At 72.4% G+C, this 41,051-nt stretch carries 35 protein-coding genes (1 of these 35 running past the window's edge); 19 read left to right on the forward strand and 16 right to left on the reverse strand.

Translation table 11 applies throughout. From position 1 onward, the window contains the following. Window positions 1-155 carry the 5' end (the start) of an MMPL family transporter gene (locus tag BZZ08_RS16020; protein ID WP_104632898.1) on the reverse strand. It extends 2,065 nt beyond the left edge of the window, so 155 of the gene's 2,220 nt are visible here — the first part of the coding sequence; its start codon is at window positions 153-155; its stop codon lies off the left edge, out of view. A gap of 469 nt (window positions 156-624) precedes the next feature. Here BZZ08_RS16020 and BZZ08_RS16025 point away from each other — a divergent pair, with 469 nt between their 5' ends. Continuing rightward, the gene (locus BZZ08_RS16025; protein WP_104632899.1) at window positions 625-1,707 is read left to right on the forward strand and encodes a MerR family transcriptional regulator; all 1,083 of its coding nucleotides are present in this window, start codon (window positions 625-627) and stop codon (window positions 1,705-1,707) included. 25 nt (window positions 1,708-1,732) lie between these two features. Here BZZ08_RS16025 and BZZ08_RS16030 read toward each other — a convergent pair whose 3' ends face one another. Both BZZ08_RS16030 and BZZ08_RS16035 read right to left on the reverse strand, forming a co-directional pair. Further along, window positions 1,733-2,668, reverse strand: coding sequence for a winged helix DNA-binding domain-containing protein (locus BZZ08_RS16030; protein ID WP_104632900.1), 936 nt, complete (start codon window positions 2,666-2,668; stop codon window positions 1,733-1,735). Continuing rightward, window positions 2,665-3,087, reverse strand: coding sequence for a VOC family protein (locus tag BZZ08_RS16035; RefSeq protein ID WP_104632901.1), 423 nt, complete (start codon window positions 3,085-3,087; stop codon window positions 2,665-2,667). Before BZZ08_RS16035 ends, BZZ08_RS16030 begins: the two co-directional genes overlap by 4 nt. Before the next feature lie 133 nt (window positions 3,088-3,220). On the opposite strand from BZZ08_RS16035, the gene BZZ08_RS16040 reads away from it, so the two are divergent. Beyond that, window positions 3,221-4,222 carry a helix-turn-helix transcriptional regulator gene (locus BZZ08_RS16040; RefSeq protein WP_198601503.1) on the forward strand — a complete coding sequence of 334 codons (1,002 nt, stop codon included), beginning with the start codon at window positions 3,221-3,223 and terminating at the stop codon, window positions 4,220-4,222. 21 nt (window positions 4,223-4,243) lie between these two features. Here BZZ08_RS16040 and BZZ08_RS16045 read toward each other — a convergent pair whose 3' ends face one another. The 4 genes from BZZ08_RS16045 to BZZ08_RS16060 all read right to left on the reverse strand — a co-directional run bounded on the left by BZZ08_RS16045 (window position 4,244) and on the right by BZZ08_RS16060 (window position 10,920). Next, window positions 4,244-5,455 carry a Cmx/CmrA family chloramphenicol efflux MFS transporter gene (locus tag BZZ08_RS16045; RefSeq protein ID WP_104632934.1) on the reverse strand — a complete coding sequence of 404 codons (1,212 nt, stop codon included), beginning with the start codon at window positions 5,453-5,455 and terminating at the stop codon, window positions 4,244-4,246. Window positions 5,456-5,554: 99 nt separating this feature from the next. Then, a complete protein-coding gene (locus BZZ08_RS16050) occupies window positions 5,555-7,849 on the reverse strand; it encodes an FdhF/YdeP family oxidoreductase (RefSeq protein WP_104632903.1) in 2,295 nt (764 codons plus the stop codon). A 42-nt stretch (window positions 7,850-7,891) separates the two neighbouring features. Beyond that, window positions 7,892-8,410 (reverse strand): SRPBCC family protein, encoded by a 519-nt coding sequence (locus BZZ08_RS16055; protein ID WP_104632904.1) that lies wholly within the window; start codon window positions 8,408-8,410, stop codon window positions 7,892-7,894. Then, window positions 8,407-10,920 carry an ATP-dependent Clp protease ATP-binding subunit gene (locus BZZ08_RS16060; RefSeq protein ID WP_104632905.1) on the reverse strand — a complete coding sequence of 838 codons (2,514 nt, stop codon included), beginning with the start codon at window positions 10,918-10,920 and terminating at the stop codon, window positions 8,407-8,409. The genes BZZ08_RS16055 and BZZ08_RS16060 overlap by 4 nt, the downstream gene beginning before the upstream one ends. Window positions 10,921-11,045: 125 nt before the next feature. On the opposite strand from BZZ08_RS16060, the gene ligA reads away from it, so the two are divergent. The 5 genes from ligA to BZZ08_RS16085 all read left to right on the forward strand — a co-directional run bounded on the left by ligA (window position 11,046) and on the right by BZZ08_RS16085 (window position 16,907). Continuing rightward, entirely contained in the window at window positions 11,046-13,130 is a 2,085-nt protein-coding gene (gene ligA / locus BZZ08_RS16065) for an NAD-dependent DNA ligase LigA (protein WP_198601504.1), read from the forward strand. A gap of 146 nt (window positions 13,131-13,276) precedes the next feature. Then, window positions 13,277-14,386, forward strand: coding sequence for a serine hydrolase domain-containing protein (locus BZZ08_RS16070; RefSeq protein WP_104632906.1), 1,110 nt, complete (start codon window positions 13,277-13,279; stop codon window positions 14,384-14,386). 67 nt (window positions 14,387-14,453) lie between these two features. Beyond that, window positions 14,454-15,668 carry an MFS transporter gene (locus BZZ08_RS16075; protein ID WP_104632907.1) on the forward strand — a complete coding sequence of 405 codons (1,215 nt, stop codon included), beginning with the start codon at window positions 14,454-14,456 and terminating at the stop codon, window positions 15,666-15,668. A 71-nt stretch (window positions 15,669-15,739) separates the two neighbouring features. Next, window positions 15,740-16,321 carry a sugar O-acetyltransferase gene (locus tag BZZ08_RS16080; RefSeq protein WP_104632908.1) on the forward strand — a complete coding sequence of 194 codons (582 nt, stop codon included), beginning with the start codon at window positions 15,740-15,742 and terminating at the stop codon, window positions 16,319-16,321. Between the two features lie 10 nt (window positions 16,322-16,331). Next, window positions 16,332-16,907 (forward strand): TetR/AcrR family transcriptional regulator, encoded by a 576-nt coding sequence (locus BZZ08_RS16085; RefSeq protein WP_104632909.1) that lies wholly within the window; start codon window positions 16,332-16,334, stop codon window positions 16,905-16,907. A 49-nt stretch (window positions 16,908-16,956) separates the two neighbouring features. On the opposite strand, the gene BZZ08_RS16090 is transcribed toward BZZ08_RS16085, so the two are convergent. The 3 genes from BZZ08_RS16090 to BZZ08_RS16100 form a co-directional block, all read right to left on the reverse strand. Then, a complete protein-coding gene (locus tag BZZ08_RS16090) occupies window positions 16,957-18,255 on the reverse strand; it encodes a YeeE/YedE family protein (protein ID WP_104632910.1) in 1,299 nt (432 codons plus the stop codon). Between the two features lie 275 nt (window positions 18,256-18,530). After that, window positions 18,531-20,438, reverse strand: coding sequence for a molecular chaperone HtpG (htpG, locus tag BZZ08_RS16095; protein ID WP_104632911.1), 1,908 nt, complete (start codon window positions 20,436-20,438; stop codon window positions 18,531-18,533). A 230-nt stretch (window positions 20,439-20,668) separates the two neighbouring features. Beyond that, window positions 20,669-21,166: a DUF2975 domain-containing protein gene (locus tag BZZ08_RS16100; protein WP_104632912.1), complete on the reverse strand. Its 498-nt coding sequence runs from the start codon at window positions 21,164-21,166 to the stop codon at window positions 20,669-20,671. Between the two features lie 194 nt (window positions 21,167-21,360). On the opposite strand from BZZ08_RS16100, the gene BZZ08_RS16105 reads away from it, so the two are divergent. From BZZ08_RS16105 to BZZ08_RS16135, 7 genes are all read left to right on the forward strand, one after another. Further along, window positions 21,361-22,236, forward strand: coding sequence for an SGNH/GDSL hydrolase family protein (locus BZZ08_RS16105; protein ID WP_104632913.1), 876 nt, complete (start codon window positions 21,361-21,363; stop codon window positions 22,234-22,236). Between the two features lie 31 nt (window positions 22,237-22,267). Next, the gene (locus BZZ08_RS16110) at window positions 22,268-23,224 is read left to right on the forward strand and encodes a GlxA family transcriptional regulator (protein WP_104632914.1); all 957 of its coding nucleotides are present in this window, start codon (window positions 22,268-22,270) and stop codon (window positions 23,222-23,224) included. A gap of 128 nt (window positions 23,225-23,352) precedes the next feature. Beyond that, window positions 23,353-24,351, forward strand: a complete 999-nt coding sequence (gene gap / locus BZZ08_RS16115; protein ID WP_104632915.1) for a type I glyceraldehyde-3-phosphate dehydrogenase — start codon at window positions 23,353-23,355, stop codon at window positions 24,349-24,351. Window positions 24,352-24,400: 49 nt separating this feature from the next. Then, window positions 24,401-24,898, forward strand: coding sequence for a peptidylprolyl isomerase (locus tag BZZ08_RS16120; protein WP_104632916.1), 498 nt, complete (start codon window positions 24,401-24,403; stop codon window positions 24,896-24,898). 150 nt (window positions 24,899-25,048) lie between these two features. Then, entirely contained in the window at window positions 25,049-26,527 is a 1,479-nt protein-coding gene (locus BZZ08_RS16125) for a glutamate-cysteine ligase family protein (protein WP_104632917.1), read from the forward strand. 40 nt (window positions 26,528-26,567) lie between these two features. Continuing rightward, window positions 26,568-27,401, forward strand: a complete 834-nt coding sequence (locus BZZ08_RS16130; protein WP_104632918.1) for a class II glutamine amidotransferase — start codon at window positions 26,568-26,570, stop codon at window positions 27,399-27,401. Window positions 27,402-27,700: 299 nt separating this feature from the next. Beyond that, a complete protein-coding gene (locus BZZ08_RS16135; RefSeq protein WP_104632919.1) occupies window positions 27,701-28,639 on the forward strand; it encodes a TauD/TfdA dioxygenase family protein in 939 nt (312 codons plus the stop codon). A 48-nt stretch (window positions 28,640-28,687) separates the two neighbouring features. On the opposite strand, the gene BZZ08_RS16140 is transcribed toward BZZ08_RS16135, so the two are convergent. The 4 genes from BZZ08_RS16140 to BZZ08_RS16155 all read right to left on the reverse strand — a co-directional run bounded on the left by BZZ08_RS16140 (window position 28,688) and on the right by BZZ08_RS16155 (window position 33,811). After that, window positions 28,688-30,508 (reverse strand): glycoside hydrolase family 2 protein, encoded by a 1,821-nt coding sequence (locus tag BZZ08_RS16140; protein ID WP_104632920.1) that lies wholly within the window; start codon window positions 30,506-30,508, stop codon window positions 28,688-28,690. A gap of 67 nt (window positions 30,509-30,575) precedes the next feature. Beyond that, entirely contained in the window at window positions 30,576-31,472 is an 897-nt protein-coding gene (locus BZZ08_RS16145) for a carbohydrate ABC transporter permease (RefSeq protein ID WP_104632921.1), read from the reverse strand. 2 nt (window positions 31,473-31,474) lie between these two features. Further along, the gene (locus BZZ08_RS16150) at window positions 31,475-32,416 is read right to left on the reverse strand and encodes a carbohydrate ABC transporter permease (RefSeq protein WP_198601505.1); all 942 of its coding nucleotides are present in this window, start codon (window positions 32,414-32,416) and stop codon (window positions 31,475-31,477) included. Window positions 32,417-32,437: 21 nt separating this feature from the next. Further along, window positions 32,438-33,811 (reverse strand): extracellular solute-binding protein, encoded by a 1,374-nt coding sequence (locus BZZ08_RS16155; RefSeq protein WP_198601506.1) that lies wholly within the window; start codon window positions 33,809-33,811, stop codon window positions 32,438-32,440. Between the two features lie 190 nt (window positions 33,812-34,001). On the opposite strand from BZZ08_RS16155, the gene BZZ08_RS16160 reads away from it, so the two are divergent. After that, window positions 34,002-35,045: a LacI family DNA-binding transcriptional regulator gene (locus BZZ08_RS16160; RefSeq protein ID WP_104632924.1), complete on the forward strand. Its 1,044-nt coding sequence runs from the start codon at window positions 34,002-34,004 to the stop codon at window positions 35,043-35,045. 30 nt (window positions 35,046-35,075) lie between these two features. On the opposite strand, the gene BZZ08_RS16165 is transcribed toward BZZ08_RS16160, so the two are convergent. Then, a complete protein-coding gene (locus BZZ08_RS16165; protein WP_104632925.1) occupies window positions 35,076-36,563 on the reverse strand; it encodes a family 43 glycosylhydrolase in 1,488 nt (495 codons plus the stop codon). A 216-nt stretch (window positions 36,564-36,779) separates the two neighbouring features. On the opposite strand from BZZ08_RS16165, the gene BZZ08_RS16170 reads away from it, so the two are divergent. From BZZ08_RS16170 to BZZ08_RS16180, 3 genes are all read left to right on the forward strand, one after another. Then, window positions 36,780-38,267: an NCS1 family nucleobase:cation symporter-1 gene (locus BZZ08_RS16170; protein WP_104632926.1), complete on the forward strand. Its 1,488-nt coding sequence runs from the start codon at window positions 36,780-36,782 to the stop codon at window positions 38,265-38,267. A 100-nt stretch (window positions 38,268-38,367) separates the two neighbouring features. Beyond that, complete coding sequence (locus BZZ08_RS16175) at window positions 38,368-39,093, forward strand: aspartate/glutamate racemase family protein (RefSeq protein WP_104632927.1); 726 nt, start codon at window positions 38,368-38,370, stop codon at window positions 39,091-39,093. 125 nt (window positions 39,094-39,218) lie between these two features. Then, window positions 39,219-39,869 (forward strand): GntR family transcriptional regulator, encoded by a 651-nt coding sequence (locus BZZ08_RS16180; protein WP_104632928.1) that lies wholly within the window; start codon window positions 39,219-39,221, stop codon window positions 39,867-39,869. 4 nt (window positions 39,870-39,873) lie between these two features. Here the strand turns inward: BZZ08_RS16180 and BZZ08_RS16185 are convergent, their stop codons facing one another. Continuing rightward, entirely contained in the window at window positions 39,874-40,653 is a 780-nt protein-coding gene (locus BZZ08_RS16185; RefSeq protein ID WP_104632929.1) for an AraC family transcriptional regulator, read from the reverse strand. A gap of 93 nt (window positions 40,654-40,746) precedes the next feature. Here BZZ08_RS16185 and BZZ08_RS16190 point away from each other — a divergent pair. Then, window positions 40,747-41,051: TSUP family transporter (locus tag BZZ08_RS16190; protein ID WP_198601507.1), on the forward strand; the 305-nt coding region annotated here is incomplete at its 3' end.

The following is a 41,051-nucleotide window of genomic DNA, read 5'->3' on the forward strand; positions in this document are numbered from 1 at the left end:
GACTCGGTGCCCGGCATGGAGAAGGAGTCTTCGGGCGGGGCCGGTGCGGCGGACGAGGCGACGCCGGCGCCCACGAGCAGGGCCACCCACAGCAGGGCGACGAGGCCGCGGCGCCGGAACGCCCTCCGGCCGAGTCGATAAAGAAACGTAGCCACCTTTTGGACCAATCCGTCGGGTTACGGGCAGGACGAAGACCCGGCACATGGGGGGAAGGCGGACGCGCTCACCGGGGTACACCTTCATGCTCGCCCGGGGTTCTCGGCATTTACTCCGACCCTGGGTCTGGACTGGCGTACTGCGTGGGGTGTAGTGGGGTCCCGCGCCCCTCTCCCCTCGGTGTAGATCACGAAGATGCGTGTACTCCGCATTTCGTTGCCGGGGGCAGCCGACGTCTCCGGCGGCCTCGGGGTCCACGTGGGTGGTCGGGCCGCGTTCGCGCTCGGCCGGAGTGGGACCGTCCAGAAGGAGGTCGAGGGCCTGCTGGGGGGCGGGGGGCGTCCGTGCGCCGTTCCGGGCCCCGCTGGGCGACAGCCGACGACAGGGCGGTGGTTGACCTTCACCTTGGGGCAGGCCGCAGCATCGGTGTCACCGGGCGACGCGCCCGGTACGAGGAGGAATGGGCCCGTGGGCACGGAGTTGCTGACCATCGGGGCGTTCGCGAAGGCGACCCGGCTGTCGCCGAAGGCGCTGCGCCTCTACGACGAGCTGGGCCTGCTGCCGCCCGCCCGCGTCGACCCGGTCTCCGGCTACCGCCGCTACGCCCCGGAACAGGTGGAGCGGGCCCGGCTCGTGGCCTGGCTGCGGCGCCTGGGGATGCCGCTGGTCCGCATCCGGCACGTGTGCTCGCTGGACGCCCGCGCGGCGGCCGGGGAGATCCGCGCCTTCTGGGCGCGGGCCGAGGCCGAGGCCGCCGCCCGCCGGGACCTGGCCGCCTTCCTCGTCGACCACCTCACCCGGAAGGACCCCGCCGTGGCTCCCCTCTCTCCTGCCCTGAACCTGCGTTACGCCGCCGCCTCCGACATCGGTCTGGTCCGCGAGAGCAACCAGGACACCGCCTACGCGGGCTCCCGCCTGCTGGCCGTCGCCGACGGGTACGGCGCCGGCGGTGCCCCGGCGAGCGCGGCCGCCGTCGGGGCGCTCCGGCGGCTGGAGGACGACGGCGTCCCGGCCGGCGGTCTCCTCAACGTCCTCGCGGACGCCGTCGAGGAGGCCGAGCGGGCCGTGTACGACGCCGTGGGAGCCGGCTGTGCGCCGGAGGCGGCCGGTACGACCCTCACCGCGATGCTGTGGACGGGGTCGCAGCTCGGCCTGGTCCACATCGGCGACTCGCGCGTGTACCTGCTGCGCGACGGGGAGCTGTTCCAGATCACGCACGACCACACCGTCGTGCAGTCGATGGTCGACGAGGGCCGCCTCACGCCGGAGGAGGCCGCCTCACACCCCCAGCGGTCGCTGCTGGTACGGGCCCTGGGCGGCGGCGCCGACGCCAGGGCCGAGATGCGTCTGCAGGACGCCCGGTCCGGGGACCGCTACCTGCTCTGCTCCGACGGCCTGTCGACCGTGGTGCCGGGCGACGAGATCCGCCGGGTGCTCGCCGCCCCCGGTGAGCCCGGGCGGGCCGTCGGTGAACTGGTGGCACTCGCCAACGGATCCGGCGGTCCCGACAACGTCAGCTGTGTCGTCGCCGATGTCGTGACCGCCGGGTGACTCCTGTCCTTCGGCCCGCCCGGGCTCAGGGGGGAGGTGCCGCCCCGACCATGACCCGGTCGCTGTCGCCCTCGGAGAGGAAGGAGGCGAGGGCCCGCCCCTCCTCGACGACCTGGGCACGCTCAGGCCGGGTGAGCCGCCGCAACGGGGTGACGGTCACCGTGTCGCCCTCGACGGTCCAGGTCGCGGAGACCCGGCCGTCGACGAGGACGAATCGGGCGCCGGTGACCGACAGACCGCGGTGCGCGTCGTCGATGATCCGGCCGCGGTCCTGGTAGCCGAGGACCGCGTTGTCGAAGGCCGGCAGGAACCGCACGGGGGCCGGGGCGTCCGGGCCGGGGCGCGGCGCGTCGGGCAGGTCCAGCAGTTCCCGGCCCCGCTCGTCGCGGAAGGCGACCAGTTCCCCGCGCACCGCCGCGACCGCGGCCGGCAGCCCCGCGAGCCCGCACCAGGCACGCAGGTCCGCCGAGGCGGCCGGCCCGAACGCGGCCAGGTAGCGCCGTACGAGCGCGGCACCGACCGGATCGGTGCCCGGCGGGGCCGGCGGGAGGTCGCCCATGGAGCGTGGCTCGCCGTCGGCCAGGACCGCCCGGCCCGCCGCCGCGAGTTCGTCGAGGTCGACCCCGGCGAGTTCGCGGCGGTAGGTGCCGAGGACGCGTCCGCGCAGCATGGCGTCGTGGCGCGAGCGCCAGGCCAGTACGTCCTCGGCGGTGACGAGGTGGACGGTGCGGCGCATCAGGTGGGTGCGCACGACCCGACGCCCGGCCAGCAGGTCGTCGAGCGCCCGCGGTGCGAAGTCGCGCAGCCTCGACCACAGTCCGACGAACGGTTCCTGCGGTTCCTGTGCCTGCATGCCGCCGAGGTGTGCGACGGCGTCGGGGACCGGGCGGTCCGCGCGGTCGAGCAGCAGCTGCCGGGCGAGTGCGGCCCGGTTCAGCGACCGGGCGTCGAGCACGCTCACGCGTTGTACTCGCTCACCACGTCCAGGACCCAGGTGACGCCGAACCGGTCCCGCAGCATGCCGTAGAGGGGTGCCCACGGCGCGGCCCCGAGCGGCCGCAGGACGGTCGCGCCCCCGGCGAGCTTCTCCCAGTACGCGGTGATCTCCTCGGCGCTCTCGCCGCGGACCGAGACGAAGAACGCGTTCTCGCCCCGGTTCCACGGCAGGTCGGACGGCACGTCGTAGGCCATCACGCTCGGGCCGTCGGCGCTGGACACCTGGCCGAACATCACCTGGTCGGCCGCGGCGGGGTCCTGGACGTTTCCGGCGTCCTCGTACGTCACCAGGGTCAGGTCACCGCCGAACGCGGACCGGTAGAAGGTGAGTGCTGCGCGGGCGTCGCCACGGAAGTTCAGGTGGGTCACGGCTTTCGCGGTCACGACGGGCTCCTTGCCATCACGGTGGGACGGCCCGCGGTGCGGGCCGCCGCGGGACCGGTTCCGGCCCCGCGGCGCCCACTCTGCTGCGGGTAGCGGTCAGGTTGTGGCCGCTATGTGCGTCAGCATGGTGGTCATGCAGAAGACCTCGGCCCGGCTGCTGTCCCTGCTCTCGCTGCTCCAGGCCCGCCGGGACTGGCCCGGCGCGGTGCTGGCCGAGCGGCTGGACGTCAGCCCGCGCACCCTGCGCCGCGACGTCGACCGGCTCCGTGAGCTGGGCTATCCGGTCCGGGCGGTGAAGGGCCCCGACGGCGGCTACCGCCTGGACGCCGGGACGCGGTTGCCGCCGCTGCTCTTCGACGACGAGCAGGCGGTCGCCCTCGCCGTCGCGCTGCGCACCGCGGCCGCCACCGGCGCCGGGATCGAGGACGGCGCGGCACGGGCGCTGGCGACCCTGCGCCAGGTCATGCCCGCCCGGCTGCGGCACCGGATCGACGCCCTCCAGGTGACCTCCGTCGCACGGTCCGCTCCCCTGCCGCAGCCCCAGGCGGACACCGGCGTCCTGATGCAGCTCAGCGCCGCCGTCCAGGCCCGCGAGGTGCTGCGCTTCGACCACGTCCCGGCCCGCCCCACGAGCGCCGCCCCCGGGGCCGCGCCGCCCCCGCGCCGGGTGGAGCCGCACCATCTCGTCACCCGGGGCGGGCGCTGGTACCTGGTGGCCTGGGACCTGGACCGCGAGGACTGGCGGGTCTTCCGCGCCGACCGGGTGACCCCGCGCACGCCCACCGGTCCCCGCTTCACCCCGAGGGATCTGCCGGGCGGGGACGTGGCCGCGTTCCTGACCGGCAGGTTCCGCGGCTCCGACGGCTCCCCGGACTGGCCCTGCCGCGGAACGGCCGTGCTCCACCTGCCCGCCTCCGCGGTGTCCCCGCACGCCGCCGACGGGACCGTCGAGGAACTGGGGCCCGACCGCTGCCGGCTGACGACGGGCTCCTGGTCGTGGCCCTCGCTCGCCGCCGCCTTCTGCCTCTTCGACACCGACGTCGAGGTCGTGGGCCCGCCCCCGCTCAAGGACGCGTTCGCCCGGCTGGCCGGCCGCTGCGCCAGGGCCGCCGCGGCGGGCGCCGGGCCGCGGTGAACGCCGCCCACCGGGCCGGGGTCACACCCGCTGGGCCCGCTCCACGCTCGCGGTCTCGGTGACCGGGCCGCCGCTCATCACGACGCGCGACCGGCTGTGCAGCCGCAGGGAGACGGCGGCGAAGCCGATCGCGACCAGGGTCATCGCCCCGCCCGCCCAGGCGGTGCCGGCGTACCCGAAGTCCGCGTCGATCACCGTGCCGCCGAGCCAGGGGCCGCCGGTGTTGCCCAGGTTGAACGCGGCGGTCGTCGTCGCGCCCGCGAGGGTGGGCGCGGCACCGGCGACGTTGAACATGCGCGCGTTGAGCGCGGGCGCCGTGTAGAACGCGGAGACGCCGAGCAGCAGCGACAGGACGATCACGACGGCGGGGCTGGAGGCGAACAGCGCCAGGGCGGCCAGCAGCACCGTCGACGCGGTGATGCCGGAGAGCAGTACGCCGAACAGGTGCGCGTCGGCGACCCGGCCGCCGATCACCGTGCCGATCAGCGCACCGACGCCGAACAGCGCCAGCACGGCCGGCACCCAGCCGTCCGCGAGGCCCGCCACGTCGGTGAGCAGCGGCGCGAGGTAGGAGAAGGCGCAGAAGACGCCGCCGGCGGCGAGCGCGGTCACCACGATGGACAGCCAGACCTGACGGTCCCGGTAGATCGCCAGCTCGCCCCGCAGCCGGGGGCGCCGCTCGGGCAGCGGGATGCGCGGGATCAGGGTCACCACGCCGATGAGCGCGACGGCGGACGCACCGCCCACGGCCCAGAACGCGGACCGCCAGCCCAGGTGCTCGCCGAGGAAGGCGCCCGCCGGGACGCCGAGGACGTTGGCGATGGACAGTCCGCCGATCATCACGGCCATCGCGCGGGCCCGCGCGGTCACCGGCACCATCGCGATGGCCACGGCCGCGCCCACCGCCCAGAAACCGGCGCAGGCGAGCGCGCTGACGACCCGTGAGACGAACAGGACCTCGTAGCCCGTCGCGAGCGCTCCCGCGACCTGGCCGATACCGAACACCGAGATCAGCGCGACCAGCGTGGTCTTGCGGGGCAGGCGCAGCGTCGCGACGGCGAGCAGCGGCGCGCCGGCCACCATGCCGATCGCGAACGCCGATATCAGCAGCCCGGCTCGCGGGATCGACACGTCCATGTCGTCGGCGATCGGCGGCAGCAGCCCCGAGAGCATGAACTCGCTGGTGCCGAGCGCGAAGACGGACAGGCCGAGGATGTAGACGGCGAGCGGCATGCGTCCGGCCGTGGGCCGTGGGGAGGAGTCGGGCATGACAGGTGTCAACGGAGCCCCGCTGCCCGCCATTCCCGTGGCGGACTCCGTCTCACGATGCGGCTACGGGGTCACGCGCTCCAGCCGGACGACGATGCCCTTCGAGGTGGGCTGGTTGCTGATGTCGGCGACGCTGTCCAGCGGGACCAGGACCTGGGTCTCCGGGTAGTACGCGGCGGCGGAACCGCGGGCGGTGGGGTACGGGACCACCTCGAAGCCCTCGGCGCGGCGCTCGGTGTCGTCGTGCCAGACGCCGACCACGTCGACGCGGTCTCCCGCGGTGAGGGACAGCGCGCTCAGGTCCTCCGGGTTGACCATGACCACCCGGCGGCTGCCGTGGATGCCCCGGTAGCGGTCGTTCAGGGTGTAGGGGATGGTGTTCCACTGGTCGTGGGAGCGCAGGGTCTGCAGCAGCAGGTGGCCCTCGGGCACGTCGGGCGTGCGCCAGGTGTTGCGGGTGAACATGGCCTTGCCGGTGGCGGTGCGGTAGACGCCCTCGTTGACGGGGTTGGGCAGCCGGATGCCGCCGGGACGTGCCACGCGCCGGTCGAAGTCGTACAGGCCCGGCACGATCCGGGAGATCCGGTCGCGGATCGTGCCGTAGTCGGCCTCGAAGTCCTCCCAGACCACGTTCCCGGGGCCGGTGCCGAGGGTGCGGCGGGCCAGCCGGCACAGGATGGCGACCTCGCTGAGCAGCAGGGGGGAGGCCGGCTTGAGCCGTCCCCGGGAGGTGTGCACCTCGCTCATCGAGTTCTCCACCGTGACGAACTGCTCGCCGCCCGCCTGGTGGTCGCGCTCGGTCCGGCCGAGGGTGGGCAGGATCAGCGCGGTGTCCCCGCACACGGTGTGGGACCCGTTGAGCTTGGTGGAGATGTGGGCGGTCAGGCGGCAGCTCCGCATGGCCTTCTCGGTGACCGCGCTGTCGGGGGCGGCCCGGACGAAGTTGCCCGCGACGCCGAGGAACACCTTGATCCGGCCCTCCCGCATCGCCTTGATCGAGTCGACCGAGTCGAGCCCGTGGGCGCGCGGCGGGTCGAAGCCGAACTCGTCGCGCAGGGCGTCCAGGAAGGAGTCCGGCATCTGCTCCCAGATGCCCATCGTGCGGTCGCCCTGGACGTTGCTGTGGCCGCGCACCGGGCAGGCGCCGGCCCCGGCCCTGCCGAGGTTGCCGCGCAGCAGCAGGAAGTTGACGATCTCCCGGATGGTGGGGACGCCGTGTTTGTGCTGGGTGATGCCCATCGCCCAGCAGACGATGACGCGTTCGCTGCGCAGGACCTCGTCGCGGACCCGCTCGATCTCCTCGCGGGTCAGGCCGGTGGTGGTGAGCACGTCGTCCCAGGAGGCCTGCCGGGCGTGCTCGGCGAACTCCTCGAAGCCGCTGGTGCTGTCGCGGATGAACGCGTGGTCGAGGACCGTGCCGGGCCGGGCGTCCTCGGCCTCGAGCAGCAGCCGGTTCAGCGCCTGGAACAGGGCGAGGTCGCCGCCGGGCCGGATGTGCAGGAACCGGTCGGCGATCCGGACGCCCTGGCCGATCACCCCGCGTGCCTTCTGCGGGTTCTTGAACCGCAGCAGCCCCGCCTCCGGGAGGGGGTTGACCGCGACGATGCGGGCGCCGTTGCGCTTGGCCTGCTCCAGCGCGGACAGTTGCCGCGGGTGGTTGCTGCCGGGGTTCTGTCCCACCAGGAAGATCAGGTCGGCGTGGTGGAGGTCGTCGAGGCTGACCGTGCCCTTGCCGGTGCCGAGGGTCTCGTGCAGCGCGAAGCCGCTCGACTCGTGGCACATGTTGCTGCAGTCGGGCAGGTTGTTGGTGCCGTAGGCGCGGGCGAAGAGCTGCAGGACGAAGGCGGCTTCGTTGCTGACCCGGCCCGAGGTGTAGAAGACCGCCTCGTCGGGACTGTCGAGCGCCTTCAGTTCGCCGGCGAGCAGGTCGAGGGCGTCGCGCCAGCTGATCGGCTCGTAGTGGTCGCCGCCGGGCCGTTTGACCATGGGCTCGGTGAGGCGTCCCTGCTGGTTCAGCCAGAGGTCGGAGCGGCGGGCCAGGTCGGAGACGGGGTGCTCGCGGAAGAAGTCGGCGGTGATCCGCCGTGTGGTCGCCTCGTCGTTGATGTGCTTGGCGCCGTTCTCGCAGTACTCGTTGCGGTGCCGGTGGCCGGGTGCGGGGTCGGCCCAGGCGCAGCCCGGGCAGTCGATCCCGTCCACCTGGTTCATGGTCAGCAGGTCCACCGCGGTTTCCCTGGGGGACGTCTGCTCCAGGGAGTACTCCAGTGCGTGCACCACCGCGGGCACACCGGCGGCCCAGGTCTTGGGCGGGGTGACGGTCAGGTCGTCCCGGGGTTCTTCCCTGGGCGGCTTCTTCATCGGGGGGTCGCCTCTCGTTCGCTGTGTTCCGGTACGGGGCTCTCAGCCCACGGGCCAGACCGCCACCCGGCTGCGCGGCGGCTCGGGCTCCCCGGGCCGCACCTGGCCGCCCCGGATGGTCCCCCGCCAGGCGCCGCTCGCCTCACCGTGGCCTTCGATGTACGCCTTGAAGTGCGCGAGTTCACGGCGCACGACGCGGCCCACCGGCCCGGGGACCGCGGTGAGCACTCCGGTGAGCCCGCGCGGTCCGGCCGACAGCCGCACGGTCATCGCCGTGTGGTCCTGCCCGGTGGGCCGGAACGTCACCTCGCCCCGGTGGCCGTGGCGCTGTCCGAGGCTGCGCCAGGTCAGGTGCGAGTCGGGCACCTGGTCCACGATCTCGGTCGCGAACTCCCGGCTGACGGGGCCGAGTCCGACGACCCACAGGGTCACGGCGGGCCTGACCTGTTCGACCCGCTTGACGGTGGTCATGAACCGCGGGAAGCACTCGAACTGGGTCCACTGGTCGTACGCGGTGCGCACCGGTACGGCGATCTCGACGGTCTCCTCGACGGTGTTCACGAGCCGCTCGCCTCCGGGTGCCGTGCGGTGCCGGGCTTGTCGACCGTGCAGTGCAGGGAGTCGTCGACCACGTCGGCGACGATGGTGTCGCCGGGGTCGGCCTCGCCGCCGAGCAGCAGGTCGGCGACGCGGTTGTCGAGTTCGGTCTGGATCGTGCGCCGGAGCGGACGGGCGCCGAACTCGGGCTGGTGGCCGTGGGCGATCAGCAGCTTCTTGGCCGCCTCCGTGACCTTCAGCGTCATGCCCTGGGCGTGCACCCGCCGTTCGCTCCGGGCCAGCAGGTGGTCCACGATCCGTGAGAGGTCGTCCTGGGTGAGGCCGTGGAAGACGATGATGTCGTCGATGCGGTTGAGGAACTCGGGCAGGAACCGCGTCCGCAGCTCCTCCGTCAACTCGTCCTTGAGGCCGGACACGTCGCCCTGGTGGTCGAGGATGCGGCGGGCCCCGATGTTGGACGTCATGATGACCACGCAGTGCCGGAAGTCGACGGTGCGGCCCTGTCCGTCGGTGAGCCGGCCGTCGTCGAGGATCTGCAGCAGTGTGTTGAAGACGTCGGGGTGGGCCTTCTCCACCTCGTCGAACAGGACCACGCTGTAGGGCTGCCGGCGGACCTTCTCGGTGAGCTGGCCGGCCTCCTCGTAGCCGACGTATCCGGGGGGTGCGCCGACGAGCCGGGCGACCGTGTGCTTCTCCTGGAACTCGCTCATGTCGAAGCGGATCATGCGGTTCTCCTCGCCGAACAGCAGCTCGGCGAGGGTCTTGGCCAGCTCGGTCTTGCCGACGCCGGTGGGGCCGAGGAAGAGGAAGGAGCCCACGGGGCGGTCGGGGTCCCCCATGCCGGCCCGGTTGCGGCGCACGGCCCGCGAGACGGCGGTGACCGCCTCGTCCTGGCCGACGATCCGGGCGTGCATCTCCTCCTCCAGTCTGAGCAGCCGCTCCTTCTCCCCCGCGGTCAGCTGGGAGACCGGGATGCCGGTGCGGCGGGAGATCACGTCCGCGATGTCGTCGGCGGTGACGGAGACGACGCCCTCGCGGCGCTCCTCGATGCCCGCGAGTTCGCCCTCCGCCGTGGCGATCTCCCGCTTCAGCTCGCCCGCCCGGGCGTAGTCCTCGGCGGCGACGGCCTGTTCCTGCTCCCGGCGCAGCTTCGCGATGCGGTCCTCGCGGCTGACGACCTCGGTGGAGCGGCTCGCGCTGCGCAGCCGTACCCGGGCGCCCGCCTGGTCCATGACGTCGATCGCCTTGTCGGGCAGGAAGCGGTCGCTGACGTAGCGGTCGGACAGTTCCGCCGCCGCGGTCAGGGCTCCGTCGGCGAAGCGGACCTGGTGGTGCGCCTCGTAGGCGTCGCGCAGGCCCTCCAGGATCTGCACCGTCTCCTCGACGGAGGGCTCGGGGACCATCACGGGCTGGAAGCGGCGTTCGAGGGCCGCGTCCTTCTCGACGTACTTGCGGTACTCGTCGATGGTCGTGGCGCCCACCACGTGCAGTTCACCGCGCGCGAGGGCGGGCTTGAGCATGTTGCCGGCGTCCATGGAGCCCTCGCCGGTGGCCCCGGCGCCGACGACGGTGTGCAGTTCGTCGATGAACAGGATGATCTCGCCGCGGGCCTGCTGGACGTCCTCGATGACCTTCTTGAGCCGCTCCTCGAACTGTCCCCGGTACTGCGCGCCCGCGACCATGCCGGACAGGTCGAGGGCGACGACCCGCTTGTCCTTCAGCGTGTTCGGGACCTCACCGGCCACGATGCGCTGGGCCAGTCCCTCCACGATGGCGGTCTTGCCGACGCCGGGCTCGCCGATCAGCACCGGGTTGTTCTTGGAGCGCCGGGAGAGGATCTCGACGGTCTGCTCGATCTCCTCGGCGCGGCCGACGACGGGGTCGAGTCTCCCGGCCTTCGCCTCGTCGGTCAGGTCCCGTCCGTACTCGTCCAGGGTCGTGGCGGGCTTGCCCGCACCGTCGCCCGGTGTCCCGCCCGAACGGGCGACCTGCTCGGTGAGCCCCTCCAGCTTGCCGACGTCCTGCCCCTGGGCGCCCAGCAGCCGGGCCGCGCCCGTGTCGCCGTCCGCCAGCAGGGCGCCCAGGACGTGCTCGGGGCCGATGTAGGAGACGCCGGACGACCGGGAGCGGGCGTAGGCGGTGGCGAGGGTGCGCTTGGCGGCCGGGGTGAGGCCCGGCTCGGCGGACGGCTCGCCCGCCTCGCGGGGCAGGATCTCGGCGATCCGGTCCGCGAGCGCGTCGGGGTCGGCGCCCGCCCGGGCGAGCAGTCCCCGCGCGGGCTCGACCTTCGTGGCCGCCCACAGCAGGTGCTCCGTGTCCAGGTCGGACGTCCCGTCCTCCAGCGCCCGCCGTGCCGCCAGGTTGAGGAGTTCCTGCGAGGACTCGGTCAGCATCCGGCCGATCGGCACCCGCTGCACCGCCGGGGGCGAGGAGGCGGGCGACGTTCCGAAGAACCGGTTGAACAGATCACTGAACGGATCGGACGCACCGAAACCGAACGACGACATCGACATGACAGCTCCTGGGGCGGTGGCGAGTCGGTTCCACCGAAACCCCATGGCGGCGGCTCCGCAAGCGGAGCGCCCGCCGCGCGGCGGGCGAGGACCCGTTGTCAGTGGTGGGCGGCATGATTTCGCCCATGACTACTCCTGCTGCTGTGATCGTCGACGCCACCGCCTACGCCCAGGCGGTCGAGGACGCCGCGCGCGCGGCCGCCGCCTACTACGCGGGCGGCACGTCCCCTCTGGACGACGACGCCTACGACCGGCTGGCGAGAGGGATCGCCGCGTGGGAGGCCGCGCACCCGGACGAGGTGCTGCCCGACTCCCCCACCGGCAAGGTCGCCGGGGGCGCGGCCGAGGGGGACGTGCCGCACACGGTGCCGATGCTCAGTCTGGACAACGTCTTCTCGCCGGAGGAGTTCACCGCCTGGACGGCGTCCCTGGCCCGGCGCATCGGCCGCGAGGTCACCCGGTTCGCCGTGGGTCCCAAGCTGGACGGCCTCGCGGTCGCCGCCCGCTACCACGAGGGCCGCCTCACCCGGCTGATCACCCGGGGCGACGGCACGGCCGGTGAGGACGTCTCGCACGCCATCGGCACCGTGGAGGGGCTGCCCGCGGCGCTGCCCGAGCCGGTGACCGTCGAGGTGCGCGGCGAGATCCTGATGACGACGGCACAGTTCGAGCACGCCAACGAGGTGCGCATCCAGCACGGCGGGCAGCCCTTCGCCAACCCGCGCAACGCGGCCGCGGGCACCCTGCGGGCGAAGGAGCGCGCCTACACGGTGCCGATGACGTTCTTCGGCTACGGCCTGCTGGCCCTGCCCGGCACGGACGCCGCGCTCGCCGGGCGGCTGGAGGAGCCGGCGTACAGCGAGCTGATGTCGACGGCGGCCGGGCTCGGCGTGCACACCAGCGCAGGTACCGCGGTGCCGGACGTGGTCGTCGAGACACCCGAGCAGGTGGTGGCCCGGGTCCAGGAGATCGCCGCGCTCCGTGCCGAGCTGCCGTTCGGCATCGACGGCATCGTCGTCAAGGCCGACCTCGCCGCCGACCGGCGGGCCGCCGGGTCCGGCTCGCGGGCGCCCCGGTGGGCGATCGCGTACAAGCTCCCGGCCGTCGAGAAGATCACCCGGCTGCTGGAGGTCGAGTGGAACGTGGGCCGCACCGGCATCATCGCCCCGCGCGGCGTCCTGGAACCGGTGGTCATCGAGGGCTCCACCATCACCTACGCCACGCTGCACAACCCGGCCGACATCACCCGCCGCGGCCTGCGGCTGGGCGACCACGTGATGGTGCACCGCGCCGGTGACGTCATCCCCCGCGTCGAGGCTCCGGTCGCCCATCTGCGGACGGGCGAGGAGCGGCCCGTCGTGTTCCCCGAGGCGTGTCCGCGCTGCGGCTCGGACATCGACACCAGTGAGGAGCGCTGGCGGTGCGCGCAGGGCCGCAACTGCCACCTGGTCGCCTCCCTCGCCTACGCCGCAGGCCGCGACCAGCTCGACATCGAGGGCCTGGGCACCACCCGCGTGGTCCAGCTCGTCGAGGCGGGGCTCGTCGCCGACCTGGCCGACCTGTTCCTGCTCCGGCGCGAGCAGTTGCTCGCCCTGGAGCGGATGGGCGAGACCAGTACCGACAACCTGCTCGCCGCGCTGGCCCGGGCCAAGGAGCAGCCGCTGTCCCGGGTGCTGTGCGCGCTGGGTGTCCGGGGCACCGGACGCTCCATGTCCCGGCGCATCGCGCGGTACTTCGCCACCATGGACCACATACGCGCGGCCGACGCCGAGGCCATGCAGCGGGTCGACGGCATCGGGGCGGAGAAGGCGCCCTCCGTCGTCGCGGAGATCGCCGAACTCGCCCCGCTCATCGACAAGCTCACCGCCGCCGGCGTCAACATGACCGAGCCCGGCGCGACCCCGCCCCCGCCCGCCGACGCGGAGGGCGGGAACGGGGCGCCGCCCGCGGCGGCGGGGGGCCCGTTGGCGGGTATGAAGGTGGTCGTCACCGGCGCGATGACCGGAAACCTGGAACGGCTCAGCCGCAACGAGATGAACGAACTCATCGAGCGGGCCGGCGGACGCTCCTCCTCCAGCGTCTCCAAGAACACGACGCTCGTCGTCGCGGGCGAGGGGGCGGGCTCGAAGCGGGCGAAGGCGGAGCAGCTCGGCGTCCGGCTGGCCACTCCCGAGGAGTTCGCCGCGCTCGTCGCCGGCCTGCTCGGCTGAGACCACCCGCGCGGGCGCGTGGGGGTGTTGGTGACACCCCCGGGCCGGGGGCCAGTCCCAATGATCTCCCCTCCGGGTCCTGGAAAAGTCGTCGTGAACGGACACCGTCCGCCCGCCGCCGGGCGGCCAGAACAGGGGGAAGACCCGTGCACCGCAAGCGCCTCACCGCCGCAGTCCTGCTCGCCGCCGCGCTCACCGGGGCGCTCGCCCCCGCGGCGGCGGCCCACCCGGCCCACCGCCCCGACCCCGTACAGCGTCGGCTCGACCTGCTCACCGCACACGACGGAGTTCCGGGCGCGCTCGCGTACGACGGCAGGACGACCCGTACCTCGGGCGTCGCGGACCTGGACTCGGGCCGGCCGATGACCGACGAGCGGGGCCGGTTCCGGCTCGCCAGCGACACCAAGGCGTTCACGGCGACCGCGGTGATGCGGCTGGTGGCGGACGGCCGCCTGGGCCTCGGCGACCGCGCGGGCACCTACGTGCCGCAACTGGCGGACAGCACCGTCACCGTACGGCAGTTGCTGAAGCAGACCAGCGGGCTGGCGGAGTACTCGGCGCTGGTGGACTGGACCCGGCCGGGGACGTCCGAGGACTACCTGGCACTGGCGCTCGACGCGGGCCCCGTCTTCGAGCCCGGCACCGACTGGGGCTACTCCAACACCAATTACCTGGTCCTCGGCATGGTGATCGACGAGGTGTCCGGGGTCGGTTTCCGCACGTACGTCGAGCGCACCGTCCTGCGCCCGCTGCACCTGGACGACACCTACTGGCCCGCGCCCGGGGAGCTGGGCCTGCGCGGCCCGCACGCCCGGAACTACGGCGTCCATCCCGCGCACCCGCAGGACGGCAGGGTGGACGTGACCGAGCTGCCGGGCTACGAGTTCGGCGCGTCCGGCGGCCTCGTCTCCACGCCCGTCGACCTCAACGCCTTCTGGGACGGTCTGTTCGGCGGCCGGCTCCTGCCCGGCTGGGCGGTGCGCCTGATGACGCGGGACACCACCGACATCGGCGGCCGCGACGTCTACCCGGCGGGCAGCCGCTACGGATACGGCGTCGCCTCGATCCCGCTCAGCTGCGGCGGCGTCTACTGGGGCCACGGCGGCGACCTGCCCGGCGGTTCGGTGGGCGGCGGACGGGCCACGGGCGGCCGGGGCACCGTCACCGTCTACACCACGACGTGGGCGGCCGAAGGGGACAGCCTGCGTCATCTCCAGGGCGCCGTGGACGCGGCCCTGTGCGCGAAGGGGCACTGAACGGCGCGCTTCGGCCGGGAGCCACCAGGAGTGTACGTTCGTACGCCCCGAGGGTAGGCTCCCGCGCATGACTGTTGACGTACTGCGCCGGCCCGCCCTGGCCGATCGGCGGGCTCGCGTGGCCGTCGCCGTGCTGTTCTTCACCAACGGGGCCCTGTTCGCCAACCTGTTGCCGAGGTATCCGCAGATCAAGGCGGACCTCGGCATCGGGAACGCCGCCTACGGACTGGCCGTGGCGGCGTTCCCGGCGGGAGCCATCACGGCCGGGCTGGCGGCCGGGGTCCTGGTGCGCCGGTTCGGTTCGGCACGGGTGGCGGTCGGCGGCACGCTGCTGACCGGGGTGGGCATCCTCGCCGCGGGCCTCGCGGACTCGGTGGCGGTGTTCGCGGGGGCGCTGTTCCTCGCCGGGGCGATGGACGCGTTCACCGACGTCGCGCAGAACGCGCACGGTCTGCGGGTACAGCGCCGTTACGGACGTTCCCTCATCAACTCCTTCCACGCCATCTGGTCCGTCGGCGCCGTCACCGGCGGCTCCATGGCCGCCGCCGCGATCGCGCTCGGCGTCGCACGGGGCCCGCATCTGCTCTTCTCCGCCGTGGTCTTCGCGGTCGCGGCCTGCGTCGCCCTGCGCTACTGCCTGCCGGGTCCGGAGACCGAGGCGGAACCGGCCGTGGAGACCGGTGCGGGGGACCGCGCGCCGCTGCCGACGCGGGTCCCGGCGGCCGGCGTGCGCACCGGCTGGGTGCTGGCCGCCCTCGTCCTGATCGCCACGGCCGGCACCCTGGTCGAGGACGCCGGCATGTCCTGGGCCACCCTCTACCTCTCCGACTCGCTGCACGCGACGGCGGCGCTGGCCGCGTCCGGGTATGTCGCCCTGGTCGGCGCGCAGTTCGCCGGCCGGATCGTCGGCGACCGGCTCGTGGACCGCTTCGGCCAGCGCGCGGTGGCCCGCTCCGGCGCCCTGATCGCGGCGGTCGGCATGGGCCTGGCGCTGGCCGTGCCGACGGTGCCCGGCACGGTTCTCGGGTTCGCCGCGGCCGGGTTCGGGGTGGCGACGCTGGTCCCGGCGGCGATGCACGAGGCCGACGAACTGCCCGGTCTCAAGCCCGGGTCGGGGCTGACCCTGGTCTCCTGGCTGATGCGGCTCGGCTTCCTGCTCTCCCCGCCGGTCGTGGGGCTGGTCGCCGACGCCACGAGTCTGCGGGTGGGTCTGCTGGTGGTGCCGCTCGCGGGTCTCCTCGTGCTCCTGTGCACGGGAGTGCTCCAGCCCCGGCGCCGCTGAGCCGCACCGGCGGGCGACACGATCCGGTCGCGAGTGTACGTTCGTACGCTTTCGGGGGTACGATCGGGCGCATGCCGACGGACCACTTCGCGGGCGACTCCCGCACCAACCTCGAACGCATGCTGGCGGGCGACCTCTACATCGCCGACGACCCGGAGATCGCCCGCAGGCAGCAGCAGGCCGTGCGGCTGGCCGCCCGCTACCAGGCCGCCTACGCGGAGGACGCGGACGCGGCGCGACCACTCCTCGCGGAGCTGCTCGGCTCGCTGGGGGACGAGGCCCATGTGCGGCCGCCGCTGTACGTCGACTACGGCAGCAACATCACGGTCGGGGCCCGCACCTTCGTCAACTACAACCTGACGGCGCTGGACGTGGCGGCGATCACCATCGGCGAGGACTGCCAGATCGGGCCGAACGTCCAGTTGCTGACCCCGACGCACCCCCTGGAGCCCGGCCCCCGGCGGGACAAGCTGGAGGCCGCCCGCCCGATCGTCGTCGGCGACAACGTCTGGCTGGGCGGGGGCGCGATCGTGCTGCCGGGCGTCACCATCGGGGACAACGCCGTCATCGGGGCCGGTGCGGTCGTCACCAAGGACGTGCCGGCGAACGTCGTGGCCGTCGGCAACCCCGCACGGCCGGTGCGGAACGTGTAAGTCTGCTCCCATGGCAACCGGACACACGGACCCGCAGCGGCGGGAGCGCATCCTCGCGGCCACCCTCGACCTGATCGCCGAGGAGGGCATCGCGCGCGTCTCCCACCGGAGGATCGCGCAGCGCGCGGGGGTACCGCTCGGCTCGATGACGTACCACTTCAGCGGCATCGAGCAGCTGCTGCGGGAGGCGTTCGGCCGGTTCACCGACCACATCGTCGCGGTGTTCGACGAGCATCTCGGCGCCGCCGCCGACCGCGACCAGGCCCGCGAGGCGGTGGCCGACCTCGTGCACGAGCTGTCCGAGGACAGCCAGCGCGACCTGGTGCTCACCCAGGAGCTGTACACGCTCGCCGCGCGGCAACCGGCATACCGGGAGCTGACCCACGAGTGGATGCGCCGCAGCCGCGTCCACCTGGAGAAGCACTTCGACCCGGACACGGCCCGCCAGCTCGACGCCCTCATCGAGGGTCTGACGCTGCACCGCGCCCTGGCCCGGGAGCCGCACGGCCGTGCCCTCACCGTGGAGGCCATCGCCCGGATCACCACCACGGACCGGCGCGCCGCCGAGGGAAGCGCCACCCCCTAGCAGCCCGTGCGGCGCGGGCCTGACCCCTGCGCCGCACGGGCGTTCCCCGTCAGCAGACGCCGTCGCCCGGCTTGGGGTTGCCCAGGTTGAACAGGGGCCGCAGCTTGAGGCCCACCCAGGTACCGGCCAGCGCGAAGGCGCCCCACAGCCAGCCGCTGAGGCTGCCCGAGGCGATGCCCGCCAGATAGGCGCCGATGTTGCAGCCCCCGGCCAGCCGGGCGCCGATGCCCATCAGCACACCGCCGAGCACCGCCGCGACGGCGGTACGCCAGGGGATGCCCCGGTGCAGCGCCCAGGTGCCGCCGAGCGAGGCGGCGACGGCCGCGCCGACCATGATGCCGATGTCGGTGAGGCTGGTCTTGTCGGCGAGCACCGGACCGGCCAGCATCTCGGCGTTGCCGGGCCGCTGCCACCAGGTCCAGTTCTCCGGGTGGCCGCCGAGCGCGCCCACCAGCTCCGAGCCCCACAGGCTGAAGGCGCTGGTGACGCCCCAGGCGCCGCCGGAGACCAGCAGGACGCCGGCGCCGAGCACGGCCAGCGCGAGGGCGCCGACGGCCAGGGGCCAGGAGCCGCGGACGGCGCGGACGGCCGCCCGGCGCGCCGAGGGCACGGCGCCCAGCGGGGGCGGGTTGCGGCGGGCCTGGACGCGGCGGCTGACCAGCACCACGAGGAGCAGGGCGCCGATGGTCACGGCCCAGGAGCCGAACCAGCCGATGTGCTCGGACAGCACGACGGGCTCCCAGGCGGGGAGGTCCTTCCACAGGTCGAACTGCCAGGCGGCCAGCGTGGCGCCGGCGACGAAGCCGCCCAGGGTCAGCACGATCGACGTCTGCCCCGAGCCGACCGCGAACAGGGTGCCCGAGGCGCAGGCGCCGCCGAGCTGCATGCCGATCGCGAAGAGCGCCGAACCGGCGAACAGGCCGACGCCGATCGGTCCGGCGGACGGCGCGGGCTGGGAGCCGAACAGCCCGGTCTCGGTGCCGATGACCAGCGCGAACAGGGTGGCCGTGGTGCCGAGGAGCAGGGCGTGCGCCCGCAGCCCGGAGCCGTTGCCGACGGCGACCAGCTGCCGCCAGGCGGAGGTGAAGCCGAACCGGGAGTGGAAGAGGGCGACGCCCAGACCGAGGCCGAGCAGGAGCAGCACGCCGGGCTTGGCGCCGTGCGCGGACCACACGTACACGGTCAGGGCGGCGGCGAGCAGCCCGGACACGACGAGCGGCGCCCGCCGGACCGGGGGCAGGGGCGGCGCCTCGGGCCGCGCCGAGGAGGTGGGCGAGGGGGCGAACAGGGCGGTGGGCGCGCGCGGCGGCGCGGCCGGGGCGGACCCGGCCGGGGGTGCGGTGGTCACGGAAGATCTCCGGGGTGGGGTGCACGGGGACGGCGGACGCTGGGCGGACCGGCGGCGCGGGGAGCGCGGCCGGTCCGGGGGCTCAGCGGCGACAGAGGCCGTCGTCGACGCACCACGCCGAGCACGCGAAGAGCGCGAGGCACAGCAGCGGAGCCGATGCATACATGCGTACGAAGATACGGAAGAGCGTGCTCCGTATGCCACGCCGTCTCGCCATGCGGATGGCGGACGGCGGACGGCGTGGCATACGGATCTTTCCGGGTCCTCCCGGCCGGTTACAGGGTGCGCTCCAGGCGGTCCGCCATCAGCTGGACGAACCGGGCGGGCTCCTTGGGCCGGCCGCCCTCGGCGAGCACCGCGAGGGCGTGCAGCAGTTCGGCGGTCTCGGTGAGCTCCGCGCGGTCCCGCCGGTCGGTCCAGGCCCGGTTCAGGGACTTCACCAACTGGTGCTCGGGGTTGAGTTCCAGGATCCGCTTGGCGCTGGGCACCTCCTGGCCCATCGCCCGGTACATGTTCTCCAGGGCGGGCGTCAGCTCGCCCGCGTCGGAGACGACGCAGGCCGGGGAGACGGTCAGGCGGTGGGAGAGGCGGACCTCCTTGACCTCCTCGCCCAGGTGCTCCGTCATCCAGCCGAGCAGTCCGGCGTACTCCTCGCCCTGCTTCTCCTTCTCGGCGTCGCTCTTCTCCTCCTCGGTGCCGGACAGGTCGATCTCGCCCTTGGCCACCGAGCGCAGCGTCTTGCCGTCGAACTCCCCGACCGCGTCGACCCAGACCTCGTCGACGGCGTCGGTGAGCAGGAGGACCTCGACGCCCTTGGCCCGGAACGCCTCCATGTGCGGGGAGTTCTCGATGGCCTGCCGGGACTCGCCCGTCATGTAGTAGATGTCGTCCTGCCCGTCCTTCATCCGCTCCACGTAGTCCTTGAGCGAGGTGGGCTCGTCGGCGTCGTGGGTGGAGGCGAACGAACAGGCGGCGAGGATCGCGTCCCGGTTCTCGGAGTCGGTCACCAGGCCTTCCTTGAGGACCGCGCCGAACTCGCGCCAGAAGGTGGCGTAGCGGTCCGGCGCCGACGTCCTGAGGTCCTTGACCGTGGACAGGACCTTCTTGGTCAGCCGGCGCTGGATCATGCGGATGTGCCGGTCCTGCTGGAGGATCTCGCGGGAGACGTTGAGCGAGAGGTCCTGCGCGTCGACGACGCCCTTGACGAAGCGGAGGTAGGGCGGCAGCAGTTCCTCGCAGTCGTCCATGATGAAGACGCGCTTCACATAGAGCTGGACGCCGCGCTGATAGCCCTGGGTGAACAGGTCGTGCGGGGCGTGCGAGGGCACGAAGAGCAGGGCCTGGTACTCGAAGGTGCCCTCCGCCTGGAGCCGGATCGTCTCCAGCGGGTCGCGCCAGTCGTGGGCGATGTGCTTGTACAGCTCGTGGTACTCGTCGTCGGACACCTCGTCGCGCGGGCGCGCCCACAGGGCCTTCATGGAGTTGAGCGTCTCGGCCTCGCGGGCCTCGGCGCCGTCGCCGTCCTCGCCCGGCTCCGGCAGCAGCCGGACCGGCCAGGTGATGAAGTCCGAGTACCGCTTGACGATCTCCTTGATCTTCCACGCGGAGGTGTAGTCGTGCAGCTGGTTCTCGGAGTCGGCGGGCTTGAGGTGCAGCGTGACGGCGGTGCCCTGCGGGGCGTCGTCGAGCCGCTCCAGGGTGTACGTGCCCTCGCCGCGCGAGGTCCACCGGGTGCCCTCGGTCTCACCGGCGTGCCGGGTGACCAGGGTGACCTCGTCCGCGACCATGAAGCCCGAGTAGAAGCCGACGCCGAACTGGCCGATGAGCCCGTCCGCCCCGGCCGCGTCCTTGGCCTCGCGCAGCTCCTGCAGGAACTTGGCGGTGCCCGAGTTGGCGATCGTGCCGATCAGCTGGGTGACCTCGTCGTACGACATGCCGATGCCGTTGTCCCGCACGGTCAGGGTGCGGGCGTCCTTGTCGACCTCCAACTCGATGTGCAGGTCGCTCACGTCGGCGTCGGGGGCGTCGTCGCGCAGGGCGGCGAGGCGCAGCTTGTCCAGCGCGTCGGAGGCGTTGGAGACGAGCTCGCGCAGGAACACGTCCTTGTTCGAGTAGACGGAGTGAATCATCAGCTGGAGCAGCTGACGCGCCTCTACCTGGAACTCAAACGTTTCGGTCGTCATGGCTGGGGAGTACCTCACAGGTCCACGGAATCGTCTGCACTGGTGAGAGCAACTCTAGAACAGCGAGGGCGGCAGTCGCCGCCGGTCGTACGACCTCCGCGCCCCTCTCCCGCGCCCGGTCCACCAGTGCCTCCGGCGGATTCAGCCGCGGCGCCTGCGGGAGCGTGCCGGGGCCCGGACCGCCGCCGTGCTCCGTGGGGAGCAGGAGACCGCGGCGGGCTGATACGGCGTCAGACCACCTCGGCCAGTTCGCTGCGCAGCGCGGTCGCCTTGGCCAGGAGGCCGCGCATGACGACGACGAGCAGGGCGAACGCGGCGCCGACGCCGACGCAGGCGACCGCGGCACCCAGCGCGCCGAGCGCCTGCATGCCGTCGTCGGGAGAGGGGATCTCGGCCACGGCCAGGTGGACGGCGGCCCCGAGCGCCAGCAGCGTGGCCGCGGCCGTGGCCCCGATGACGGTGTCGACCCAACGGAACGCCCGCCGGGTGAAGACGGCGTCGCGCTCGACCATGCCGAGCAGCATCCACACCGCGCCGAGCACGACCTGGACGCAGGCGACGCCGATGATCGCCACCGTCGCGTAGGGCACGGCGAAGGGTTCGTAGGGCGGGAAGCGGTCGACCTCGTCGGACGCCGTCGTGGGGATGACGACGGTCTGCCCGAAGAGACCGAGCAGGATCGCGGCGGCGACGCCGGCCCGGAGCACGGCGATGATCAGACGATGCATTCATCGATCTTCAATGGGAATCGATCGAAAATCAATCGACTCGGCCCGACAGACTCGGCCCGACAGTAGGGGCCACGGCGCCTGCGAGAAGTTCCGTCAACAATGTTGACTTGGAGTCAACGGCGCTGCACATTACTCAAAAGTAGAACCGCTCGGTAACTCCGCTGCCGCCCCTCCCGAAGAAGAGAGAGCACATGCCGAAGCATGCCCTTCGCCGTGTCATGACCGCGACAGCCGCCGCCGTCGGCACGCTCGCCCTCGGCCTCACCGACGCCACCGCGCACGCCGCGCCCGCCACCCTCGACTACGTCGCCCTCGGCGACAGTTACAGCGCCGGTTCGGGCGTCCTGCCCGTCGACCCCACCAACCTGCTCTGTCTGCGCTCGACGGCCAACTACCCCCACGTCATCGCGGACGCGACGGGCGCCCGTCTCAAGGACGTCACCTGCGGCGCCGCCCGGACCGCCGACTTCACGCAGGCTCAGTACCCGGGCGTCGCGCCCCAGTTGGACGCGCTCGGCACCGGCACGGACCTGGTCACGCTCACCATCGGCGGCAACGACAACAGCACGTTCATCAACGCCATCACGGCCTGCGGCACGGCGGGCGTCCTCAGCGGCGGCAAGGGCAGCCCCTGCAAGGACAAGCACGGCACCTCCTTCGACGACGAGATCGAGGCCAACACCTATCCCGCGCTCAAGGCCGCGCTCCTCGGCGTCCGGGCCAGGGCCCCGCAGGCCCGGGTGGCGGCCCTCGGTTACCCGTGGATCACACCGGCCGCCGCCGACCCGTCCTGCTTCCTGAAGCTGCCCCTCGCCGCCGGGGACGTGCCCTACCTCCGCGCCATCCAGGCCCACCTCAACGACGCGGTCCGGCGTGCCGCGGAGGAGACCGGCGCCACGTACGTGGACTTCTCCGCGGTCTCCGACCGCCACGACGCCTGCGAGGCACCCGGTACCCGCTGGATCGAACCGCTGCTGTTCGGGCACAGCCTCGTGCCCGTGCACCCCAACGCCCTCGGCGAGCGGCGCATGGCCGAGCACACGATGACCGTCCTCGGCCTGGCCTGACCCGCGGCAACTCCCCGCGTAGGCTTTTCCCGTGCCGTCCTCCCGCCTGCGCCGCGTCGCCGTCCTCGTACTCGAAGGCGCGAAACCGCTCGACGTCGGCATCCCGGCGCAGGTCTTCACGACCCGCGCGAGCATGCCGTACGAGGTGCGGGTGTGCGGCGCGGCGCCGGGTCTGGTCGCCGGGGGTGACGGCCTGTCGTACCACGTCGCCCACGGCCTCGACGCCCTGGCGTGGGCCGACGTGGTCTTCCTCCCCGGGTACCGGTCCCCCGACGTCGAGGAGCCGCCGCGGAGCGTCATCGACGCGCTGACGGCGGCCCACGACCGGGGCGCGCGGCTCGCCGCCATCTCCACCGGCGCGTTCGCGCTCGCCGCCACGGGCCTGCTCGACGGCAGACGGGCCACCACCCACTGGCACTACACGCGGGCCCTCACGGCGAAGCACCCGCGCGTGCGGGTCGACGAGAACGTGCTGTTCGTGGACGAGGGCAGCGTCCTCACGTCGGCGGGCGCCGCCTCCGGCATCGACCTGTGCCTGCACATCCTGCGCGGCGACCTCGGGGTGGCCGCGTCGAACCACGCGGCCCGTCGCCTCGTGGCGGCCCCCTACCGCAGCGGCGGTCAGGCCCAGTACGTGCCGCGCAGCGTGCCCGAGCCGCTCGGCGAGCGGTTCGCCGCCACCCGCGAGTGGGCGCTGCGCCGGCTCGCCGAGCCGCTGACCCTGGAGGCACTGGCCCGGCACGCGGCGGTGTCGGCGCGCACCCTCTCCCGGCGCTTCGTCGAGGACACCGGGTACACGCCGATGCAGTGGATCATGCGGGCGCGTATCGACCTGGCCCGTGAGCTGCTCGAACGCTCCGAGCGCGGCGTCGAGCAGATCGCCGCCGACGTCGGCCTCGGCACCGGCGCGAACCTGCGGCTGCACTTCCAGCGCATCCTCGGCACCACCCCCAGCGAGTACCGGCGCACCTTCGCCCGGGGCGAGTAGCCGCGCCCGCCGCCCTCCCCTGGCGTGATCCTTTCGAACCGTGGCACTCGCGCCGCTGCCACGCGCACCCGGCGTGCGCGAGCCTGGTGGCGAAGGACCTGGTGGCGAAACGAAGGGACACACCACTCATGACTCGCATCGGCATCAACGGATTCGGCCGCATCGGGCGCAATGTGCTGCGCGCACTGCTCGAACGCGACACGAAGCTCGAGGTCGTCGCCGTCAACGACCTCACGGAACCCGCCACCCTGGCCCGCCTGCTCGCCTTCGACTCGACGGCCGGCCGGCTCGGCCGCCCGGTGACCGTCGACGGGGACACCCTGATCGTCGACGGGCACCGCATCAAGGTGCTCGCCGAGCGCGAGCCCGCCCGGCTGCCCTGGACGGAACTGGGCGTCGACATCGTGCTGGAGTCGACCGGCCGCTTCACCTCCGCCGCCGCCGCCCGCGCCCACCTGACCGCGGGAGCGCGGAAGGTCCTGGTCAGCGCCCCGTCGAGCGGCGCCGACGTGACGCTGGCGTACGGCGTGAACACCGACGCCTACGACCCGGCGGCGCACACGATCGTCTCGAACGCGTCCTGCACCACCAACGCCCTGGCGCCGCTCGCCGCGGTCCTCGACGAGCTGGCCGGCATCGAGCACGGCTTCATGACGACGGTGCACGCCTACACCCAGGAGCAGAACCTCCAGGACGGCCCGCACCGCGACGCGCGCCGCGCCCGCGCCGCCGGGGTGAACATCGTGCCGACCACGACGGGCGCCGCCAAGGCGATCGGCCTGGTGCTGCCGGGCCTCGAGGGCAAGCTGTCGGGCGACTCGATCCGGGTGCCGGTCCCGGTGGGCTCGATCGTCGAGCTGAACACGACCGTCGCCCGCGACGTGACGCGCGAGGACGTCCTGGCCGCCTACCGCGCCGCCGCCGACGGACCGCTCGCCGGTGTGCTGGAGTACTCGGACGACCCGCTGGTCTCCTCCGACATCACGGGCAACCCGGCCTCGTCGATCTTCGACTCGGCGCTGACCCGCGTGGACGGCCGCCACATCAAGGTGGTCGCCTGGTACGACAACGAGTGGGGCTTCTCCCACCGCGTGATCGACACCCTCGGGCTGCTCGCCACACGCTGAACGGGCAGCCGGTTCGGCATCACCGGGGGTCACACGTCACAATGGTGCGATGAGCAATTCCAAGATTTACTTCGACATCGACATCGACGGCCAGGATGCGGGCCGCATCGTCTTCGAACTGTTCGAGGACGTCACCCCCAAGACCGCCAAGAACTTCATCGAGCTGTCCACCGGCGAGCACGGTTTCGGCTACGCGGGCTCCCCGTTCCACCGGGTGATCCCGCAGTTCATGCTCCAGGGCGGTGACTTCACCGCGGGCAACGGCACCGGCGGCAAGAGCATCTACGGCGAGAAGTTCGCGGACGAGAACTTCCAGCTGAAGCACACCGGCCCGTACCTGCTCTCCATGGCCAACGCGGGTCCGAACACCAACGGCTCGCAGTTCTTCGTCACCACGGTTGCCACCCCCTGGCTGGACGGCAAGCACGTCGTCTTCGGCAAGGTCGTCGAGGGCACGGACGTGGTCGACAAGATCGAGGGCTACGGCTCCTCGCCGTCGGGCAAGACCTCGGCGAAGATCACGGTGCGCGCGTCCGGCAAGCTGTAGGACCTGAGCGGCCCCACGGGGACCGGAACCGACGGGGGGCCGCCGCACACGGTGCGGCGGCCCCCCGTCCCGTCTCGTCTGGTGGGGTGCGCCGGGTGGTGCGACGCTGGGGTGGAGGAGCGTCCGAGGAAGGCAACCCCGGGAGGACCGATGGGACGGGACGTCCCGGCGCTGGTCTTCACCCGCGAGGACCGCCGCCGGTACCGGATCAAGATGCAGGAGTGCCTGGATGCCTTCGCGCAGATGCTGCGCGAGTCCCGGTTCGAGACCGAGCGGCCCCAGGTGGGCCTGGAGATCGAACTGAACCTGGTCGACGACCGCGGCGAACCCGCCATGCGCAACAGCGACGCCCTCGAAGCGATCGCGGACCCCGCCTGGTCCACCGAGCTGGGCCGGTTCAACCTGGAGATCAACATCCCGCCCCGGCAGCTGACGGCGGGCGGCCCCGACGCCTGGGAGACCGAGATCCGCGCCGCCCTCAACCACGCCGAGGACCGCGCCGCGTCGGTCGGCGCCCATCTGATCATGGTCGGCACCCTGCCCACGCTGCGCCAGTCGGACGTCGGCGAGGCGGCCCTGTCGGAGAACCCGCGCTACCGGCTGCTCAACGACCAGGTGTTCGCCGCCCGGGGCGAGGACCTGCACATCGAGGTGGACGGCGTCGACCGTCTGCGGACCTACGCGGACACCATCACGCCGGAGGCCGCCTGCACCAGCACGCAGTTCCACCTCCAGGTCGCCCCGGAGGAGTTCCCCGACTACTGGAACGCCGCCCAGGCCATCGCCGGTGTCCAGGTCGCCCTCGCGGCCAACTCGCCCTTCCTGCTCGGCAAGGAGCTGTGGCACGAGAGCCGCATCCCCCTGTTCGAACAGGCCACCGACACCCGGCCGCAGGAGATCAAGGCCCAGGGGGTCAGGCCCCGGGTCTGGTTCGGGGAACGCTGGATCAACAGCGTCTTCGACCTCTTCGAGGAGAACCTCCGCTACTTCCCGGCGCTGCTGCCGCTGTGCGACGAGCAGGACCCCGCCGAGACGCTCGACCGCGGCGACATCCCGGAACTGGGCGAACTCACCCTCCACAACGGCACGATCTACCGCTGGAACCGGCCCGTCTACGCGGTCGCCCACGACAAACCGCACGTGCGCGTGGAGAACCGGGTGCTGCCCGCCGGTCCGACCGTCGCCGACACCCTCGCCAACGGCGCCTTCTACTACGGGCTCACCCGCGCCCTGGTGGAGGAGGAGCGGCCGGTGTGGTCGCGGATGTCCTTCTCGGTCGCCGAGGACAACCTGCACACCGCCGCCCGGCACGGCATCGAGGCACACCTGTACTGGCCCGGAGTGGGCGAGGTGACGGTGCCCGAACTGGTCCTGCGCCGGCTGCTGCCGCTGGCGCACCGGGGACTGGAGCTGTCGGGCATGGACTCCGCCTGGCGGGAGCCGCTGCTCGGCATCATCGAGCAGCGGTGTGTCACCGGCCGCAACGGCGCGGTCTGGCAGAAGGAGATGTTCCACCACCTCGACGCCACCGCCCGGCCCGGCCGCCACGAGGCGCTGCGCCGGATGACCCAGCAGTACATGGACTACATGCACCTCAACGCCCCGGTCCACACCTGGCCGGTCGACTGACGTCCGGGGCGCCCGAGGCCACCAGGGAGGCGACGGAGCGATGTGCCGATGGCTCGCCTACTCGGGGACACCCGTCCTTCTGGAGTCCCTGCTCTACCAGCCCGAGCACTCGCTCATCGACCAGAGCCTGCACGCCCGCATGGGCGTCGAGACGACGAACGGGGACGGATTCGGCCTCGGCTGGTTCGGGCCGGAGATGCACACACCCGCCATCGTCCGGGAGGTCGGGCCGGCCTGGAGCAACCGCAACCTGCGCGAGATCGCGAGCCATGTCCGCTCGCCGCTGTTCTTCGCGCACATCCGGGCGTCGACGGGCAGCCCCGTGCAGCAGACCAACTGCCATCCGTTCCGCCACGGCCGGTGGATGTGGATGCACAACGGCGCGATCGCCGAGTTCCACCGGCTGCGCCGGGACCTCGCGCTGGCCGTCGATCCGCAGCTCTTCCTCGACATCGAGGGATCGACGGACTCGGAGATGATGTTCTACCTGGCGCTCACCCTCGGCCTGGAGGACGACCCACCGGCGGCCGTGGCCCGGATGGCGGGGCTGGTGGAGGAGATCGGCCACGAGCACGGCGTGGAGTTCCCGCTGCAGATGACGGTCGCCGTGACCGACGGACGGCGCCTGTGGGCCTTCCGCTACTCCAGCCAGGCCCAGTCCCGGTCGCTCTACTACAGCAGCCGGGTGGACAGCCTGCGCGCCCTCCATCCGGGGCTGCCCTTCCTCAAGGACGCGTCCGACAGCACCCGGCTGATCGTGTCGGAACCCCTGGGCGACCTCCCCGGGGTGTGGAACAAGGTGCCCGAGAGCAGCTACGGCGTCGTCCAGCCGGAAGGGGACGAGCTGCTCCCCTTCGTTCCCCGCCGGCCGTGACCCTGTTGACACGGACGGGCGAAGATCACACAATCGGTGCCATGACCACATACCGGTTCGGCACCGTCGCGGAGTGTCCCCGCGTGCCCGAGCGGACCGGATGTGAGCGCTCCGGCCTCTAACGGCCTTCTTCGCACCGACCGTCCGACGCCTTTCGCGTCGTAGTCCGTCGGCATTCCCTCCGGTCCACGGCCCGGAGCACCCGAAGCACCACCCTCTTTTCCCCGGCCGTTCGGCGGTGGCCCCGCGCCACCCCTGGCCGGATGTCACGCGTACCGTCATACAAGGGGAGGACTCCCATGTCCGTCACGTCCGTCGGCCCGAGCACCGTCCTGCGCGAAGCACGCGTCCCGGGGGACGGAATGTACGAGGGCCGGCGCATCCTGCGCCGACTGCCCGAGGGCCGGCGCGAGAGGCCCTACGAGCACTTCCAGGTCGTCCCGCAGGCACGCACCGTCGGCGCCGAGCTGCGGGGCGTCGACCTCTCCCGCCCGCTCACCCCCGTGCTGCGCGAGGAGTTGAACCGCGCCCTGCTGGAGTGGAAGGTGCTGTTCTTCCGCGCCCAGCACCTCACCTCCGAGCAGCAGCGCGACTTCGCCCGCAACTGGGGCGAGTTGGAGACCAACCCGCTGCTCGCCGCCGGTTCCAGCGACGACGTCGTCCGGTTCGACAAGGGCGCCGGGGCGGCGCCGACGTACGAGAACGTGTGGCACACCGACGTCACCTTCCGCGAGCGTCCCGCGCTCGGCGCGGTGCTCCAGCTGCGCGAGGTACCGCCGTTCGGCGGGGACACGATGTGGGCGGACATGGCGGCGGCCTACGACAACCTGCCCCGGGAGGTGAAGGACCGCATCGACGGCGCCCGCGCCGTGCACGACTTCATCCCGGGCTTCGCTCGGTTCTACGGACCCGAGCGGCTGCTGCCGCACCAGGACCTGTTCCCGCCCGTGGAACACCCGGTCGTGCGCACGCATCCGGAGACGGGGCGGCGCATGCTGTTCGTCAACACGTCGTTCACCACGCACATCACCGGCATGGACCGCGCCGAGAGCGACCGGCTGCTGCGGTTCCTGTTCCAGCAGGCGCACGTGCCCGAGTACCAGGTGCGCTGGCGCTGGCAGCCCGGCGACGTCGCCTTCTGGGACAACCGGGCCACGCAGCACTACGCCGTGGGTGACTACGGGTCCGAGCGTCGGGTCGCCGAGCGCGTCGCCGTCGAGGGCGACCGCCCCTTCTGATCCGCCGGGGGGCCGGAGACGCCGCTCGGTCTCCGGCCCCGTGCGCGCTCAGACCTCCGGCTCCTCGATGGCCGCCGGGCGCAGCTGGGCGGCGCGGACGCGGGCGACGTCGAGCTTCTCGCCCCGGTCGAAGCGGTAGATGCCGTTCTGCTCCTGGAAGACGTCGGTCAACTGGGTGTAGCAGTAGCCGAACATGTCACGGTCGCCGAGCAGGACCTCGGTGAGGCCGCCGAACCGCTCGTGGAACTCCTCCTCGTTGCGGACGCGTTCCCCGTAGCCCCAGGAGACGGTGCGGTCCTCGCCGGACTGTGCGGCTGCCGCCTCGGGGTCCCACCAGATGCCGCCGAACTCGCTGACGAAGTACGGCTGGCCCCGGTAGGGCTGGGAGTAGGGGGCGCCGCTCTCATGGGCGTTGACGAAGGGCGCGTCCTTGGCGAGGCCGGACATCAGCCGGCGGAAGGCGGCGGGGTCCTGCTCGTAGTTGTGGGAGTCGTAGATGTCGGTCTCGGCGACCCGGTGGGCGTAGCCGGACGCGTCGACGACCGGGCGGGTGGTGTCCATGGCCTTGGTGGCCAGGAACATCGCCCGGGTCACGTCGTCGAGCTGGGTGACGCGGTCGTGCAGCTTCTGGTAGGTCTCGTTGAGCGGGCACCAGCCGATGATCGAGGGGTGCGAGTAGTCGCGCTCCAGGGCTTCCAGCCACTGGGCGACGTAGGAGGCGTCGGGCTTCTGGTTGTCGCCCGAGGAGCCGCCGGTCTCGCAGCCCCAGTCGCCGAACTCGCCCCAGACCAGGTAGCCGAGGCGGTCGGCGTGGTGGAGGAAACGCTCCTCGAAGACCTTCTGGTGCAGCCGGGCCCCGTTGAAGCCGGCCGCCATGGCCAGCTCGATGTCCCGCACCAGGGCCTCGTCGGTGGGGGCGGTCATCAGCCCGTCCGGGTACCAGCCCTGGTCGAGGACGAGGCGCTGGAAGACGGGCCGGCCGTTGAGCAGGACGGCCTTGCCGCGCAGGCCGACGGCGCGCAGGCCGGCGTAGCTCTCGGCGCTGTCGACCACCTGCCCGGCGGCGTCGAGGAGTTCGAGCCGCAGGTCGTACAGGTGCGGGTCCCCGGGTCCCCACTCGCGCCGCCGGTCGTCCGGCACCGGCAGGTGCAGGCGCGGGGCGAGGTCGAGGTCGGCGCGGGCCTCCGCGCGGCTCACCTCGCCGTCGGCGTCGCTGAGGACGGCGCGCACCCGGTGCCCCGGCCGGTTGCCGGACAGGGGCAGTTCGAGGTGGAAGGCGGAGCCGGCCAGGTCGGGGGTGATCCGGGGTCGGCGCAGGTGCGTGACGGGCACGGGCTCCAGCCACACGGTCTGCCAGATGCCGGTCACCCGGGTGTAGTTGCAGTCGTGGTTGGCGTACTGGACGGCCTGCTTGCCGCGCGCCTGGGGGCCGGACCTGGGGTCGCGGGCCCGCACGGTGATCACGACCTCCTCCCCGGCCCCGGCGATGTCGCCGAGGTCGGCGGTGAAGGGGGTGAAGCCGCCGCGGTGCCGGGCGACCTCCTTGCCGTCGGCCCACACGGTGGTGTCGTGGTCGACGGCGCCGAAGTGCAGCAGTACGCGGCGTCCGGCCCAGGCGGCGGGCAGGGTGAGGGCCCGCCGGTACCAGACGGCCTCCAGGAAGTCGGTGTCGCCGATGCCGGACAGCTCGGACTCGGGCGGGAAGGGGACGAGGATCTCCCCACGCAGCTCGCGGTCGAGCAGACCGCGTTCGAGGCCGCTGTCCCCCCGGTCGGTCTCGAACTGCCAGGCGCCGTTCAGGTTGAGCCAGTCGCGGCGCACGAACTGCGGTCGCGGGTACTCCGGGCGCGGTACGGAGTGAGTGGGCACACATGCTCCAGTCGATCGGTGGGCCGGGCGCGCGAAACGCCGGGCCCGTGGGTACAGCTGGTCGGGTTCAGGAACCGCCGAGGCCGGTGGTGGCGACGGAGTTGACGATGCGGCGCTGGAAGAGGAGGAAGACCACGATCAGCGGCAGCGCGGCCAGCAGGGCGGAGGCCATGGACTGCGCGTACTGGATGCCGTAGGCGTCCTTCACCGTGGCCAGGCCCACCGGGAGGGTCATCAGGTCGGGGTCGTTGGTGACGATGAACGGCCACATGAAGTTGTTCCACGCGCCGATGAAGACGAAGATCGCCACCGCGGCCACGATCGGCCGCGAGAGCGGCAGCACGATCGAACGGAAGACCCGGAACTCGGAGGCGCCGTCGATCCGGGCCGCCTCCTCCAGCTCCTTGGGGATGCCGTCGAAGAACCGCTTGAGGATGAACACCATCATGGGTGCGACGACCTGGGGCAGGATGACCGCAGCGTAGGTGTCGACCAGGTTGAACAGGGTCATCTGGTCGAACAGCGGCACGACGAGCAGCTGCGGCGGGACCATGATGGCCGCGACGGTGACGCCGAGCAGCCCCCGGCGGCCGCGGAAGGTACCGCGCGAGAAGCCGTACGCCGCGAGGGTGGACACCGCCACCGTGATCAGCGTGACCAGGGCGGAGATCAGGAAGCTGTTGAAGGCCCAGACGGTGACGTGGCCGCGTTCCAGTATCTGCTGGTAGGCGTCCAGGGTGAAGGCGCCCTTGAACGGGGACAGCCCGGTGGTGTTGATGTCCTCCTCGCTCTGCACCGAGGTGATGACCGCCCACACGAACGGCACCAGCCAGACGACGGCGAGCACGACGAGCGCGGTTGCGGCCAGGACCCGGGGCAGCCGGCCGTGGCCGAGGAGCAGGGGTGAACCGGCCGCCTCGCGGGGTGGACGGCGCCGGGGGCGGAGGGTGGTGGTTGCGGACACGGTCAGTCCTCCCGGCGGAAGAGGCGGAGCTGCACGAGCGAGACGAGGACGATCAGGGCGAAGAAGAGGTACGAGACGGCGGAGGCGTAGCCGAGGCGGTAGCCCGTGAAGCCCACGTCGTAGACGTACTCCAGGACCGGCCGGGTGGAGCCGTTGGGCCCGCCCTTGGTGAGGATGTAGATTTGGTCGAAGACCTTGAGGGAGGCCAGGACCTGGAGCATGGCCACCAGGCCGGTGGTCCTGCGCAGTTGGGGCAGGGTGATGGACCACAGGCGGCGCCAGGCACCGGCCCCGTCGAGTGCCGCGGCCTCGTCGAAGGTCGCGGGCAGGGACTGGAGCGCCGCGAGGTAGAGCAGGAAGTTGAAGCCGACCGTCCACCAGACCGTGAGGGCGGCCACCGACCACATGGCGACGGACTCGTCGGACAGCCAGCCGACCGGTGCCATGCCGAGGGTGTCCAGGAGCTGGTTGGCCATGCCCAGTTCGGGCTGGTAGAGCCAGGTCCAGATCATGGTCACGACGGTCACGGGCAGCAGGTAGGGCGCGAAGAACGACAGGCGCCAGGCCCACTGCCCGGCGAGTCCGCTGTGCACCAGCAGCGCCATCGCGAGCGCGACCAGCACCAGCGGGACGCTGGAGATGACGGTGAAGAAGACGGTGTTGCCGAGGCTGCTCCACACGTCCGGGTCACCGAACGCCTCGGTGTAGTTGTCCAGGCCGACGAAGCTGGTGTCGCGCAGGGCGAGCGAGCTGTCGGTGAAGCTCATCCAGAGCCCCTGCACGATCGGCCACACCATGAAGAGGCCGAACACGAGCAGGAACGGCAGGACGAACACGAGCCCGTTGCCGGTGCGTATGCGGCCGAGGGCGGTGCGGCGGCCGCCCGGGGGAACCGCGGGCGGGTCGGTCTGCTCCTCGGCGCCGAGGGGTGCGGTGGTGGTCACGTCGGTCACTCCTTTCGCTGGTCAGGCCACCGGGTTGGGCTGCCGCAGCAGCGTGTCCGCCTCGCGGACCATCTGCCGCACCGCCTTCTCGGGGGTGGTGTTGCCCAGCAGCGCCGACTGGAGCGGCTGGCACATCCGGTTCTGGAAGTTCGAACCGGCGCCCGCGAACCAGTTGGGCGGGTCGAGCACCGCCACCTCGGCGGCTTCGGCGTAGGAGGACTGGGGGTCGAGCGCCGCGTACTCGGGCTCGGCGAGGACGGGCTGGTAGGCGGGGATGTGCCCGGCGCTCGCCCAGGTGAGGCTCTGCTTGAGCATCTGGGCGACGTACCGGTGGGCCTCGCGGCGCCGGGCCGGGTCGGGGCTGTCCTGGTGCGGGAGGACGAAGCTGTGGCTGTCGGTGTAGACGGCCGGCTTGTCGAAGACCTGCGGGAAGGGCGCGGCGCCCAGGTCGATGCCGGACTTCTTCAGGGTGGGCAGCTCCCATTCGCCGAGCATGGCCATGCCGCCGCGGCCGCTGCTGAAGGCGGCCAGCGCGCCGTTGTAGTCCAGGTTGTTCGGGTTGGTCTTCCCGTCGAAGAGCCGCGTCATGAGGGTGACGACGCGTACGGCGGCGTCGACGTCGATCTTCGGGGGCCCGCCGTCCGGCAGGTCGAAGGCGGCGCCGGTCTGGGCGTAGAGGCCGGCGAACAGGCGCCAGCTCTGTGCCGTGTCGGTGACGTGGCCGAACAGGATGCCGGACTCCCCGGTCGCCTCGGCGAGGGCCTGGCCCGCCTCCAGCAGGGCCTCGGGCGAGCCCATGGGCGCCAGTTCGCCCGAGGTGTCCAGGAGTCCGGCCTTCTCGGCGGCCTTCTTGTCGTAGAACACGATGAAGGGGTGGACGTCCAGCGGGATCGCGTAGACGGTCCCCTCGTGCCGGGTGCGCGACCACACGGCCGGGGTGAAGTCCTGCTCCGTGACGCCGTACTCGGCGAGCAGGTCCAGGTCGAAGGGGTCCACCAGGCCGCCGGGCGCGTAGCCCGCCAGCCGGGACAGGTGCATGGCGGCCACGTCGGAGGCCCGTCCGCCGGCCGCGGACATGGCGAGCTTGGTGTAGTAGGACGGACCCCAGTCCAGGATCGTGCGGTCGACGTCGAAGCCCTTGGCTCCCCCGGCCCCCTTGGACACGGCCTCGATCATGTCGTCCATGAGCATGCCGTCGCCGCCCTGGAAGAGGTCCCAGACGCTCAGCGCGGACGCCCCGGAGGCCGAGGCCGGGGAGGCGCAGCCGGACAGCGGGCCCGCGGCGAGCAGGGCGCCCGCCCCGGCCATGGCGTTGCGCAGCAACCGGCGGCGGCTGGGGCGGTGGACCGGGTCGGACACGGCCAACGCCCCCTGGGCAGGCAGACGGGAACTCATCGCGGACCTTTCGACGGCCGGAGCTCATGCGGTGGCTAGTTTTTACATCGATGTACATTGGCTGTAAAGAGCTGAGGCCGGTGATCCGGCGCTGGTGACCGGGAGGCCCGGGGGACGCGGCCCTGCGCCGCGGGCCCCCGCGCCCCCGGGACATACACTCGTCCAGCGCGCAAGAGGCAGGGAGGTCTCGGTGGCACGGCCCAGGATCAAGGACGTCGCACGTCACGCGGGCGTCTCGGAGAAGACGGTGTCCAATGTCATCAACGACTACGCCCATGTCTCCGACCGGACCAGGCAGGTGGTGCGCGAGGCCATCGAACACCTCGGCTACCGGGTGAACCTGGCCGGCCGCCACCTGCGCAAGGGCAGAACCGGCATCATCGCGCTCGTCGTCCCGGAACTGGACATACCGTACTTCGCGGAGCTGGCCCGGCATGTCATCCGCGAGGCCGAGCAGCGGTCCCTGACGGTCCTGATCCACCAGTCCGGGGCGGACCGCGCCCATGAGCTGGCGGCGCTGGCCGGGTTCGGCTCCACGTTCGTGGACGGGATCATCCTCAGTCCGCTGGCGCTGACCGCCGACGACCTGCGGGACCGCACGGGCTTCCCGCCCACGGTGCTGCTCGGGGAACTGCTGGAGGAGGGCGCCGACCACGTGGCCATCGACAACGAGAGTGCCGCGCGCGAGGCGACCCGCCATCTGATCGGGCTCGGGCGCCGCACGATCCTCGCCGTCGGCGGGCGCGACGACTCCGGTCTGGGCACCGCCGAGGCCCGCACCCGGGGCTACCGTGCCGCCCTGGCGGAGGCGGGCATCGCCCACGATCCGGACGCTCTGCTGCCGGTCGGCTCCTTCCGGATGCCCGACGGGGCGCGGGCCGTGGCGCGGGCGCTCGATGAGGGCGCCCGGCCCGACGCGCTGCTCTGCCTCAACGACCAGCTCGCGCTGGGCGCGTTGCGGGCCCTGCACGAGCACGGGGTCAGGGTGCCGGAGGACGTCGCCGTGATCGGCTTCGACGACGTGGAGGGCGGGAGGTACAGCGTCCCGACGCTGAGCACGGTGGCGCCGGACAAGGCGGCGGTGGCCAAGGTCGCCGTCCAGCTGCTCCAGCACCGCATCGAGGAGGCGACGGCGCCGGACGGTGCCGTGTCGGGGATGCAGGCGCCGCAGGACCGCATCGTGGCCCACCGGCTCGTCCTGCGGGAGAGCACGGAGGGCCGCGAGCGGCGCTGACGTTCCGGTCGGCCGGGTGTGCGGTACGGGTCAGTTCGTGTAGACCTCGGCCCGGTCCACGCTCACGAAGGACGCCCCGGACTGGGAGTTGTGTTCGCCCGTGACCCGGACCCGCAGGGTGTGGCCGCCGTACGCCAGCCGTGGGCTCGTGTACTGCACCGCTTCCCCGACGCGGATCGAGTGGTGGAAGTCCACCCGCTGCTCGGGCCCGCCGTCGACGCTGACGCCCGCGTAGCCGTTGCCGGTGTCCTTGACGGAGAGCAGGACGATCCGGGTGCCCGTGAAGGAGAAGGTGGCCGTGGCACCCGCCCGGTCGCTCCAGTGGTCGTCGCTCCAGAAGCACTGCGCGGCACAGCCCGTGCCGGAGTTCCAGGCACCGGTGTAGGTGACGCCGCCGGGGCCGCTGGAACGGCCGTCGTCGTTGATCCAGTAGTTGCCCGAGCCGGGATCGCCGGAGGGGAGGTTCTGGGTGGCTCCCATGGCGAGCGGACGGCCGAGGTCGGGTGTGCCGTCGGCCCGCCAGGTGAACTTCTGCGCCCGCGTGGTGCGGTTGGTGTAGGTGTTCACCGAGGTGGTCTTGGCGTGGTAGACGATCCAGTCCTCGGTGCCGTCGGGGGACGTGAAGAAGGCGTGGTGGCCCGGCCCGAACACGCCACGGTCGTCGGCGCGGGAGAAGACCGCGCCCCGGTGCTGGTGCCAGTTCCCCGGTACCAGCGGGTCCGCGTTCAGCGGCATCGACATCATCCAGACCTGGTAGTCCGGCTTGCCCGTGTCGCAGGTGGAGTACGTCATCCAGACCCGGCCGTTGCGGTAGAGGAACTCGGGGCCCTCCCGCACCTCGGGGCAGCCGCCCGCCGCGTCGATCGCGACCGCGTTCCCGGAGACGGTGTACGGGTCGGACATCGGGGCGATGTTGATCCCGTTGTGCTGGTACTGGTTGATGCCGCTGTAGGCGAGGTAGAGCCGACCGCCCAGTCGGAGGATGCCCGCGTCGATGGCGAAGTCGTCCGCGTGGTTGGGCGGGGCGAGCTTGGCCTTGAAGTGGTACGGGCCGGTGGGGTCGTCTCGCTCCGACTCCAGGACGTACAGCCGGTGGTGGTCGTCGACGCCGTCGTCGGCCGTGTAGTAGAGGTACCAGCGCTCGCCGAAGCGGTAGAACTCCGGGGCCCAGATGTTGCGGTCGCGGGACGGGTCGGTGTCGGTCCACACGGTGACCGGGTCCGCGGCCGGCAGGGTCCCCAGGGACGGGGAGCGCCACATCCGGATGCTGCCGCCCTGGGTGGTGGTGAGGTAGTAGGCGCCCTTCCAGTGCGTCATGAAGGGGTCGGGCCCACTGTTGAGCGGGTTGCGGAAGGTGCCCGCCGCCGCGGCCTCGGCTGCGGGTGCGGGTGCGGGTGCGGCGGGTGCCGCCGCGGCCGGTCCGGTGAGCCCGGGCAGCAGGGCCACGACCAGCCCGAGAAGGGCGGCGAGGATCGCGCCGAGGCGGGCACGGGGACGGTGTGGGGGGCTGGGAAGCACGTGGGGGTCCTCTCCCGAAGCCTTTACATCGATGTAACGACGGGGCGTCAGGTTAGGGACGGCCCCTGGGGCTGTCAACAGGGCCAAAAATGGTATTCCATTTGCCGCAGACCCCTTGACGGTGCGGTTTGGCGAAAACTACGTTCTGTTCACCGGAAAGCAGCTTCCGCTTTGTGAAACTCTCCAATTCCCCGCACCTGATCCCAGGAGTCCCGTATGACTGCCCTGGAAGACCGCCGCTCGTCCGCCGGGACCGGCGACACCGCCACCAGCTCCGGCCTCTACACGTACGACCTCGCCCCGACGAAGCGGGAAGGCCGCCGCTGGGGCGCCTACAACGTCTTCACGCTCTGGGCCAACGACGTGCACAGCCTGGGCAATTACGCCTTCGCCATCGGACTGTTCGCCCTCGGCCTGAACGTGTGGGGCATCCTCGCCGCCTTCGCGCTCGCCTCGGTCCTGCTCTTCCTCCTGCTCACGCTCTCCGGGTTCATGGGCCACAAGACGGGCGTCCCGTTCCCCGTCATGAGCCGCATCGCCTTCGGCATCAAGGGGGCGAAGATTCCGGCCACCGTCCGCGGTGCCGTGGCCATCGCCTGGTTTGGTATCCAGACCTATCTGGCGTCCGCGGTGCTGAGCGCCCTCCTGGTGGCCATGTTCCCCTCGCTGGCCTCCCTGGACACGAACTCCCTGCTCGGCCAGTCGACGCTCGGCTGGATCACCTTCCTGGTGCTGTGGGCCCTCCAGGTGCTCATCGTCAGCTACGGGATGCAGATGATCCGCCGGTACATGGCCTTCGCCGCGCCCACCACCCTGCTGACGATGTGTGCCCTCGCGGTGTGGATGTTCGTCCGGGCCGACGGGTCGGTCTCCGTGTCGATCGACGATCCGCTCACCGGCGGCGCGATGTGGCTCCAGGTGCTCCAGGCCGCCGCCCTGTGGGTGGTGATCTACGGGACGTTCGTGCTGAACTTCTGCGACTTCACCCGGTCCGCGCGCAGCCGCGGCTCCATCGTGCGGGGCAACGTGATCGGCATCCCGGTGAACATGCTCTTCTTCGCCGTCATCGTGGCGGTGCTCAGCGGGGCCCAGTTCACCCTCGACGGACGCGTGATCACCAGTCCGACGGACATCGTCAGGACCATCCCCAACATGTTCCTGCTGGCCGTCGCCTCGCTGTGTCTGATCGCCCTCACGGTGGCGGTGAACCTGCTGGCCAACTTCGTGGCGCCCATCTACGCCCTGGTCAACCTCTTCCCGCACCGGCTCGACTTCCGCCGCGCGGGTCTGGTGAGCGCGGCCCTGGGCCTGGTGATCACGCCCTGGAACCTCTACAACAGCCCGGTCGTCGTGAACTACTTCCTCGGCGGGCTCGGCGCGCTGCTCGGCCCCCTGTTCGGCGTGATCATGGCGGACTACTGGCTGCTGCGGAAGTCCCGCGTGAACGTGCCGGCCCTGTACACCGAGGACGCGGGCGCCGAGTACCACTACCGGCGCGGCTACAACCCGCGGGCCGTCGCCGCCTTCGCCCCCAGCGCCGCGATCGCCGTCGTCGTCGCCCTCGTCCCCTTCTTCCACGCCGCGGCCGGGTTCTCCTGGTTCATCGGCGCGATCATCGCCGCCGTGCTGTACGCGCTGATCGCCGACCGTGCCTCCGCGTTCCGTGACGTGGACGGCGAGGCCATCGCCGTCGCCGCGGAATAGCCCCGCACGCCCCTCCCCCGCCCCCCCGTCGCGCCCCGTCCCCGTCCCCGTCCCTCGTCCCCGTCCCCTCCCCGTCCGAGCAGAAGGCCCAGGCCCACCCATGCGCATCCTCGTGGTCAACGTCAACACCACGCAGTCCATCACCGACGCGATCGGCAAGCAGGCGGCCGGCGCGGCCTCCGCGGGCACCGAGATCGTGCCGCTGACCCCGGCCTTCGGCGCGGAGTCCGTGGAGGGCAACTACGAGAGCTACCTCGCCGCCGTCGCCGTGATGGAGACCGTGCGCGCCCACCGGGAGCCCTTCGACGCGGTGATCCAGGCCGGTTACGGCGAGCACGGCCGGGAGGGGCTCCAGGAGTTGCTCGACGTGCCCGTCGTCGACATCACCGAGGCGGCCGCGAGCACCGCGCAGTACCTGGGCCGCCGCTACTCCGTCGTCACCACCCTCGACCGCACGGTCCCCCTGATCGAGGAGCGGCTGGAGGTGGCCGGACTGAGCGCCAGGTGCGCCTCGGTGCGGGCCAGCGGGCTCGCCGTACTGGAGCTGGAACGGGACGAGCAGGCGGCCGTGGACGCCATCACCGAGCAGGCCGCCCGCGCGGTCGAGGAGGACCGGGCCGAGGTGATCTGCCTGGGCTGCGGCGGCATGGCGGGCCTCGCCGAACGCGTGGTGGAACGTACCGGTGTCCCCGTGGTCGACGGGGTCGCCGCCGCCGTGACGGTCGCCGAGTCCCTGGTCCGGCTCGGCCTGTCCACGTCCAAGGTGCGCACCTACGCCCGTCCGCGTCCCAAGCGGATCGTCAACTGGCCCCCGCAGGCGGGCTGACCCGTCGTCGCGCCGTCCCGCCCGGGCCGCCCGTGGACCCCGGGGTATTCTGACGGGCCGCCCGACCGCCGCTCCGCACGGCGCGGTCGGCGTGCCGGGAACGGGAAGACAGACGAAGGACGGCGATGGCTGCGTCAGAGGGCTTCACGCCCGAGTCCGAGCGGGTCACGCGGCGGTTGCGCGACGAGATCATCGACGGTGTGCGGGCCCCCGGCAGCCGCCTGGTCGAACGGGAGCTGGCCGAGTCACTCGGCGTGAGCCGGCTCCCCGTCCGCGAGGCCCTCAAGACCCTGGTGTCGGAAGGACTGGTGACCCCGCGGCCACGGAGCTGGGCGGTGGTGCGGGAGTTCACCACCAGCGACATCGCCGACCTGGACGAGGTCCGCTCGGGCCTGGAGACCCTGGGGTTCCGGCTCGCCGCCCAACGGCACACGCGGGAGGGGCTGGAGCGGCTGCGCGCGACGGTGGACGCCGAACTCGACGCGGCCCGCGCGAACGACGCGGTACGGGCCCGCCGGGCGGCCGCCGACTTCCACGAGACCGTCGTCTCCCTGGCCGCCAACGAGCTGCTCAACGAGCTCGAACGGGTCCTGCGCAGCCGGCTGCGCTGGCTCCTGGGCCAGCACGACGACCTGCTGGCCGTCGCACTGGAGCACGACGCCCTCTACCGGGCCATCGCCGCCCGCGACGTGGACCGCGTCCAGGAGCTGGTCCTGCACCATCTGTCGACGAGCCGCAGCGCGGCCCTCGGCCACCTGGCGCAGGAGCACTCCTAGGCCCTCAGCCGGGCCGCCCGCGGTGGCCCCGCGTGAACCGGGACGGCGGGATGCCGAAGGTGCGGGTGAAGGCGGCGGTGAACGCGGCGGGAGAGGCGTAGCCGAGCCGCCCGGCGACCTCGCTGACCGAACCGGACCGCAGCAGCGGCACCGCCGCGAGCAGGCGCGCGCGGCCCCGCCAGACGGCGGGGCTGTCGCCCGTCTCGGCACGGAAGCGCCGGGTGAAGGCCCGCTCGCTCATGTTCGTCCGCGCCGCCCAGGCGGCATTGGTGACCCCGGTGTCGGGTGCGGCCAGATACGCCCGGCACAGCGTCGCCAGGTCGGCGGAGGCGGGGATGCGGACGTGGAACGGGAGCGGGGCGCGCGCCGCGATCTCGTGCAGGAGGAGGTCGGCGACGCTGCCCTCGCGCCCGGACAGGTCGTAGCCGGCCTCGAACTCGACGGCCGCCAGGAGCAGTTCGCGCAGCAGCGGCGGCACGTCCACGACCGTGCAGGTGCCGGGCCACCACGGTACGGCGTCCGGCTCGATGTACAGGCTGCGGGTGCTCACGCCGAGCATCCGCACCCGGTGCCGGGTGGCGGCCGGGATCAGGACGGCGCGCTCGGGCGGCACCGTCCAGGTGCCGTCGTCGGTGTCGACGACCATGACCCCGGTGGCGCCGTACAGGAACTGCGCGCGCCGGTGCTGGTGCCAGTCCAGGAGGTGTCCGGGCGGGTAGTCGGTGCCGATCGGCAGCACGGCCCGGTCCACGTGGTCGACGTCGGCCAGGGGGACGTTCTTCACCCGCTCACCCTACGGCCGTCCTGGCCGGGTCGCGAAGGAATGGTGCCGGGCATCGAATGCGGGCGGCGCCGCCGGGCTGGTGGAGTAGCCGGTGTGGATTTTGCGGCTCTACTCGGAATCGGGCTCCTGACCGGTGTGACCACCGTGCTGTTCGGGTTCGGCGGCGGTTTCGTCGCCGTCCCGGTCGTGGTGTGGGCGGACTCCGCGCTCGGCGCGGACGCGATGCGGGTGGCGACGGCCACCTCGGCCCTGGTCATGGTGGTGAACGCCGCCTTCGCCACCGCCGTCACGCCCCGCCGGGTGCTGGGCGCCCTCCGGGGCGGCGGCCCGCTGCTGGTCCTGCTGGGCGTCGGCGCCTCGGCCGGGGCGCTGGCCGCGCGCCACGCCCCGGCCGGGCT

This window comes from Streptomyces sp. MH60 (assembly GCF_002939385.1).
Lineage (GTDB): Bacteria > Actinomycetota > Actinomycetes > Streptomycetales > Streptomycetaceae > Streptomyces.

What these genes read in the sequence shown, in the direction of transcription:
- BZZ08_RS16100 (WP_104632912.1), bottom strand. Translation starts at nt 21,166, where the DNA reads ATGCATCGTCTGATCATCGCCGTGCTCCGGGCCGGCGTCGCCGCCGCG.
- htpG (WP_104632911.1), bottom strand. Translation starts at nt 20,438, where the DNA reads ATGACGACCGAAACGTTTGAGTTCCAGGTAGAGGCGCGTCAGCTGCTC.
- ligA (WP_198601504.1), top strand. Translation starts at nt 11,046, where the DNA reads ATGACTACTCCTGCTGCTGTGATCGTCGACGCCACCGCCTACGCCCAG.
- BZZ08_RS16125 (WP_104632917.1), top strand. Translation starts at nt 25,049, where the DNA reads ATGGGACGGGACGTCCCGGCGCTGGTCTTCACCCGCGAGGACCGCCGC.
- BZZ08_RS16075 (WP_104632907.1), top strand. Translation starts at nt 14,454, where the DNA reads ATGACTGTTGACGTACTGCGCCGGCCCGCCCTGGCCGATCGGCGGGCT.
- BZZ08_RS16180 (WP_104632928.1), top strand. Translation starts at nt 39,219, where the DNA reads ATGGCTGCGTCAGAGGGCTTCACGCCCGAGTCCGAGCGGGTCACGCGG.
- BZZ08_RS16155 (WP_198601506.1), bottom strand. Translation starts at nt 33,811, where the DNA reads ATGAGTTCCCGTCTGCCTGCCCAGGGGGCGTTGGCCGTGTCCGACCCG.
- BZZ08_RS16085 (WP_104632909.1), top strand. Translation starts at nt 16,332, where the DNA reads ATGGCAACCGGACACACGGACCCGCAGCGGCGGGAGCGCATCCTCGCG.
- BZZ08_RS16045 (WP_104632934.1), bottom strand. Translation starts at nt 5,455, where the DNA reads ATGCCGCTCGCCGTCTACATCCTCGGCCTGTCCGTCTTCGCGCTCGGC.
- BZZ08_RS16050 (WP_104632903.1), bottom strand. Translation starts at nt 7,849, where the DNA reads ATGAAGAAGCCGCCCAGGGAAGAACCCCGGGACGACCTGACCGTCACC.
- BZZ08_RS16040 (WP_198601503.1), top strand. Translation starts at nt 3,221, where the DNA reads ATGCAGAAGACCTCGGCCCGGCTGCTGTCCCTGCTCTCGCTGCTCCAG.
- BZZ08_RS16060 (WP_104632905.1), bottom strand. Translation starts at nt 10,920, where the DNA reads ATGTCGATGTCGTCGTTCGGTTTCGGTGCGTCCGATCCGTTCAGTGAT.
- BZZ08_RS16170 (WP_104632926.1), top strand. Translation starts at nt 36,780, where the DNA reads ATGACTGCCCTGGAAGACCGCCGCTCGTCCGCCGGGACCGGCGACACC.
- BZZ08_RS16105 (WP_104632913.1), top strand. Translation starts at nt 21,361, where the DNA reads ATGCCGAAGCATGCCCTTCGCCGTGTCATGACCGCGACAGCCGCCGCC.
- gap (WP_104632915.1), top strand. Translation starts at nt 23,353, where the DNA reads ATGACTCGCATCGGCATCAACGGATTCGGCCGCATCGGGCGCAATGTG.
- BZZ08_RS16120 (WP_104632916.1), top strand. Translation starts at nt 24,401, where the DNA reads ATGAGCAATTCCAAGATTTACTTCGACATCGACATCGACGGCCAGGAT.
- BZZ08_RS16135 (WP_104632919.1), top strand. Translation starts at nt 27,701, where the DNA reads ATGTCCGTCACGTCCGTCGGCCCGAGCACCGTCCTGCGCGAAGCACGC.
- BZZ08_RS16130 (WP_104632918.1), top strand. Translation starts at nt 26,568, where the DNA reads ATGTGCCGATGGCTCGCCTACTCGGGGACACCCGTCCTTCTGGAGTCC.
- BZZ08_RS16080 (WP_104632908.1), top strand. Translation starts at nt 15,740, where the DNA reads ATGCCGACGGACCACTTCGCGGGCGACTCCCGCACCAACCTCGAACGC.
- BZZ08_RS16175 (WP_104632927.1), top strand. Translation starts at nt 38,368, where the DNA reads ATGCGCATCCTCGTGGTCAACGTCAACACCACGCAGTCCATCACCGAC.